This is a genomic window from Pseudomonas sp. IT-P4 (assembly GCF_949767755.1).
Lineage (GTDB): Bacteria > Pseudomonadota > Gammaproteobacteria > Pseudomonadales > Pseudomonadaceae > Aquipseudomonas > Aquipseudomonas monachiensis.
Genome location: NZ_CATKPX010000014.1, coordinates 1 through 57237, shown reverse-complemented (window position 1 = coordinate 57237; position 57237 = coordinate 1). Strand labels below are relative to the sequence as shown.

Below are 57237 nucleotides of genomic sequence, written 5' to 3'. Positions count from 1 at the left end.
CTGCTGTGATGACAGGGCCTGCAATTGCGGCTCGAGCACCGAGCACGCCGCGACGCGACGGGGGCACCGAGGCGCGAAGGCGCATCCCTGTGGTCGCTGCCCCGGTGCCGGCGCATGCCCCGCAATCGCCGGCAAATCCCGGCGTTGCGCCACATCGGGAATCGCCGCCAGCAAACCTCGGGTATAGGGATGAGCCGGCTGACGGAACAGCACTTCGCGCTGTGCAACCTCGACGATACGCCCGGCATACATCACCATCACCCGGTCCACCAGGTCCTTGATCACCGCCAGGTCATGGGACACATACACCGCAGCGATACCCAGGCTTTTGCACAACCGGCGCAGGGTGGCGAGGATGTGGGCCTGGGTGGTGACGTCCAGCGCTGTGGTCGGCTCATCAAGCACGATCAATGCCGGACGCAAGACAAAGGCCAGTGCCAACATCACCCGTTGCTGCTGTCCGCCGGACAGTTGATGGGGAAAGCGTCGCAGGAACTGCGCATCGTCGGGCAGACCGACATCACGCAAGGTCTCGACGATGCGCTGCTGTTGAGCGGCACGGTCCAGTTCAATCTGATGGGCACCCAGGGTTTCGCGCAGCAAACTGCCGATTCGCAGTGCCGGATTCAGGGCGGTCGCCGGGTCCTGGGCCACGTAACCGATCAGGCTGCCGCGGGCCCGACGCAGGTCTTCGCCCTCCAGCGTCAGCAGCGATTGACCGGACACTTCGACTTCTCCGTCGACGATCCGCGCGCCCCTTCGGGCATGGGCCAGCAAGGCAGTGGCGAGGGTGGTTTTGCCGGAACCGGACTCCCCGACCAAGCCAAGAATTTCTCCGCGTTCAAGACTGAAGGACACGCCGGACAGCACATCGATCTGCCCTGGTAACTCGACTCGCAGATCCCGAACCTGCAATACCTGCGCAGTCAGCGCAAGGGGGCGGGACGCGATCCCGGCAATGGCGTTCATGGCTGTTTTTCTCCGATCCTGGAACTGCTGCGACCGACGCCCTCGGCCAGAATGTTGGTGCCATAGGCAAAGATGCCAATCAGGATGGCCGGCGCCAACACCGCCCAAGGCTGAACCAGCAACCCTGCCTGGTTCTCGTTGATCATCAACCCCCAATCAGCGGTCGGCGGCGCCACACCGTAACCCAGAAAACTCAAGCCCGAGAGCATGCCCACGCCCCAGGTCAGCATGTTGCCGAAGTGCACCAGCAGCGGTGTGAGGATGTTCGGCAGGATTTCCTTGAACAGAATTCGCCGTCTTGAATAGCCCATCATCTGCGCGGCCTCGACGAACTCCTGCCCGGCCACCGCCACCGCGCTGCCACGGGCCAGACGAATCACTCCCGGAGTGAACGCGATGGACACGGTCAGCACGATCAGCCAGGGCGCGCGCCCCAGCATGGAGACGATCAACAGCACCAGAATCAGGTCGGGAAACGCCAGCGATACGTCCGCCAGCCACGTGATCAATTGATCCAGGCGCCGCCGGGAAAATCCCGCCAACAGGCCTAACGTGCTGCCCGCCAACAGTGCGATCGAAGCCGCCGCCACTGACATCCACAGCACCGACACGCCGCCACTGAGCAAGCGCGACAACACGTCATGCCCGAGAAAGTCATAACCCAGCAACGCCGCACCCACGGGCGCGCCATACACCGAACCGAGCATTTCCGTCGGGCTGTGAGGTGCCAGCCACGGGCCAAGCAGCGCCAGCAACACCACCGCGAGGGTGATCAGTGCGCCCTTGCGGGTTTGCGGTTGCGCCAGCCATGGCTGCCAGCGCGAAAATCGGGAGTCAGTCATGTATCACCTCTCAAGGCGCCTTGGGTTGGGAGCGTCGCCACCAGGGCTGGATGCCCCGACGGTTGCGCCGGATCATGGTCACCCGGCGGGCGGTGCGCAGTTTCGGCGTCAGCAGCACGGTCAGCAGATCGGCCAACAGGTTGATCAGCACCACGCCCAGCGTGATCGCCAGCACGATGGCCTGGACCATCGGCAGATCACGCATCTGGATCGCCGAGTTCAGTGAGGTGCCAATGCCCGGGTAACTGAAGATCACCTCGGCGAGCAGCGCCCCGCCGATCAGGGTGCGCAGGGTCAAGGCCACGCCCTGGATCGCGGGTATGAGCGCGTTGGGCAACGTGTGGCGCCAGACGATTCGCCACTCGGCAATACCGCGCAGCCTGGCGGCGACGACGTAATCGGATTCCAGCGCTTCGATCATCGATGCTCGCACCATGCGCGTCAGGTACGGCAGGGCTGACAGACTCAGGGCCAGCACCGGCAGCACCAGAAACTGCAACTGGCGCAGCAGCGACTTGTCCGGATCGAGAATCGACACCGCCGGCAGCACGTCCATGTGGGGCATGGAAAACAACAGGACCAGGCCGATGGCCAGGAGAAAACCCGGCGTGGCCTTGAGGAAAATCAACAGCGACAGGCTCCAGCGGTCAAGGCGACTGTCACGGCGCAAGGCCAGCGACACACCGAGCAGCAACGCCGCTGGCACCACCACGACAATCACCCCGGCCAACAGCGCCAGCGTATAGCCAAAACGGCCGAACAGAATGCTGCCAACCGGTGCGTTGGAGTCGAGCGACACCCCCAACTCGCCACTCAGCGCGTGCCCGAGCCAGCGCAGGTATTGCTCCAGGATCGGCCGATCCAGGCCCAACTGCCGTTGCAGGGTGAGGATGCTTTCCAGCGGTGCATCGGGCCCCAGGATCACCCTCGCCGGGTCCGAGGGCAGCGCCTGGGTCGCAATGAACACCACCAGGCTGATCACCCACGCCGTCAGCAGGCCATAGCCCAAACGCCCGATGAACCACGACAGCCAGGCCGGTGTGCGTGGGGGTTTGCAGGACGGATCAGGCATGGTTCACCCACATTTCATCGAAACGCCAGGAGGCAAACGTCGTCTGTTCAGGCGCCAGTCCACCAACCCGCACGGAGGCAGCGTCCAGCACGTCGTTGAAGCCCCAGATCAGCAGCCCGCCACGGTCGTGCTGGATGCCTTGCGCTTCATGCACCAGTACCCTGCGCTGTTCCAGATCGGGTTGCGCCAGTGCCTGTCGATACAACGCGCTGAAGCGCTCATCATGGAAATTGCTGCGGTTGTAGATGGCCTGCGGGGCGTCGTTGTGCAGCGCCGAAGCAAGGAACCCCCGAGCCGGCGTGGAGCCTGGCGACATCAGCCAGTTTTCACGTTGCGGGCCGTTGAACACCGAGCCATCGACCTGAGTGACCTTGATCTCGACCCCGGCCTTCTTCGCCTGTTGGGCAAACACCAGCGCCGCATTGACGCCAGGTCCCGGTGTGGTGGTCAGCTCCACCCGCAGATCGTTCTGCCCGGCCTGGCGCAACAGCGACCGCGCCTGTTCAAGGTCGTAGGGACGCTGGGCAATGCCGTGGTTGTACGTCGGGTCATGGGGCGAATACAGGTCATTGGCGATCCGCCCGAAACCATTGAGCCCGCGGTCGACCAGCTCACGACGGTCGGCCAGCAGACGAAATGCCTGGCGCACTCGCTGATCCTGAAACGGCGCCTTGGCCAGGTTCAGGTTGAATCCGGTAAACGAAGTGCTCGGCGATGCGTACAACTTGAGTCGTGCGTCAGCCTTGAGCAGCGCGCTGTGCTCGGCCTGCACACCGCTGGCGACATCGATTTGCCCGGCGCGCAGGGCCGCAGCGCGGGACACCTGATCCTTGAACTCGATGATTTCCAGCTCATCGGCATAGGGTTGAGCGGGTTTGTAGTAGTTTTCGAATCGCTGGTAGAGCGAGCGCTGGCCGGGGATGAAACTTTTCAGTTTGTACGGCCCGGCGCCGACCGGATTGCTGACCGGGTCGTAATCGGTCGGCACGATGCCGCCGAAACTGATCAGGGTTTCATCCAGCGGATAGAAGCTTTGGCCCTCCTTGAAGCGAATCTCGATGGTGCGCTCGTCCAGTTTGCGCAAGGCGTTGCGGTCGATCGCCCCCACCAGACCGGCAAATGGCGATGCCAGTTTCGGGTCCGTCAGGCGCAGGATCGAGAACAGCATGTCGTCGGCGCCGACGCTCTTGCCGTGATGAAACTCCAACCCTGGCTTGATGCGAATGGTCCAGGCGCTGGCATCGGCATTGGGCTCGGCAAACTCCGCCAGGGCCAGGCGCGTGCTGACGTCGGTGTTCCATTCCCAGAACTTGCTGTACAGCGCCCAGCCGCGAATGATCCCGCCGCCCACCGGTTTGTGCGCATCGAGGTTGCCCGATTGATCGCCGTCGATAATGCCGACCCGCAAGCGCCCGCCGTGCACCGGAGTGCTGGACAAGGCCGCTGCACCACTGACGGCTGCTCCACTGTCGCAACCGCTGAGCAGGCTGCCGCCCAGTATCAGGCCACCGCCGACCGCCAGGCCGTTACCGAGAAACGTACGGCGGGAAAATCCCTCGTTCATGACTGAATCCTCAGGCCCGCTCGACCACGTTGCTGTGCTGTGCCACCGGCGTGTCAGCCCGCAGGCGCGGCACGTCGAAACCGTGATCGAGGTCCAGCAACGGGAACAGCAGGTCCGCGACCCGGTGCGCTTCATCGATCAGCGGAAAGCCCGAGAGAATGAACGCCGACGTGCCTTGTGCTTCGTATTCACGAATGCGCGCGGCGACCTGCTCGGCGCTGCCCACCAGATAAGTGCCTGCGGCTGGGCCGAGGATGTTGAAGCCGAACAGGCTCGGGCCGAGCCAGACGTTGGGGTAGATCTCGAGATCCCTTGCCTTGGGCAGGCGGCCTGCACGGACGGCGTCGACGTTGCGCTGGATTTGCGGGTCATCGCTGTGGAAGCTGTCCAGGGTTTGGCCGGGTGGCAGTTGCCGTTCGATGGCCGTGCGCGCGGTTTGCAGTGAGGTGCGCTGCAAGAGTTTTTCGGCGTGGGCCCAGGCTTCCTCTTCGGTCTCGCGGACGATGATTTGCAGACGCGTGCCGAAGGTCAGCTCGCGGCCGATCTTTGCAGCCTCTGCCGCGACTTTGCGGAATTTCTCCCCGAGTTTCGGCGGGGTATTGGCGAAACTCAGGTAAACGTCGAGCAACTGCACCGAGTGGGCAACGCCGGGCCCCGAGGTGCCGGCGCCCCACAATGGAATGCCGGGTTTCTGTTTGGGCGGATGCCAACCGCCCAGTGGATGACTGGCAGCAGCCGGTGAGCGAGGCGCGAGCTTGACGTATCGACCGTCATACCCCGACGTGTCGCCGGCATAGAAGTCCTGGAACGCGCGCCAGTATTCGAGACTGAAGTCATAACGCTCATCGTGAGGGTAATGCACACCAAGGGTGGCCAGGCCGGCGTCGTTGCCATTGACCACGTTGAACAACAGGCGTCCGTTGGAGAATTGATCGAAGGTCAGCGCCCACTTGGCCAACACCGCTGGCGACAACTCGCCAGGGTGTTGCGCCACGAGAAAACGCAAACGCCGGGTGGCATCGATCAACGCGGCTGAAACGGCCAGGCTTTCGTTGGGGCTGGAGCCCAGCAACGAACCGTAATACCCCAGGCGATCACTGGCCACGGCCAGTTGTTTCAGGTGCTCGAAATCAGTTTTCCAGCGCCCTTCGGGCTCCCACGGATAGGGTCCGTCAGGGGTCGTCAGGTACCAGAGAATTTTTACAGCCATGGTGGTATTCCTTGAGTTGTGTATCGACCTTGCGACCGCCATCGCTGGCAAGCCAGCTCCTACAATTCGGACGTTGTGAACACCATCCCGTGTTGCAAACCCGATCCCTGTAGGAGCCGGCTTGCTGGCGATTGGGGCCTGCAGGCCTTGCGCCAACCTCACGAGCGCCATCGCTGGCAAGCCAGCTCCTACAGGATGTGTGGCGGCCGAGAGGTCGGTTGATCAGCTGCGCCGGTCGATGGCAGGTACCAGGCCCAATTCGGTGGCTCTGTCGTACAGGCCGCTCATTTTCCATTGCTGGGTCAAAACGCCTGGACCATAGGGACGGGAACCGCCCAGGGCATCGGCGAGCAACTGCAGTTGCGCGCCCTCTTCCAGCAACAGGATGAATTCAGCAGTGGCGCGCAAGCCTTGCTTGCCCCACACGGTAGAACCGCCATTGGCTTCCAGAATCGCCAGGTTGAAGGGGCTTTCGGCAATCTTGTCGAGAATGAAATCGACTTCCGGCTGACGTCGGTCGATGTACACCGGCAGTTCCCGCGCCAGTTGATAACGCTGCACCGGCACGTAGTGGAACGGCAGTGTGCGATGGGTCTGCGCCCAGGCGCCGAGGTACGGCGAGTGCACATGGGACACAGTGGTGATGTCGGCGTGCTGCTGGAACAGTTTGGTGTAGCGCCCCAAGCCACCCTTGCCTTTGCCGTGGATCACCCGGCCTTCAAAGTCGGTGACTGTGGCCTGCAGTGGTTTGCGGTAATTCCACGGCCCGCCGTAGTTCACCGACACCAACAACTCCTGCCCTGGTACACGTTCGATGAAACCGACGGTGCCGTTGGCAGTGATGGTGTTGGTTTCACGGAACACGGTGAAGGCTTCTTCGGCCTCGACCAGCACCTTGTCGATAAAACTCTTTAGTTCTTCGCTGATCAGTTGTTCGTGGATAAGTACGGTCATGGCAGATCTCCGGATTCAGGCGCGGCGCTTGGCCAACAGTTCATGGGCAGCTTGCAACGGGCGCGGATCGACCCAGTCGGCGATGGAAAAATCGCGTTCCAGGAAGCCGTGCAGATAGAGAAAGTCTTTCTGGATATCGAGAAACTCAAGGCGCTGCACAGACAGATCCGGCGCCAGCGTAGTGTGGAACTCACCGCGATAAGCCTCGGCGACCCCGGCGCTGCCGGCGCGGGTTTCTTCCTCGAGAATGGCGTTCAGTGCCTCCCGATTGTTGGCGGCCCAATCAGCGGCGCTGAGGGTTTGTGCGAGAAAACGCACCACCAGGTCGAAGTGGTTGTCGAGCAGACTCTGGTGGACAGTGATCGGACGCGGTGTGCCGTTGTTGATCCGATAACGGGGCTCGGCGATCAGGTCCAGGTCAATACCCACCACCAATCCGAGACGCCGCGCCGCATCGGCAGCGGAAGCCCCCTTGACGTAGACCGCATCCACCTCGCCACGCACCAGGTAATCAAGCCCTGACCACAAACGCTGCAAGCCTTCCTGCGGGCTCGCCGCGCGCTCCTGGTCCTGCAACGCGACTTCCACCAGTTCGACATCGTCGAACCCCATCCCGGCCAGGCTCAGCGCGCCTTTGTAACCGTGCAGGCTCATGGCCCGGGCGATGCTCCCCGGACGGGTTTCACCCCAGGCCGGCAGTGCCAGGCGCTTGCCCTTGAGGTCTTGCGGACTACGAATGCCGGAGTCGGGGCGAACCAGGATGGTCTGCCATTCTTCGATCCAGGTCAGGCCGATCAGGCGACTCGGCGCACCCGCAGCCCGGGCGGCCAATGCCGGGACGTTTCCGCCTTCGCGAAACAACCCGGGCAGTTCGTGATCGTAGTGGTGATGACCCAGTTGACGGGCCTCCTGCAAGGTCGAAACCGGCAGGCCGTCGGCAGCGAACTCTTCCCTGAGCCAGCCAAGTTTGTAGGCGATTCCGGAGGCCGTCGGCACCGGGCAACGGGTGAACCAGATCTGCTCGAGTTCAGCCGTGGTGTCGGGTCGGGTGTGTTTGGCAGCAAGCGTCATGGGCAGCTCCATCTGGGTTGGCAAGTGACTGTTGCCGGAGCTATTGCAGCGCCCGTGCCAAGAAACGAAAGCCACGATTTATGGGGCTTTGCGCCTGTACCCGGATGCCCGACCATCTTCAATTGCTGGCCTGCCAGCAGCATTGCGCGGCGACTGCTGCTGATCGAGCACAGGGCTGCTTCCACAGCAGCACCCGTGCCTCTCGCAGACAGATAAACCCTGCGTCAACAGGCTCCAAAGCCCTTGGCGCAGAACTTGCTCAGCCCCTCTCAACGCCCGGAAAACTCCCCCCCTGTAGGAGCCGGCTTGCTGGCGATGGCGTCGACGGGATCGGCGCAAGGCTCGAAGGCCAATCGCCAGCAAGCCGGCTCCTACAGGGGACAGGTGTGATTTTCGTGGCCATCAGCAGATCAATTATCAGAGGTAGAGCAATGAGCAAGGTCGAACATAATCCCGCCTGGCAACTGATCCAGGAGCAGGCGCCGATCCGCTTGCTTCAGAGCGAAGCTCAAGCCATCGCCGTGGCGAAGGAGATCGCCGGGGAGATCGCCGAAATCGCCGCCGATGCCAGTCAGAACGGCCAACTGCCCCGGCGGCAGGCGCAGCTGCTGTCCGAAAGCGGCCTGACGGCCATCGGGGTGCCCAAGGCATTTGGCGGGCTGGGTGCCTCGGTGGAAACCATCGTCGAAACCGTGCGCATCATTTCCGTAGCCGACGGCGGCGTCGGTCAATTGCTGCAAATCCACAACGTCATGCTGCGCGGGATTTTCACCGGCTACTCCGACGACATTCGTGACCGGTTGATCCGCGATGTGTTGGCCGGCAAACGTTTCGGCAACGCCTTGGCTGAAGTGGGTGGCAAGAACAAGTTCGCTCTCAAGACCCGGGTTGAACGGCGTGCCGACGGCAAGCTGATCCTCAACGGCAGCAAGTTCTACTCCACCGGTTCCTACCTGGCCGAGTGGATTTCCCTGACGGCCGCCAGCGATGACGGTGGTGCCGGCGTACTGCTCAACCGCAACACGCCAGGCTTGACCCTGGTGGATGACTGGGAAGCCTTCGGCCAGAAAAACTCGGTCAGCGGCACAGTGATCTTCGACAACATCGAACTCGACGAAGGCTTCGTCTCCCAGCGCAAGGGGCCGATGAAGCGCACCGGCCTGACCTTCCCGCAGATTCTTCATGCCGCCATCGACACCGGCATTGCCGAAGGCGCGCTGTCCGCTGCGGTGGATTACCTCAATCACAACGCCCGCCCCTGGGTGGAAAGCGGTGTCGACCAGGCCAATCAGGAGCCGCACATCATCAAGCAGATCGGCGAATACGCCGTGGCCTTGCGTGGGGCGCAATCACTGCTGCGAGACGCTGCACAGGTGTTCGACCAGCACGAACTGGACCCGGACAACAAAGCGCTGCAAGACGAACTGATTCTCTCGGTGGCCACCGCCCGCGCCCACTCCGACGCGGCCTCGCTGAAAATCTCCAGTGACATCTTCTCCCTGCTCGGTGCCAGTTCATCACTGACCAAGTGGAACCTCGACCGCTTCTGGCGCAATGCCCGGGTCCATACCACCCACGACCCGATCCGCTGGCGCCTGCATCACGTCGGTAACTACTACCTCAATGGTGTCGATCCGGGCGAATACACCGCGATCCTCAATGCCAAGGAGAAACAGGGGGCTACCAGCCCGGCATAGATCTGGCGGCCTCATCGCCGGCAAGCCGGCTCCTACAAGGGCGTATTCACAACACTGAACTGTAGGAGCTGGCTTGCCAGCGATGGCGTCATCAATACCGCTACAAATCCACAGGCCCCATCGCCGGCAATCCGGCGCCTACAGAGCTCTTACATGATCGAAAAACATCCCCTGTTACGCTGCCTGGCGATTTATCGGGAAATGCCCTGGCGCTTCGCCCTGGTGGCGATGCTGTTCATTGCAGCGAACCTCGGGCTGGTCTGGCAACAATGGCTGATCGGACACGCGGTGAACGATGTCAGCGCCGGCCGCGCGGTGATCCGGCAAGACGATGGCAGCCTGGACGCCAGCCTTGGCTGGTACTGGTTATGGCTGATGCTCGCCGTGGCCCTGGGCCGTGGCGTGTTGCAATACGCCGCGAGCGTGTTGTCGCTGGTGCTCAGCCAGGAACTGCTGACGCGCCTGCGTGAACGCATCCTGCAACAGGTACAGACACTGCACCTGGGCTACCACTGGCAACACGGCATGGGGGAAATGATCACCCGCACCACCCGTGATGCCGACAAGGTTCGCGATGCCCTGATCAGCTTCTGGCGGCAGGTGGTGGAAACGCCGCTGGTGGTACTGGCAACCGTTGGCCTGCTGAGTTGGTACAACCCGTTGCTGGGGCTGGTTCCACTCTTGCTGACGGTGTTCGGCCTGTGGATCTTTGTGCGCCAGACCGAACGTCTGGTCAGCCTCGACCGGGCCGTCGGCCAAGCCTACGACCGGGTCAACCAGGACCTCAGCGAAGGTATTGGCGGCGTGCGGGTGATCAAGTCGTTTGGCCTGGAACACCACCGCATCCAGCGTTTCGCCACGCAAGTGGCGGTGTTCGCCGACCACGCCCGGCACGCCCTCGCCTATTCCAGTTCGCGGATACCGCTGCCCCAAGCTGTCGTCGCATTGGCGCATGTGTGGATTCTGGTTTACGGCGCCCACCTGGTGGCAAGCGAACGGCTGGGCATCGGCGAGCTGGTCACCTCGCTGCTGATTGCCACCACCCTGGTGTTTCGCATCGAGGGCATCGGCCGCGTCATGCAGACGTTCGCTGACGCGCGCTCCAGTGCCGAGCGGATCTGGCAACTGCTGGACGAGCCGGCCGCCATCCGCAGCGGCAATGCCAGCCTGCCCGACACGCCGCTGGGCTTGAAACTCGAGCATGTCTGCGTCAGTGCTCCCGGCGGCGGCCTGGATATCCTGCAGGACTGTTCGCTGACGCTGCAGCCGGGCGAAATCGTCGCACTGGTCGGCGCGACCGGCACCGGCAAAAGCCTGTTGGCCAGCCTGCTGCCGCGCCTCAGCGACATCAGCTCCGGGCGCCTGTCGTTGGGCTCGGACAGCACCGGCTGGCAGGACATTCGTCAGTTGAAGCTGGACGAACTCAGGCGGCGGGTTCACGTGGTCCCCCAGGAAAGCTTTCTGTTTTCCGACACCCTCGCGGCCAACCTGCGCCTGACGGCACCGCACGCCAGCGATCAGCAATTGCTTCACGGTCTGCGCCTGGCCGCTGCGGAAGATGTGCTCGAACGCCTGCCCCAAGGACTGGCCACGCCGCTGGGCGATCGCGGCGTGACGCTCTCTGGCGGCCAGCGCCAGCGCCTGAGCCTGGCCCGTGCGCTGCTCGGCGAGCCGGACATCCTGTGCCTGGACGATGCCACCAGTGCGCTGGATGCGATCAGCGAACGCCAGGTGCTGAACAACATTCGCCAACTGCGTCGTGAACAGGGGCGTGCCACCACCTTGCTGGTGATCTCCAGCAAGCTCTCGACCATCCTCCTGGCGGACCGCGTGCTGATGCTCCAGGACGGCCGGATCGCCGCCAGCGGCACCCATGCCGAACTGTTGAATACCTCTCCTGATTATCGCGACCTGCTAGGGATCGACCATGGCTAATCCAATCGCCGGCAAAGCCTTGAGCGATATCGAAATTGAAGAAATGCTGGCCAAAAAGGCCCTCGACCGCAGCATGTTCAGTCGGCTGTTGCCGCTGTTGAAGCCGATTCGCCGGCACATTTTCGGGGTCATCGGCATTGAACTGTTGCTGGTATTCACCGTGTTCCTGCGCCCTTGGTTCGTCCGTGAACTGCTCGACCGCGGGCTGATTCAACAGAGCGGTCACTGGTTGCTCGATGAGCGCCTGGTCCTCTGGCTCGGCCTGGGGTTGGCGGCCAGTTGGCTGGGGCGTTTCCTGCTCGCCGGGGTCTCGCAGTTCGTCGCCGGCAGTGCGGCGATCCGGGTGTTGAATGACCTGCGGGTGCGGGTGTTTGCCCATGTCCAGAGCTTGAGCGTGAGTTATTTCGACCGGACCAAGGCCGGACGGATCATTTCCCGAGTCGACCGTGATGTCGATGCCCTTGAACCGCTGTTGATTCAGGGGCCACCGGAGTTGCTGGGCGCGCTGCTGCGCTGCGGGCTGGCCTCGGTGATGCTGTGGCGAATCGATCCGCGATTTTTTCTCAGCCTCGCTGCGACGGTGCCGTTGCTGGTGCTGGCGACCTGGAGTTTCAAACGCATCTCCCAGCGCAACTGGGCCAGGGTCGCCGAGAACCGCAGCCGCTTCACCGCGCATCTGGTGGAGAGCGTCAGCGGCGCGCGCATGTTGCAGCAGTGTGCGCAACAGGCACCGAACCTGCGCCGCTATCGCGGCCTGCTGGATGACTTCAATCAGGCGCTGATCCGTGGCAGCCTGCGGTCTGGCTGGTTCGCGCCCTTTACCGCGCTGCTCAGCTCGGCCGGCATGGCCGTGCTGTTGCTGGTGGGCGCGTACGGTCTGGCGCAGGCGGATGTGACCGTGGGCCAGATCGCCGAGAGTCTGTTCTATGTATTCCTGTTCCTCGGGCCATTGCAGGAGCTGTCGGACCTGTTCGAGCGCTACGCCACCGGTTCGGCTTCGGCGCAACGCATCTTCCTGTTGCTCGACACCCGCGCGCAAATCAACGACAGCGCCACACCGCAACGCGTGGGCAGGGCCCGCGGCGAGGTGAGCTTTGAACAGGCGCGCTTCAGCTACGATGCCAACAGTTCGACGCCGGTGATCAACGACCTTGACCTGCACATTCCTGCCGGTGAAGTGCTGGCGATTGTCGGCCCCTCGGGCCATGGCAAGAGCACGCTGGTGCAGTTGCTGACGCGTTTCTACGAGGTGCAATCGGGCGCTGTCAGGCTGGACGGCATCGATGTTCGCAACCTGACCCAGCATGAGCTGCGGCGTAATGTCGGCGTGGTCCTGCAGGACAATGTGTTGTTCAGCGGCAGCATTCTCGACAACCTGCGCCTGGCCGCTCCCCACGCCGACGACGCGAGCCTGATTGCGGCGGCCCGTGAGTTGGGTGCGGACGAGGTGCTGGAGCGCCTGCCGCACCAATACCAGACCGAAGTCGGACCACTGGGCGGGCACCTGAGCCATGGCCAGCGGCAATTGGTCTGCCTGGTGCGCGCCTACCTCGCGGACCCTGCGGTACTGGTGCTGGACGAGGCGACCTCGGCCGTCGACATCCATACCGAGCGCCGCATCCAGCGTGCGTTTCGCCGGCTTTGCGAAGGTCGCACGGCGATCATCATCGCCCATCGCCTGGCAACCATCCGCGATGCCGATCGCATTGCGGTCATCCGCCACGGTCGCCTGGTCGAACAAGGCCATCACCGCCAACTGATCGATCAGGGTGGCGCTTATGCGGCGCTGTACCAGACCTACCTGCGCAGCGCCGAAGCGGGCGCCTCGATCGACGACATCGTCGCCACAGCACCGGCATAATCAAGACCGCCATCGCCCGTAGGAGCCGGCTTGCTGGCGATGGCAATCTCCAGAACACCACCCTGCACCCTGGACAACCATTGGCTACATCGACGTATTCAAAACCGCCATCGCCAGCAAGCCGGCTCCTACGCAATCGCGGATAACACACATCACCTGTGGGAGCTGGCTTGCCAGCGATGGCAATCTCCAGAACACAACCAAACCCGCCTGCCACACCCCGGACAACCATTGACTACATCGGCGTATTCAAAATCGCCATCGCCAGCAAGCCGGCTCCTACAGAATCGCGGGCAACACACATCCCGTGTAGGAGCCGGCTTGCTGGCGATGGCAATTTCCGGAACACCACCAAACCCGCCTTCAGCACCCCGGACAACCATTGACTACATCGGCGTAATCAACATCGCCATCGCCGGCAAGCCGGCTCCTACGCAATTGCGGACCACACACATCCCCTGTAGGAGCTGGCTTGCCAGCGATGGCAATCTCCAGAACACAACTAAACCCGCCTGCTACATCGGCGTATTCAAAATCGCCATCGCCGGCAAGCCGGCTCCTACAGAATCGCGGATAACACACATCACCTGTGGGAGCTGGCTTGCCAGCGATGGCAATCTCCAGAACACCACCAAAACCCGCCTGCTGCACCCCGAACAACCATTGCTGACGGACTGCTGCTACAGCAGCACCCCCGCCTTCACCCCCTCTCCCCTTGCCCGTCAACCCCCCGGCCCCGCTGGCCCAAACCCGGCGTGCCGTGCATGGCATGTCCGTTGCAATCCACCTGACAGGACAGCCTCGCACCTGCGCGACCTAACGCGTACATGAATCAGGAGCAACCCATGAGCACTGAGTTTTTCTGGCGTCTGCCACTGGGCACCGACGGCCCGCAACTGACCACCGACAAACACAACCGCGGTAATCCGCACTATCGCCCGGGCAACATCGCACCGGGACGACTGCCCAATGGCGAACCGGACGACTTCACCTACATCGACTACATTGCCCAGGTCGCGAAAGCCGCAGAACTGGCAGGCTTCGAAGGCGCCTTGTTGCCCACAGGCCCCGAGCCATGGATTGCCGCAGCCGCCCTGGCCCGGGAAACCCGCCGCATCAAATTCCTGATCGCGTTCCAGGCGACCTGGACCCTGCCGGCCTACGCCGCGCAACAAGCGGCGATCCTGCAGAACCTCAGCCGCGGTCGCCTGGAGTGGAACATCATCACCGGTGGCAACCCGGCCAGCCAGCGGGCCAACGGCGACTTCCTCGAACACGATCTGCGCTACAAACGCACGGGTGAATTCCTCGACATCATCCAGGGACTTTGGCAAAACGAACGGTTCTCCTACGAAGGCGATATCTACCAACTGGAGAACGGCGCCCTGCCCCACGGTCTGCAGAACGAGCGCAAGCCCGGGGTGTACTTCTCCGGATTCTCCGACGCCGCCCTTGATGTAGCCGCCAAACACGCCGACGTCTACCTGAACTGGGCCGAGCCCATCGACAAGCTCAAGCCGCATATCGATCGGGTACGCGAACTGGCGGACAAACAGGGTCGCAGCGTGCGCTTTGGTCTGCGTGTCGACCTGTTCGCCCGGGAAACCGAAGAGCTGGCGTGGAAAGACTTGCGTCGCCAGTTCGACAAACTCGAAGGCAAGAGCAGCGTGGTCGCCAAGGGCTTCACCAGCGGCTCCGACTCGGTAGGTGGCGCACGGCAAACCGCCTACCACCAGAACATCGACCGCTTCGACGACCTGATCATCGGCCCGAACCTATGGGCCGGCTTCGCCAAAGCCAAGCCGGGGCCAACCGTGGGCCTGGTGGGCAGTCACCAGAACATCGCCGAACGCCTGGTGGAGTACCGCGATGCCGGTTTCTCGACCTTCATCCTGGCGGGCAATCCTCACCTGGAAGAAGCCCTGCGTATCGGCCAGGAGGTCCTGCCTCTGGTGCACCAACGTCCTGCCGTACAACCGGCAACTCATTTGAAGGCCAGCGCCTGAGCGCTGCGGGAGAATCATTGATGACTCAAGCTCTGGACACCCTCTGGTACACCCGCTGCCCGGTCCCCACCGGGCTGGGCATCGCCGTGCAAAAAGGCTGGCTGCAAGACACGGTTGGCGCGTTGGGCACGCAGGTGCAGTCGCTGCGCGAATCCACCGACAAGGCCGTGCGTGAATCGCACTTTGATCACACCCTGCGCAACTCGGTGCGCCACGGCGGCAACATCCCGGCCATCTGGGCCAGGGCCCAGGGCCGGGAAACCCGGGTCATCGGCCTGTCCTGGGCCGATGAAGTGCAACTGATCCTGACGCTTCCCGACAGCGGCATCAAAACCGTCAAGGACCTCAAGGGACGCCGTTTCGGCTTGCCCGACTGGGCCGGCGCGCAAATCGACTTCACCCGTGCCCAGGCCCTGCGCGGGCTGGAAAACGCACTGAGCCTGGAAGGCCTGCAGGTCGGCGATGTGCAGCTGGTGAACTTTCGCTATGAAGGCACGTTCAGCGATCCGCAGGTCAGCACCGTGAACGGTACGCCGGTCAGTGCGCAACGGGTCGAGGGGCGCAACCTGGAACTGGTGGGCCTGCTGCGTGGCGAGGTCGATGCAATCTTCCTCAAAGGCGCCAGCGCCGCCCGGCAGGCCCATGAGTTCGGCCTGCACACCGTCATCGACACCGGCTCGCACCCCGAGCCCCTGATTCGCAGCAACAATGGCACCCCGCGCACGCTGGCCGTGGACCTGAATCTGCTGGACAACCACTTCGATGTCGCCACCGGCATTCTCGACTCCGTACGACGCGCCGAACATTGGGCCCACACCCATCCGGAAGACACCCGCCGCTACCTGGCCCGGGAAACCAACAGCAGCGAGTACTGGGTCAGCGCCGCCTATGGCAACGATGCTCATCTGCGCTTGCGCACCGAACTGGATGAGCAGGCCATCGACGCCCTGCAGGACTTCACACACTTCCTGCACCGCTGGCGCTTCATTCCGAACAGCTTCGACGTGCGCGACTGGATCGATCCTCGACCGCTGGACGCGTTGCTGCAAACACCAACCGCACTGGCAGGCTAACCCGCCAGGTTTCATGGATCGGCACTGAAGGACTTTATGAGCAAACCACTCGATACGCTTTGGTACACCCATAGCCCTGTTCCCACGGGGCTTGGCATCGCCGTGCAGTCCGGTCGACTGGCGCAAGCCTTTGCGCCGTTCGGCACGAATATCCAGTCACTGCGCGAGTCCAGTGAGCGGGAGGTTCGCGAAGCCCATTACGACCATCACCTGAAAAACTCGGTACGTCACGGCGGCAACATCCCGGCCATCTGGGCCTATGCCAGCGGCGTACAGACCCGGGTGCTGGGGCTGTCCTGGAGCGACGAGGTGCAGCTGATCCTGACCACCGCGGAATCCGGTGTGAAGAGCATTCGCGACCTGAAGAACCGCCGCTTCGGATTGCCGAAATGGGCCAACGTGCAGATCGACTTCACTCGCGCCCAGGCCCTGCGCGGCCTGGAAAACGCCCTCAAGCTCGAAGGCCTGGACGTGTCTGATGTCGAGTTGGTGGACTACCCCTATGGCGGCACCTACAGCGACGATCAAAAACAGCATGTCTACGGCTCGGAAGTCAGCCTCGATGTCACGCGCGTCAGCCGCCGCAACAACGAGCTGATCGGATTGTTGCGCGGCGACATCGATGCGATCTTTCTCAAGGGCGCGCACGCCGTGCACCTGGCCAACGAATTCGGCTTGCAGGTGGTCGTCGATACCGGCTCTCACCCCGACCCGCTGATTCGCTCGAACAACGGCACGCCACGGACCCTGACCGTGGACACTCACCTGCTGCATGAGCATTTCGACGCCAGCGTGAATATCGTGGATACCGTGCTGCGCACCGAGCAATGGGCCTGGGCCAATCCCGACGAAACCCGGCGTTTTCTGGCCCGGGAACTCAACACCAGCGAGTACTGGGTCGCCGCCGCCTACGGTGAAGACGCCCATCGGCGCTTGCGCACGACACTGGATGCACGATCCATTGAAGCGTTGCAGGACTTCACCGATTTCCTGCATCGCTGGGACTTCATTCCACGGCGTTTCGATGTGCGTGACTGGATCGATTTCAGTGTGCTGGAGAAGGTCATCGGCTCTACGTCACGATTGGCGGTTTGAGATTTTTCAGCGCCGGTGAGGACGCCATCGCCGGCAAGCCGGCTCCTACAATTTCAACACAAAACCTGTAGGAGCCGGCTTGCTGGCGATTCTTCCTCAACAACAATGAATTGCTGACCTGGCAACACTTTCCTCCGTTCCGCCTGCTGCTCCAGCAACACCCGCCAAGCAACTTCTGCTGAATGCCTGACAGGCACTTCCCGGCAGACTTGATCCAACTAACAAAGTCTTAAAAAATCGGCTGAACGCACAACTTACTCGCAAAATAATTCCTTTAATTTCAACGCATTAACAAAACTAACCGCACAAAAAAAGCACTTGGCACGATCTCTGCTCAACCCCCACTAGTGAAACTTTCCTGGGGGAGACTTAAATGCACAAACTTAATCCAATCACCAAAAGTATCTGGCTAACCTTGTTACTCGCCGGGGGTGGCGTGAGCGAGGGTTTGCTGGCAGCAGAAACCACAGAAACCGACAGCAGCAAATCGGCTGCGGAGCCTTCGCTGAAAACCGTGACCGTCACCGCGCAACACCGGGAGGAAACCCTGCAAGAGATTCCGGTGGCGGTATCGGCGATACAGGGCACCAGCCTGGTGGCCGATGGCGTGCGCAACATGGGCGACATCACCACATTCGTTCCCAACACTTCAGCGAAAAACCCGGACGGCGATGGCCGCCCACGCTGGTACATCCGTGGTCTCGGTACCGGTGATACCGGCGCAGCCACCGTTTTCCCGGTGGGCATCTATGCCGATGACGTCTACCTCAATGCACCGGTTGCCGGTGGCGGGCCGCTGTTCGACCTCGAGCGCATCGAAATCCTGCGCGGGCCGCAAGGTACGCTGTACGGCAAGAACACCACCGCAGGCGCCGTGAACGTCATCTCGAAAAAACCGACCTTCGACACCGACGGCTTCGGCACGATCGGGTTTGGCACCAAGAACGAACGCATCCTCAGCGGCGCTCTGGGGGGAGCGCTGGTGGATGAAAAGCTCGCGGCACGGGTCTCGCTGTACTCCGAGGAGCGTGACGGTTTCCAGGAAAACCTGGTCGATGACAACACCTATGGCGATGTGAACAAGAAAGCCGTCCGCCTGCAGTTTCTTGCTCAGGTCAATGACGATCTCGAGGCATTGCTCAAGGTTCACAGCCGTGAATTCAAAGGCGACGGCAGCAACGGCTCGCTCGCGGTCGGGCGTTATTACAACGTCGGTTACGAAAGACCTCGCGGGCGCGATATCGCCATCAATGTCAATGAAGACTCCAAGCTCAATCACGACGGCACGTCGCTGACCCTGAACTGGCACCTGGGTGACTACACCCTGACCTCCATCAGCGCCTATGACTACATACGCAACCAGGCGACCAGCGACGCCGACTACACGCCTTATGAAGTCAACGGTGCAGCGATTTCCGACAACAAATACGCGCAATACTCCCAGGAGCTGCGCCTGGCATCGCCGCAGCAGGAAACCCTGCGCTGGCTGCTGGGCGCGCATTACTTCCACGAAGACCTCGACAGCTCTGCCCAACGCATTGTCACACCCGGCCCGACGCCTAACGGTTCCGGCTCCAACCAGATTGGCGGCGTCACCGACTTTCGTGATCTGAGCTATGACCACAAGACCGACAGCTACGCGCTGTTCGGCAACCTGACCTACGACTTCACCGAAGATTTCAGCGTGACCGGCGGCCTGCGCTGGACCCAGGAAAAGAAAGACATCGACCTCGACCTGACGCAACTGACCCGCATCACGGCCAACGGCCCGCTGGTGCCGCTGCGTGGCGTCGGCACCAACGGCAATCGCCAGGAAGACAAGACCTGGGACGCCTGGACCTATGACCTGACGCCGGAATACCGGATCAACGATAACGTGCGGGTGTTCTTCCGTTACGCCCATGGTTTCCGTTCCGGCGGTTTCAACACCGGTCTGTCCACCAGCCTGTCGCAGCTGACCACGGTCGATCCGGAACAACTCGACGCCTACGAGATCGGCCTCAAATCCGAGTGGTTCGATCATCGCCTGACCGCCAACGCCAACATCTTCTACTACGACTATTCGGATATTCAGGTGAACCTGCTGACGGTCAACAACGGCGTGCTGACCACCGCATTGACCAACGGCGCCAAGGGTACGGTCAAGGGCGCCGAGCTGGAACTCGAAGCCCAGCCGACCGACTTCCTGCACCTGCGTGCCGCGGTATCGTTCCTCGACACCGAATACACCGACTTCAAGAACACCAACCCCAACACCGGGGTGGTCACGGGTGACTACAGCGGCAACAGCTTCGTGCGCTCACCGCGCAACGTAGTGGCGCTCGGTGGCGATTACACCTTTCCACTGGAAGTCGGTGGCAAGTTGGTGGCCGGTGGCGATGTGAGTTTCCGCGACAAGGAATACTTCCTCGCCGACCGCCAGAGCAGCGCCGACAAGACCCTCAGCCAGGCGCACTACACCCTGGCCAATACGCGCCTGACCTGGTTCAGCCCGGATGAAAAACTCAGCGTGACCGGGTTCGTCAACAACGTCACCGACCGCCGCTACCAGGTACACGGTCGTCCGAACGGCACCCTGGGCCAATACGTGATCACCTACGGAGACCCGCGCACCGTCGGCCTGAGCGTGACCAGTCGCTTCTGACCTGGAACCTCCCCCTGTAGGAGCCGGCTTGCCGGCGATGAGGCCCGCAAGCCTTGTATCGCACTTGAGGCCGTCATCGCCAGCAAGCCGGCTCCTACAGAGGACATCGATATCCGGGCCACCGATATCCATGCAGAACCCACCGATATCCGGGCCACCGGCATCCACCCATAAAAACATCGATTTCCGGACCTCCGGCATCCACACATCCACTGTAGGAGCCGGCTTGCCGGCGATGGGGCCCGCAAGCCTTGCATCGCACTTGAGGCCGCCATCGCCGGCAAGCCGGCTCCTACAGGGGTCTTCATTTGTCTGGAAGGAATTTATCCATGTTCCATCACACCCCGTTGGCCGGCGCTGTCGCGCTGGTCATTGGCAGCCTTGCCATGCCTGTCGTGGCTGCCGAAACCCAACCCGCAGCCAGCAGCGATCACCTCGACACCGTGGTGGTACTCGGTACGCGGCGCAGCGATGTGACCGCGCTGGAAAGCGCCGCGCCGATTGACGTTCTGTCTGCCGAACAGTTGCAACAGACAGGTGCCAGCGACCTGTCCGGCGCCCTCACCGCCCTGTCACCGTCGTTCACCTATCCGCAGTCGCCCCAGGGCGCCTTTGCCGGCTCCATCGCCCAGGGCGCGTCGTTGCGCGGCCTGGCATCCGACCAAGTGCTGGTGCTGGTCAACGGCAAGCGCCGCCATACCAGCGCCAACGTCACCCGCCAAAGCCTGGTCAACGGCCGTGGCGCGGCAGCGGTCGATTTGAGCCTGATTCCCCTGAGTTCGATCCAGCGCGTGGAAATCCTGCGCGATGGCGCAGCAGCCCAATACGGCTCGGACGCCATCGCCGGGGTGATCAACATCGTGCTCAAGGAGAAAGACGACGGCGGCGACCTCGGTTATCGCTTTGGCGGCTACGACAAGGGCGATGGCATCCAGCGCAAATTCAGCGGCTGGAAAGGCATCGCCCTGCCCAACGACGGCTTCCTGACCCTGAGCTTCGATGCCGGCAGCCAGGACCCGGCCAGCGACACCAACCCCGACAACCGGATTTTTTACCCCGGTTCCACCAGCATCAACACGCCCCGCGAGCAGAACAACCGCTACCGCACCTGGCGCTGGGGTTCGGGCAATGTGTCGGACCAGTACAACTTCGCCCTGAACAGTGAAGTCGGCATCGGCGAAGGCCTGACCGCCTACGGCTTTGCCACCTATTCCCACAAGAATACCGACGCCGAAGGCTTCTTCGATCCGCCCACGACCTTGCGCAACAACTACAGCAGCACCGCGCTGCAACGCTTCCCGGATGGACGCCTGCCCATCACCCGCTACTCGCTGGAAGACTATGCGCTGACCGCTGGCCTGCGTTACGAAGACGAGCAACTGGGCAAGTTCGACCTTGCCGCGAACCATGGCGACAACACCCTGAAGTCCACCGACCGCAATGCGATCAACCCCAGCTGGGGCGCCGACAGCCCGGAAAAGATCTACACCGGCGAACGTGAGGCCGATCAGACCAACCTGACCCTGGACTGGGTGCGAGACTTCCCGACCGACCTGTTGTTCAAACCGTTGACACTTTCCGCCGGCCTGGCCTGGCGCCAGGAGAACTACGAACTGAGCGCCGGCGAAGCGGCGGGATGGCAGAACGGCCCGCTGTTCAATACGGTCGACCCGCTGACCCGCCGGCGCATTCCCGGGTACTACTCGGGCATCACCCAGGTCGACGCCGCCTCCCTGGAACGAAACGTACTGGGTGCCTATGTCGACGTCGAAGGCCAGATCAGCGAAAAATTCCAGGCGGGCGTCGCGGTGCGCACCGAGCACTACTCGGACTTCGGTGACACCACCAACGGCAAACTGTCCCTGCGTTATGACTTCACCCCGCAGATCGCCGCACGCGCCACCGCCAGCACCGGCTATCGCGCGCCATCCCTGGTGCAGAGCGGCTTGTCTTCGTTCAGCGTGCAGGTGGTGGAGCAGCCACCGGGCAGTGGCAACTTTGTCGAAGTGCAGCAGCGCACATTGCGCGCCGACAGTCCGGAAGCAGCACTGTTGGGCGGGACATCGCTCAAGCCGGAAGAGTCCACCAGCTACTCCCTGGGCCTGGTCTGGCGTCCGTTGGCCAATGCGTCGGTGACGCTGGACGCCTACCGCATCGATATCGACAACCGCATCACCCTCTCCGACCAGTTGCCCGCGTCGGTCGTTTCGCCGATCTTTGCCGGAACGCCTTATGCCAATATCCAGAGTGCGGCCTTCTACACCAACGTGGCCGACACCCGCACCGACGGTGTCGAGCTGGCCGGCAACTATCAGCTGGACTTGCAGCAATGGGGACGCCTGAACCTGAATGCCGGCGTGAGCCAGAACAACACCAAAATCACCGCCCTGCGCGACGTCGGCAACATCAAGGGTTCGCAGATTGTCGGCCGCACCACCCAAGGCCTGATCGAGGACGGCACTCCCGACTCCAAGCTGATCCTCAGTGCCAACTGGCTGTATGACGGTTGGGGCGTCACCGTGGCCCAGCGCCGCTATGGCGAATGGAAAAGCCTTAACTCCACCAATCCGACCCTGGACCAGACCTACAGCCCGCAATGGGTGACCGACCTGGATCTGTCATACACCTTCGACAAGGCGCTGAAGGTGTCGGTGGGGGCAATCAATTTGTTCGACACGCATCCGGACAAGGCTGACGGAGCGCAGTTGTACGGCGTGCCGAAGTACTCGATCACCAGCCCCGAAGGCGCCCAGGGCGCGTTCTACTACACCAGCGTCAGTTACGACTTCTGAGTGGACTGCTGCCGGGGTGTTGCCCTGGCAGCAGCGGGTGCTGGTCAAGCACCAATTCCCCGGACATCGAGCCCTGTAGGAGCTGGCTTGCCAGCGATGCGGTCAGCACGATCTACGTCGCCTGCACCGTCGCCATCGCCGGCAAGCCGGCTCCTACGGATTTAACCCGCCCGATCCCGCCGCACTGGCACAGCTCTTGCGATACCCCTTCGGTACTTCGCCGAATTAAGAACTGCCATGCGTACTCAACGTCTGTTGTCCTCCCTGACCTGGCTCATCTCCCCTGTCGCGTTGTTGTTGCTGTGGGCGGTGGTCGCCGAGGCCGGGATTTTTCCGCGCAACCTGCTGGTCCCTCCCGCTCAGGTGTGGCAGACCTTCGAACTATTGTCCGCCAGCGGTGAACTCCTCGAACACCTGCTCAACAGTCTTTCGCGCCTGGGGCTGGGGTTCGGCATCGGTTCACTGTGCGGCCTGGCGTTCGGCGTGCTCATGGCTTTGTCGAAAAATGTCGAGATCTACTGCTCGCCGCTGTTCCACACCCTGCGCCAGATTCCCAGCATCGCGTTGATCCCGATGTTCGTGCTGCTGTTCGGTATCGATGAAACCTTCAAGATCATCATCGTTGCCAAGACCGCGTTCTTCCCGGTCGCGCTGGCCGCCAGCGAAGGCGTCAAGGCCATTCCGCGCAGCTACTTCGAGGTGGCTGACGTTTACCGCCTGCGCTGGCCGACACTGGTCCGCGAGATCGCCCTGCCCGCCGCCGCGCCGCCCATCATCACCGGTTTTCGTATCAGCCTGACCCGCGCCTGGGTGGTGCTGGTGGCCACTGAGTTGCTCGCCGCCGACAGTGGCCTGGGGCAGATGATCGAGATGAGCCGGCAAATGCTGCGCATCGATGTGGTGATGGTGGGGATTGTGGTGACCGGATTGATCGGTTTCACCCTGGATTTCAGCTTTCGCCAACTGGAACAGCGGCTGTTCCGCTGGCAGACCCGCTAGGAGCCTTCGATGTCTGGACTCATTGCCAAATCCCGTGGCCTGTTGCTGCCGCTGCTGTTGATCGGCGGCTGGGAATACCTGTCACGCCAGGACGCGGCGGGGGCTTACGCCTTTGTCCCGCTGTCGACCATCGGCGCCGCCTTGCTCGAGCTGCTGGCCAATGGCGAACTGCTGGTGAACCTGTTGGCCAGCCTGGCGCGTACCAGCACCGGGCTGGCGCTGGGTATTTTCTTCGGTGTTCTGTTGGGCGTGTTGATGGCGCTGTCGGGACTTGCCAACCGCCTGATCGGGCCGCTGTTTCATTCGATCCGCCAGGTACCCATGCTCGGCTGGATTCCGCTGATCGCCATGTGGTTCGGCAACGGCGAGTTCTCCAAGGTGCTGATCGTGAGCCTCGCGGCTTTCTACCCCATGGTGCTCAACACCTACCAAGGCTTCAGCCATGTCGAGCAGCGCTATCGCGAGGTCGGCCAGGTGCTGGTACTGACCCGCTGGCAACGGTTTCGTCATGTGCTGTTGCCCGCGGCGCTGCCGAGCATCGCCACCGGTGTGCTGCATGCGCTTGCATTTGCCTGGGTCACGGCGGTGGGCAGCGAGTTGTTCCTGTCTTCGGGAGCCGGTCTGGGCAACCTGATGATGAACGCCGAAGCCGGCTCACGCATGGAAGTCATCGTCCTCAGTGTGCTGTGCATCGGTCTGAGCGGTTACCTGATGACCCTGCTATTCACCCTTCTAAGCCGCCATTTGCTGCGCTGGCGCAACATTCGTTGAAAGGCCACTCCATGAACGCAATCGCCCAACATGTCCTGCCCCATAGCACCCCGTTACAGTCCGGCGCCCTGCAAATTCGCGGCCTGAGCAAGGCCTATCGGATCGAAGGCCAGCCTTTGCCGGTGCTGCGCAGCATCAACCTCGACGTTCGCCCCGGCGAGTTCGTCAGCATCGTGGGTGCCAGCGGCTGCGGCAAATCCACGCTGCTGCGGCTGATCGTCGGGCTGGAGGCCGACTACGAAGGTGACATTCTGCTCGATGGCAAACGGATCGTGGCCACCAGCCTGGAACGCGGGATCGTGTTTCAGGATCACCGTTTGTTTCCGTGGATGACCCTGAGCCAGAACATTGCCCTGGCCTTGAAAAACCACCCACTGTCCCGGACCGAAAAAGACCGCTTGGTCGCCGAACACATTGCCCTGGTCAACCTCGACGGCTTCGAGAATGCCTACCCGCACCAGTTGTCTGGCGGCATGGCGCAACGAGCCGCCATTGCCCGGGCGCTGATCAACAAACCGAAAGTGCTGTTGCTCGATGAACCCCTCGGCGCACTCGACGCCTTGACCCGGGTACGGCTGCAACACGAGTTGCAGCGTATCTGGGTGCAACAACGCTGCACCGTGATCATGGTCACCCACGACATCGAGGAAGCCCTTTACCTGGGTGACCGGGTGATCGTCATGGACGCCCATCCGGGACGGATCAAGCACGAAATCAAGGTCGACCTGCCCCATCCCCGGGACCGGGCGTCAAGCGTATTGCAAGGCTACAAGGAACAACTGCTGGAGGAACTGGTGGGGCATTGAAGCCCGGACCGGTCCGTCCAAGCGTGGAAAAAACACAGGATTCACAGGAGTAAACAAATGGGCAATGTCCAAAGCCCCGCCAGTCTGCCGCAGGTGTTCCAGAGCCCGGGCCTGGGTGAGCTGCTCAACCTTGGCCGGGTGTTTCGCGAGCCCTTGGCACTGTCTCGCCTGCAACGTACACCGCAACGGCTGTTGAATCGTCGCGAGGTGGTCTTGCTCGCCGTGTTGGCGCTGGTCCTGCATGGCGCAGTGATCGTCTGGGTCAACCAGATACCAGCGCCGGAACTGCCAGTGGTGCCCCCGGAAATTCCGCCGATGACCATTGAGTTCTCGCAACCGGCGCCACCCGTTGTCGAACCACCTCCGCCCGAGCCGATTGCCCAACCCGTGGTGGAGCCGCCGCCACCGGTGGAAGATGAATTGGCCGTCAAGCCGCCTCCGCCCAAGCCGATACCCAAGCCCAAGCCTGTGGTCAAGCCAGTGCCTAAACCGGTGGCCAAACCCGTGACAGCGCAACCTGCCCCGCCCGTAACATCACAACCGGTGGCCGCGGCGCCAGCACCTGCGGCACCGCCTGCCCCTCAGCCGGTGACTCCGGCGTCGGCGACTGCCGGTTACCTGCACAACCCGGCGCCGGAGTACCCGTCCCAGGCCATGCGCCGGGGCTGGCAAGGCACGGTGCTGTTGCGCGTGCATGTGTTGGCCAGCGGCAAGCCCGGCGAAATCCAGATTCAAAAAAGCAGTGGCCGCGAATCGCTGGACGACGCCGCACTGGCCGCCGTCAAACGCTGGAGCTTCGTTCCGGCCAAGCAAGGCGACACCGCGCTGGACGGCTGGGTCAGCGTGCCCATCGACTTCAAGATCAAGTAACTCAAACCTATCGAAACCCCGCGGGCTACCTGACAAAAGGCGCATCGCTACAACCGATCCAATGCCTTGCTGGAGCACCCGACCATGAATCTACTCACCTCCCCCTTCGAATCCATCGAACACGCCGTCATCTGGCTGTTGATCGTCTTCTCCGTCGCGACCTGGGGCCTGGCCTTGCTCAAGGGACTGCAGTTCACCCGGCTGAAGGCGCAGGACCGCAAATTCCACCGGCAGTTCTGGGCCGCTTCGAGCCTTGAATCGGCCGCCGATTTTTCCAACAACCTGCCTGGCGCTGCGGCCCGCGTTGCGCTTGCCGGTTACAACGCGATCCAGATCAGTGACAGCCAGAACGCCGACCTCAGCCAGTCGATCAATCATCAGGACCGCCTTGAGCGCGCCCTGCGCCAGCAGATCGTGCGTGAACGGCGCTCCCTGGAAACCGGCTTGGCAATCCTCGCCAGTATCGGCAGCACCTCGCCCTTCATCGGCCTGTTCGGCACCGTCTGGGGGATCATGTCTGCGTTGAAAGGGATCAGTGCGGCGGGTTCGGCGAGCCTGGAAACCGTGGCGGGCCCCATCGGCGCCGCACTGGTCGCCACGGGCGTCGGCATTGCCGTCGCCGTGCCGGCGGTGCTGGTCTACAACTATTTCCTGCGTCGCCTGAAGCTGACGGCGGCAGACCTGGATGACTTTGCGCACGACTTCTACAACCTGGCGCAGAAGCATGCGTTCCGCGTACTGCTGACCCCTGTTGCGGGCAAATCCGGCGCCAGCACCTCCGGGCAGAAAATCAAGGAGGCGTCCTGACATGGCCTTTTCGACTCAAGACAGCGATGAAGTACTCAGTGAGATCAACGTCACGCCCCTGGTGGACGTGATGCTAGTGCTGTTGGTGGTGTTCATCGTCACCGCGCCGCTGCTGACCAATGCCATCCCGATCAACTTGCCGAAGACCGAAGCCGTGGCGCCCGTGGAGCAGAAAGACCCATTGGTGGTGAGCATCGACGGCGCCGGCAAACTGTTTATCAACAAGGATGAAATCCAACCGGATCTGCTGGAGTTCAACCTTAAGGCGGCGAAGGCCAAGGATCCGGAAGTGCGCGTGCAATTGCAGGCCGATGACGGCGTGAATTACGGCGAGGTGGCTCGCGCCATGGCCTCGATCGAGCGGGCGGGGATCAGCAAACTGTCGGTGATCACTGCGAAATAACCCGCACGCGGTCACTGTAGGAGCCCGGCTTGCCGGCGATAGCGGTCTTCAGGGCCACATCGCTGGAAAGCCAGCGCCTACAGGTATGGGTGGCGTTCAGCAATGCGCCCCGGCATGCTCGAGGCGATGAAACAGGCGGTTGAAATACACCAGGCTGTCACGCGGTTCGCGCACGCCGACCTTCGTCAGCTCGACGAACATCACCGAGTGCGATCCCACTTCCTTGCACTCGCTGATCCGTCCTTCCAGCTGCACCAGGGCATCGCGCAGCACCGGCACGTCGGCGGCGCCGTCGTCCCACAGGTCCCAGGCGAAGCGTTCGGCCATCGGCACCTGGGTCATGCCGGCGAAGTGCCGGGCCAGCTCTTCCTGCTCGCCGCACAGCACGTTGACGCACAGGTGGCCGTTGGTGCGGAACACATCGTGGGTGGCGCTGTTGCGGTTGACGCACACCAGCACCGTGGGCGGCGAGTCGGTGACCGAGCACACGGCGCTGGCGGTGATGCCGCAACGGCCGCCAGGGCCGTTGGTGGTGATGATGTTCACCGCAGCAGGCAGCTGCGCCATGGCGTTGCGAAAGTCGATTTGCTGCTGGCTCAGGTCGGCCATGTCGATGCCCCTTCCTTCAGGAGGGCCGCTGTCTTGCGGCCCGTAGGTGATGGAACAAGACTAAGGCTGCGGGCGCGGCGCAACCATTCTGACGATCCCCATGGCAGGGTTGGGTTTCCGCTAGTCGACTAGGTGGTTTCTTTATCGCAAGGGCCGGCCACAGTGGGTATTCTGCATACTGGTTCCAGAAAGATGAGCCAATGCGTGCCGCACGCTCCCGTGCGAAAACAATAATTAGAAAACTTTCGTGGCAGCCCCGATGGAAATCCGTAAACCGATTGTTTATATCGTTGACGACGACAAGGACCTGCGAACCTCACTGGCCTGGTTGCTGGAGTCGGTGAGTGTGCAGGCGCAGTGCTTTGCCGGCGCCGAAGAGTTCCTCAGCCAATACGACCCCAAGCAGCCCGCCTGCCTGGTGCTCGACGTGCGCATGCCGGAAACCAGCGGTTTCCAGCTGCAGGAAATCCTCAACCAGCGCGGCAGCACCCTGCCGACCATTTTCGTCTCGGCCCATGGCGACATTCCGATGTCGGTCACGGCGATGAAGAACGGCGCGCTGGATTTCGTCGAAAAGCCCTACAACCCGCAGCAGATGATCGACCGCATCCAGGCCGCGCTGAAGACCGCCGTGCACGCCCAGGCCGATCAGCAGCAGCGTCAGAACCTGCAAGGCAAGTTGGCACTGTTGACCAGCCGTGAGCGGGAAGTGTTGATGCTGGTGATCGATGGCAAGGCGAGCAAGGTGATCGCCCGGGAGCTGAACATCAGCGTGAAGACCGTTGATGTGCACCGTACCAAGATCAAGGAAAAGATGGGCGTGAGCAGCATCGCCATGCTGGTGCGCGAGGTGCTGCATTTGCCGGTGGATGAGCCGGCGCGGCACTGAGGGACCTGCGGCGGTCATGAGGCCGCCATCGCGAGCAGGCTCGCTCCTACAGTGGTTTTGTGTTCGCTGAAGATCCCTGTAGGAGCTGCCGAAGGCTGCGATCTTTTGATTTTGCTTTAACAACAAGATCAAAAGATCGCAGCCTTCGGCAGCTCCTACGGGGGATGTGCGGATTCAGATCTGGCTATACCGCTTGCGATAAGCCCCTGGTGACACGCCAAAGCGCGATTTGAAGGCCGACGAGAAGTAGCTCGAATCCGAAAACCCCCACGCATAACACAACGCCGAAAGCTTCTGCTCGACATCGGCGCGGCGCAGGTTTTCGGCGCAGAAGTCCAGGCGGCGGTGCTTGATGTATTGCGCCACCACCAGGCCGCGCTTGGAGAACATCCGGTACAGGCCGCGCACGGAAATCCCGACTTCACGGGCAATCAGCTCGGGGCACAGTTCTTCGTCGCTCAGGTGCGCGTCGATGAAGGCGATGATCTTGCGAAATTGCCGCTCATGGGAGTCCGCACCGCAGTCGCGGGCGCTGATGCCCGGCAGCAACAGGCTGGCCAGGGCATCGAGCACGGCTTCGCTTTCCTGCATCTCCAGCCCGTCCTGCTGGCGGGTGTCCAGCACCAGCTTGCTGGCCATCGCCGCCAGGGGGCTGCCGGCCGCGATGCGCGTGGCGCAGTTGACGGCATTGAAGTGCGAACCGCGCTCGACCACCTGGCGCGGCAAAATCAGCGACAGCTGTCGGCAATCGTCGTTGTAGATCATGTCGCTCGGACGGCTGGCGTCGATCAGGGCGATGTCGCCACAGCCCAGTTGCGCGCGGTTGTCGCCCTGCTCCAGTTGCGAGCTGCCACGCAGCTGGAACACCGCGTAGTAGTGGCCGTCGCGGCTGGTGCTGACGTCCTTGCTGGTGCGGTACAAATGCACGTGCGCCATGTCGACCACACTCAGGTTGATCGCGCCGCTGCGAAATTCCGTCAGTTCGCCATAGAAATCGGAGTCCAGCGCCCGGGCATCGAAACGCCCACAGGCCTGGTTCACCTGGCTCAACCAACTTTCGAACGCCTCGTTGCGCACCGTCGATGCTGTAATCATGTCCGCAAAGCCTCACGTTTTTGTTGTTATTTTTCGACCGCTTCATCGAGCGGTTCGTCAAAACGGTTGTTTCTGTAGCCATCTCCTCCTTCGACGGCCGCCGGGCGCCCATTCAACAGACTCCGGCCCAAGCTTTCCAGTGAACTTTCGGTTTAAAGGTCCAGTACCAGACGAGCGGAAAGTGCCCGTGATACACAGGCACAAATCTGCTTGTTGGAGGCCTTTTCCTTGTTCGACAGGCAGTTGTCGCGGTGCTCCGGCAAGCCGTCCAGCACCTCGACGATGCAGGTGCCGCAGATGCCTTCGCGGCACTCGGTGTCGATGTCGCAACCATGGGCCTGCAACACGTCGACCAGGCTGGCATTGGCCGGCACTTGCAGCACCACGCCGGAACTGGCCAGTTCCACTTCGAAGGTGCCCGCCGGGGCGCTGTTGGCGGCCGGGTCTGCGGCGAAGTGTTCCAGGTGAATGGCATCGTCCGAGCGACTGCGGGACGCCACTTCCACCACTTTGTTCATGAAAGGCGCCGGGCCGCAGGTGTAGACGTGGGCCGCAGCATTGGCGCGGTTCAGGCATTCGCTCAATGCGCCGTCCAGATCCGCAGGTTCAACGCCGTAGTGGAACTCCACGTTATCAGCAAAATTGGTCGCCAACAGCTCGGTAAACGCCGCGTACTGCGCCGAGCGGGCAAAATAATGCAGGCGATACGGCTGGCCGCTTTCCGCCAGTTTGTAGGCCATGCTCAGCAGCGGCGTGACGCCGATACCGGCGGCGAACAGCACGTGTTCGCTGGCCGTTTCATCGAGGCGAAACAGGTTGCGCGGCGCACCCATTTCCAGCTCCATGCCCTCTTCCACTTGCTCGTGCAGCGCCAGTGAACCGCCGCGCGACTGCGCTTCTTTCTTCACCGCCACCAGATACGCACGGCGATCCTGTGGCGGGCTGCACAGCGAATACTGGCGGGTCACCCCGGTCGGCCCGGTCAGGTCGACGTGGGCACCCGGTTCATAGGTGTCGAGCGGCTGGCCGTCACTGCGCACGAGGCGAAAGGAACGGATATCCAGCGCTTCGTCGACGATCCTTTCGATCTTCACCTTCATCATTGCATCACCTGAATACTGTTGTTTGTGTTAAACACGCTTGCTACCCCTGTAGGAGCTGCCGAAGGCTGCGATCTTTTAGAAGCAAGATCAAAAGATCGCAGCCTTCGGCAGCTCCTACGGGTTCATTTGTCCGGCCAAGAAATCCATGGCCAGCGCTCAGCGCATGAACAAGCCGCCGTTGACGTCCAGGCACGCGCCAGTCACGGAGGTCGCGTTATCGGCGATCAGCAGTAACACGCTGTCGGCGATGAACTCGGGATTACCGAGGGTGCCGGCCGGGATCATTTTCAGGATCTGTTCCAGTCGCTCCGGGGCCACGGTCTCGCGCACCACGGGCAAGTCCAGCGGGCCTGGCGAGATGCTGTTGACCGTCACGCCCTGGGGCGCCAGCTCGCGGGCGAAGACCTTGGTCAGGGTCGCCACGCCGCCCTTGGCCGCCGCGTAATGCGCGCCGGTGGCGGTGCCGCCGTTCTGTCCGGCCAGGGACGCGATGTTGACGATGCGCCCGAAGCCGCGCTCGGCGAAGTGCGCGCCGAACACCTGGCAGGCAACAAAGGTGCCGCGCAGGTTGATCGCCATCGACTCGTCGAACTCTTCCGGCGTGATGTCCATCAGCGCCGCGACTTTCGACACGCCGGCGTTGTTCACCAGAATGTCGGTGCCGCCCCACTGCTCAGTGAGCAGGTCGCGAGCACGCTGGAAGTCGGCTTTGCTGCGCACATCCAGCTCGATTGCCACGGCAGTAACGCCGCTGCCATCCAGCTCGGCAGCCAGTTGCTGCACGCCATCAAGACGCACATCGGCCAGGCCGACGCGATAACCCGCCGCGTGCAGACGGCGGGCGATGCACTCGCCCAGTCCGCGCGAGGCACCCGTTACAAGGGCTACTCGACTCATGATATTGCCCTCACAAAAGGAAGCCGAGCGCGCTCAGGCTGTCGGTGGAGTTGATCAGGCGCACCACTTTGCGCTCCAGGGTCGGCACGCCGTCGGTGAAGCGGATACGGTGGTTCAGGTCGGCCACGAACGGCGTGTGCACGCCGCGCTTGTAGGCGTACAGCAACTGCGCCGAATTGACTTCGACGATGTCGCCGGCCGCTTCCACCAGGCGGAAACGCGAGATGGTGCGGATGGTTTTCGCCGCGTCCACCGCCGACGGCGAGTAGCCGGCGGTCAGGCGTTCGATGCGCAGGTCACGCATGCGCGCATCGTCGTAGGCGTAGTTCAGGGTCGCTTCGAAGTCTTCGGTGTCCGGGTCGATCGGCACGATGTACTTACCGCTTTCGCTCCACAAGGTCGCCCACTCGGCGTAGTTCTTGTGGTCGAGCAGTTCGGCTTCGCGCCAGATGAATTCGATGGCCTGGGCCAACGGGCCGGAAAAACCGTTCAGGGTGTCTTGATTGCTCATTGGCTCATCATCCTTTTCCACATGTCGTAGGCACCGCGCATGCCGCCTTCGTCGGTGGCGTGGCTGACCTTGTCGCCGTTTTCAGCGGTGATTTCGCGGTTCAGGCCGCGGTTGACCAGGATTGGCGCATCGACGCCGGCATACGAGCCGCGCTGCACGCGGTCCCAGGCTTCGGCATCGTCAGGGCTGCCGAAACCGAACGGGCCCTGGAAGTGTTCGTGGATGCGCATGCGTTCGCGGTTGGCGATTTCCGGGCCGCCGTCCATGCCAAGGGCCACGTGACGGATCTCGGTTTCGCTGACCGACACCGGGCGCAGTACGCGGAAGAACGACATCGACATCGCCACGTTGGGGAACAGGTTCAGGTTGAAACCGGCGCCGTGCAGCGAGCGCACGATGCGACGCACCTGATCGGCCGGCAGGGTTTTCGACAGTTCTTCTGTGACGTGAGCGAAGCGTTCCTGCAACTGTTCGGTGCCGTCGTCATGATCGAGATCGACGTGCTCCGGCACCATGACCATCACGCTGTGGCCGTTGCCCAGCGAATGGGTCACGGCTTGTTCGTCGGTCATGAACGAGAGCATTTCCGAGGTTTCTTCATCGACCGACGACATGAACGACTTGTGCACGATCGGGAAATGGTAACCGTCGGTGGTGTTTTCCAGCTGGATCTTCCAGTTGCCCTTGAAGCTGAACTTGTGTTCGCCCTGAGTCTTTATCGGGTAACCGGCGCCCTGTTTCATGAACAGGTCCATCCAGTGTTTCGCGCCGCCAAGGAAGTCTTCCAGCGGTTCGATCTCGTCGTTGTAGCTGGCGAAGACCATGCCGGCGTAGCTTTCGACGCGCAGGCTGGTCAGCGGCAATTCGGATTTCTCCAGGATGCCTTCGTAGCCATCCGGATACGGCAGCGCACGCAACTTGCCGTCCAGGCCGTAGGACCAGCTGTGGTACGGGCAGGTGAAACCGGTGGCGTTGCCCTTGTGCTTCTCGCACACGGTGGCGCCACGGTGGCGGCAACGGTTTTCCAGCACGTTGATGTTGTTCTTCTTGTCGCGCACGACAATCACCGGGCGACGGCCGATGGTGGCGGTCTTGAAGTCGCCGCTGTTGCGCACTTCGCTTTCGTGGGCAACCCACACCCAGGTGCGGTAGAAAATCTTGTCCAGCTCGGCTTCGAACAGCGCCGGGTCGTTGTACAGCGAGACGTCGACGCGGTCGTGCCGGACCAGGTCTTCCGGGCTTTTCGACGATGCGATCAGCTGATATTCATGAGTGCTCATGCGGTTCTCCTCATGGCTTCTTTTTATGATTTTGATTTAGAGCCAGGCCGCTCACCGGCCATGCTCTGTTGCAGTTGCGCACCAAAGGCGCAGACCAGTTCGTCCTGACCCTTGCGACCGACGATTTGCAGGCCGACCTTCAGCCCGCCGCAGTCGAGCTCCACCGGCACCGTCAGGGCCGGGTGGCCGCTGAGGTTGAAAGGCCGAACCAGCGGGGTCATGCCGGCCACGGCTTTGCTGCTGGCGCGGGCTTCGCTGAGGGTCGGCGGCAGGCTCGGCATTGTCGGCAGCAGCAATACGGCAAAGTCTTCCAGCGCCGCGTCCACTTGTTGGGTGAACGCTGTGCGCACGGCTTCGGCCTCAGCCAGTTCCTGGCGCGTGGTGCGGCTGGCCGCCAGCAAACGTGTTTCCACATCGGCGCCGATCAGGCCCTTGCCGGTCAGGTGACCGAACGCCGCCCAGTTTTCGAAATTGATCACGGTCAGGCCGGCGGCGAACGCCGCTTCGAATTCACTCAGGTGCAGGTTGCTGCGACGCCATCCGGCGCGGTCGGCGGCGGCTCCGAGACTTGCTTGCAGATGCGCATCGCAGGCCACCTCGAGAAAGCCGACCCTGGCGCCGTCACCTGGCAACCCTTGAGCGGTAAAGCCCGGGCAGATCACCTGCATCGCAGCGATTAGGTCCTCCATGCTTTTGGCGAACGGCCCGACGCAATCGAGGCTCGATTCCAGCGGATGGGCGCCGACACGGCTGACACGGCCATAAGTCGGCTTGAGCCCGGCAATCCCGCAGCAGGCTGCCGGCACACGCACCGAACCACCGGTATCAGTGCCGATGGCGATGTCCGCCAGGCCTGCCGCGACCGCCGAAGCCGAACCGCTGGACGAGCCGCCAGGAACGCGATCCGGCGCTTGCGGATTGATCGGTGTGCCAGTCCAGTCGTTGATGCCGGTCACGCCGAACGCCAGTTCATGCAAGTTGGTCTTGCCGACGATCTGCCAGCCAGCGTCGAGGATCGCATCGACCACTTCGGCGTTTTTCGTCGCCGCCGGTGCATCGGCGAAGGCGCGGCTGCCCGAGCGGGTCGGATGGCCGGCGATGTCGATGGAATCCTTGATGGCGACGCGCTTGCCGTTGCCACCGAGGAGGAATTCGCTGATGAAAGTACTCATGCATTCAGCTCCGTGTTGAACAGCCGTTGCGTACGGAAATGCGCGATCAGCCAGACGCCGTCGACACAACGAAAATCGATGTTCAGGCGCGTGCCGAACAACTCGTTGCGGCCATCGGCGTACGTCGAGATCTGCTGCATGATCCACTGCCCCAGCGCCGCCTTGCCGTCGACCACGATCGACTCGCTGGTGAGGTAATGCAGGTTCAGCTTGAAGTGGTCGGACGGCGGCAGATAACCGCCGACAAACGCCGCCACCGCTTCACGCCCCTGGTGCTGACCGAAGGTCTGTGCGGTCTGGGTGCCGAGGCCTTCCCAGATCGCATCCTCGGTGAACAGTTGCGCCAACTGACTCAGATGAATCGCCGCCCGCGGCACGTCGCACAGGTCCATGTAGCGCGCCATCAGGCGACGCACTGCGCTTTCCCCTTCGAGCGTCGCCAGACGCTGCAGCAAGGCCTCGTTCATGGCTTACACCTTGGCCGCATCAGGAATGGTCAGCGGGCGACCGATGCGCGCTTCGATCCTGGCGTAGCGCCACAGGCTGTACTGGCCGACCGGCGTGGTGCGGAACAGGTTGCAGGCGTCGATTACCGACTGGTGGCAGTCGACGTCGGCCATGATGTACACGGTCCAGGGCGAGGTGGTGGATGGGCCGACCATCAGGCGGTCGTCATCCATCGCGCCGAGCACGGTGATGCCGGGCATGGCGCCGAGGTCACCCATCATCTGGCTGAAGCCTTTCCACACGCTCAGGCCTTCGCCGGTGGGCAGGTCGAAAAAATTCTGGGTGATGCCGATGCAGAAGACGACGCGCAATGGTTCTTGGGTGGTTTGCGACATGGGTGCGATTCCTTGAAAAAGTAATGGGGATTCAGATGTAGCCCGGGAACGGCGGCACGCCGAGGAACACCGAGCCGGCGCCGTCGTACAGGCCTTCGCTGAGGAAGGCGTGCTGGGTCACCACCATCGAGTCGCGCAGGTAGCGTTGCAGCGGATGGCGCAGGTAAATGGCGGTGGTGCCGGCCAGGCTGTAGGCGCTCTGCACCACCTCGGCACCGGCCTGGGACACGTGAATCGCCGACAGGCGCAACAGGCTGGTCTGCTCCGGGGTGACCGGGTTGCCGGCCAGGATCGAGTTCCACACCTGTTCGGTGGCGTTGTAGAAGAAACCGCGGGCGGCGCTGAGCTTGGCTTCAGCCTTGGCGATCTCGATGCGCACGTAGGCGCGGTCGGACAATTTCGGCGCGCCGGTGATGCCGCTGCCGCCAGCCATACGGCTGATTTCGTCCAGCGCTGCACGGGCCAGGCCGAGGTTGACCACCGCCAGCACTTGCGCGGCATAGGCGATCGACGGGTAGCGGAACAGCGGTTCGTCGATGGTCGCGGCTCCGCCACGGATGAACGTCCAGCGCTCATCAACGCGTTTATCGCTCACTCGCAGGTCATGGCTGCCGGTGCCCTTGAGGCCGACCACTTCCCAGTTCTCGACGATGTCGACCTGCTCCGGACGGAACACAGCGGTGCGCGGCTTGCCGCCGGCAGCGCCGATGCCAACGCCCAACAGGTCTGCGCCTTTACAGCCGCTGGCGAATTTCCAGGTGCCGTTGACCTGATACCCGCCTTCCACGGTCTCGGCCGGTTGCAAGGGGAACAGGCCGCCGGCGAATACCAGGTCAGGGCTTTCGGCGTAGAGCTCAGCCAGGGTTTCCCGTGGCAAGGCTGCCAGGTAGACACCGGCGCTGCCGAAGCTGGCCACCCAGCCCGCCGAGCCGTCGGCTTCGGAGATGCGCTCGATCATTTCCAGGAACAGCACCGGTGCCAGGGCGTCACCACCGAAGCATTTCGGCGTGGCGGCGCGAAAAATGCCCACCTGCTTGAAGCGCTCGATCATGTCCCGAGGCACGTGGGAGCCGGCGTCGAATTCTTCGCGACGCTGGCGAACCTCATCCAGCACTTGCTGGAATAGCTGACTCTCGACCATTGGCACGACCGGGGCGGACACAGGGTCTTGTTGCGCGACAGCTGAACGCAGCATGGGCTAGTTCTCCGTTTTGATTATTGTTAGTAGGCTCCGCTGCTCCCCTGCCTGTAGGAGCTGCCGCAGGCTGCGATCTTTTGATCCCGACAAATCAACATCAAAAGATCGCAGCCTTCGGCAGCTCCTACAGAGAAGATGTGTGGATGCCTTTGCATTGAGGTCCAGTGTAAAAACCGCGTCCCGGCACAACTATTGGTGCGTGCAACCCCCCCGCTAAAGAAATCCCCTAGCCCACCACCGATTACCTCTGAGCGCATCCCGCTGTGCGAGCAGGTATAAAACGCCATACTGCAAATCTCTGCCGCCAGGGGCCGTGCGATGTACCAGCCAAAACCGAACGACTTTTATGCGCTGATCGAAGCCATGCCGCTGTGCATCATTCTTCATGACGCGCACACCAAGGAAATTCTCTGGGCCAACGGCGCTGCCCTGGCGGCGTTGGGCTTTACCCTGGAAGAACTGACGCCGCTCAAGGCCCCGGACATGACCCGCGACGCCCCGAAGTACCGACGCTCGGTGGGCTTGCGCTGGCTGGAAGGCGCCGCGCGCACCGGGCAACGGGCCATCGAATGGTGCTATCGCTCCAAGCAAGGGGTGGAGATTCTTTCCGAGGCGGTGGCGACCCTGGTGCACCTGGACGGTCGCGATGTGCTGATGGTGCAGTTCCGCGACATTTCCAAGGAAGACAAGGTCAAGCGCGACCTCAAGCGTTTCGAGAGCCGGCTCAAGGCCTTCATGCAGGACCTGGCCGAAGGCGTGGCGGTGCTCGGCCCCGAGGGTGATATCGGTTTTATCAGCGACTCCGGCGCGCACCTGCTCAACAGCGAAGTGCACCAGCTGATGGGCAAGAACTTCCTGGCCTGGTGCGACGACGCATCCGGCCAGCGCCTGCTGCACCAGCTTGCCCAGGAGAGACCGAAGCACGCGCCGTTCAACGTGCATTACAAAGTGCAGCGCCGCGATGGCGAGTGGCGCTGGCATGACGCAACGTGCCGCTACATCGAGATCGAGGACGATCTGGTCGGCCACCTGCTGCTGTTCCGCGACGTGACCGAACAGGTGCAGGCCGAAGAGGCGCGGCGGGTCAGCGAGCAGAAACTCGAATACCTGGCGCGCTACAACGCCATGGGTGAAATGGCCGTGGCGATTGCCCACGAGTTGAGCCAGCCATTGGCGGCGACCCGCAACTTTATTGAAGGCGCGGTGATTCGCCTGGGCAACGCCGGCGAAACCGATCAAGGCGTCGCCTGGGGCTTGCAGAGCGCCGTGCGGCAGATCGAACACGCCTCGGTGATCATCAAGAGCGTGCGCGATTACGTGGTCAAGCTGGAGCAGAGCGAAGAGCTGCTCGACCTTAATGAGCTACTGCGCGAAACCCGCTACTTCATCAGCCTGCGGGCCGATCCGAGCCTGGTGCGCGTGGAAATAGTCACCGCCTCAGAACCGCTGCGGGTGAGTTGCGAGAAGGTGCTGATCGGCCAGGTGATCCTCAACCTGGCCTTCAACGCCATCGAAGAAATGGCCGACCTGCCTACCGAACGACGCCTGTTGCGTATCCATGCCAGCCGCGAGAACGATGTGGCCCTGGTGCGCATTGAAGACAGCGGGCGCGGCATCCAGGCCCAGGCGCAAGAGAAACTGTTCGACGGCTTCTTCTCGTCCAAGGTCAGCGGCAACGGCATCGGCCTGGCGCTGTGCAAGAACATCATCGGCCGCCACCGTGGCGATATCTGGGCGCAAAACCTCGAGCCGTGCGGCGCTGTTTTCAGCTTCTCCCTTCCCCTCGCTTCCCTCGTCTAAAGCAAAAGATCGCAGCCTGCGGCAGCTCCTACGGGGACCTCATTGCCCTGTAGGAGCTGCCGCAGGCTGCGATCTTTTCGCTCTTCCATACGACTGGCACAGACACACAAACACTTGGCAGGCAGGGCAATTCTCGCGATCGCGGGGCACGGCAGAATCAAAGGGTAAAAATCTGCCAAAGCACCCGCGATCCGCGTTACCAACAATTCAGGAAGTTCCCCTTATGCGAACAAACAGGATCTCCGTACAGTCAGCGCTAGGCCTGAGCCTGCTTGTACTCGGTTTGAACAGTGCCCGCGCGGACTTGCCCGCCGGTACGATTGGCCAGACCGTTCTGGCGTTTCCACCCGAAGCTCACCGCGCGTTTGTCATCGACGTCGAGTTCGACAGCTTCGTGGCGGGCCGCGTGACCGTGGTCGATCCGGACCAGAAGCGCATCCTCGGCATGGTGCCGACCGGTTTCGCGGCGCCGTCGACCCTCAGTCACGACAAGAAAACCCTCTACAGTGCGGACATCTGGTATTCCCGTGGCACCCGCGGCACCCGCACCGACGTGCTCACCGCGTGGGACAGCTCGACCCTGTCGCCGGCCTGGGAAGTGCTGATTCCGAACAAGCGCGCCGAGTCGCTGACCCAGCGTTACTCGCTCAAGCCAAGCGGCGACGACAAGTTCGTCTACGTCTACAACTTCACCCCGTCGACGTCGGTGACCGTGGTCGATACCCAGGCCAAGGCCGTTGCCACGGAAATCGCCATCCCCGGTTGCGTGCTCAACTACCCGGTCGGCAACCGCCGCTTCGCCTCGCTGTGCGGCGACGGCAGCCTGCAGGTGGTGACCCTCAACGATCAGGGCCAGGAAACCGCGCGCAGCCGCACGCCGTTCTTTGATCCGAACGCGGAAAAACTGGTAGAGCGCGCGGTCAACGTCGGCGATACCTACTACTTCAGCACCACGACCGGCACCGTACGCCCGGTGGATTTCGCTGGAGATGCGCCGAAAGTCCTGCCGTCCTGGTCGCTGGTTTCCGACGAGGAAAAGAAAGCCGGTTGGGCGCCGGGGGGCTGGCAGTTGATGGCCGTGGCACCAAAGCTGGACCGCCTGTACGTGCTGATGCACGACGCCCACGAACCGTTGAAGTGGGAAGACCCGAGCCCGTTGATCTGGGCGTTTGACCTCAAGACCCACAAGAAGGTGGCGACCCTGGAAGCCCCGGTTCCGGTGTGGAGTATGCAGGCCACTGGCGACGACAAGCCGTTGTTGCTTGGCACCGACGTGGAAGGCGGTTTGCAGATTTTCGATCTGAAGACCAACAAGCTCACCGGCAGCATGCCGAAAGTCGCCAAAACCGCGACTCAGGTCCTGAGCTACTAAGAGGTTCGGCCATGCACACAGATCCGATCTTCATCATTGCCAGCGCCATCGCCATCGCGGTGTTGCTGGCCAGCGCCGCGACCCACAAGTTGCGCGCGCCGGCCCGCTTCGCCCGGCAACTGGCGGACTATCAACTGCTGCCCGAGGCGCTGGTGCGCCCGACGGCACGGCTGGTGCCGCTGCTGGAACTGGTCATCGCCTTTGCCCTGCTGGTGCCGGTCAGCCGTGATTATGCCGCGTTGAGCGCCGCCAGCCTGTTGGCGCTGTACGCCGCTGCCATCGGCATCAACCTGTGGCGCGGTCGCGCCGACATCGATTGCGGGTGCGCCGGCCCCGACCAGGCACAGCCGCTGCGCCCGGTGTTGCTGGCACGTAACAGTGCGCTGGTGCTACTGGCGCTGGTGGCCAGCGTGGCGCCGGTTGCCCGCGACCTCAACCTGTTCGATGGCTTCGTGACCCTGGCTGCGGCCGCCGTTGCGCTGCTCATCTACGCCGCGGCCGATGGCCTGCTGGCGAACTCCCCTCTTCTGCTCAAATTGATTGGTAGGTAATCGAAATGGAAGGCTTGATTGTTTCCAACGTTCTGCTCTGGGTGCTGCTGGTGGCCGTGGCGTTTGTCGTCATGGGCCTGGTGCGGCAGATTGGCGTGCTGCACGGTCGCCTGGCGCCGGCCGGCGCGTTGATGGTCGACAAAGGCGTGGCGGTCAATGAACCCGCGCCGCAAGTCACTGCCAGCGACCGTCACGGTCGTCCGGTGAACTTCGGTTATGCCAGCGAGAAATCGCAACTGCTGTTCTTCCTCTCGCCGACCTGCCCGATCTGCAAGTCGCTGCTGCCGGCGATTAAGTCCATCGCCAAGGAACAGGCCGGCACGCTCGACGTGGTGTTCGTCAGCGACGGCGACATGGATGCCCAGCAAGCGCTGATCCGCGAACATAAACTCGAAGACACCACCTATGTGGTCGGCCCGGAAGTGGGTATGACCTACCAGATCGGCAAGCTGCCGTACGCCGCGTTGATCGACAAGGCCGGCACCCTGCGCGCCAAAGGCCTGGTCAACTCCCGCGAGCACCTGGACAGCCTGTTTGAAGTCGAGCACTTGAAGCACGCCACGCTGCAGCAGTACCTCAATGCCCAACCGCACACCCACGATCACGACCACAGCCACGGCCATAGCCACTGATAAGGCAGGGAGACCTTTATGAAACTGCTGGATCTGTTGTTTGAGCGTTCGTCCCGCCGTGTCGCCGACACCACGTCGCGTCGTAAATTGCTGGCGCGCATGGGTTCGCTGATGGTGGCCGGTGCCGCCCTGCCCCTGCTGCTGCCGCTGGACCGCACCAGCAAGGCCCTGGCCGCGGAACCCGCGCAGGCCGGCGACCCGGGTGATCCAAACAGTTGCGACTACTGGCGCTACTGTTCCATCGACGGCTTCCTGTGCAGTTGCTGCGGCGGGTCGGTGACGTCCTGCCCACCAGGCACCGAAGCCTCGCAAGTGACCTGGATCGGCACCTGCCGCAACCCGGCCGACGGCAAGGACTACATCATTTCGTACAACGACTGCTGCGGTAAGCAAAGCTGCGCCCAATGCGCCTGCACCCGCAACGACAGTGAAGAACCGGCCTACCGCCCGTTCAACAACAACGATGTGAACTGGTGCCTGGCCGCCAAATCCCACATCTATCACTGCACCGTTTCAGTCATCCGCGGCGTCGCCGTTTAAAACAAACGCGCTTTGCGCCGGTTGCTCGCGCAATCGGCGGCTTTTTTATTTTGTCCGGCTGTTTTTTTAACTTTCGCCCGCAACAAGCAAAAGGTGCTCAGTCATGCGCAAGTTGCTACTCCTCGGTCTCGTCTGCGCCCTTGGCGCCCCGCTCGCCTATGCCCGGGCCATTCCCGACCCGAACCAGCATCACGCGCCGGGCAATGAATCACTGCAAACCCCGATTGCCCAGGCCGGTTACAGCGTCGGCGTGAACTACCAACTGCAATGCGCCGGTTGCCACCTGGGCGACGGCACGGGTTCGGCCGCCAACGACACGCCACGGATGAAAGGCTTTGTCGGCAACTTCCTGAAAGTCCCCGGTGGCCGAGAATTCCTCGTGCGGGTGCCGGGCATGTCGCAGTCGGCGCTGAACAACGCGCAACTGGCGGACTTGCTCAACTGGCTGATGCGCAAAGACGGCATGGCGGGCGACAGTCTGCCGGCCGACTATCAGCCCTACACCACCGAAGAAGTCACAGAGTTACGGGCCAAGACCATGCTCAACCTGCCCGGCACCCGTAGCGAGTTGATCAAGGCCATGCGCGCCAAGGGCATCGCGATCGATGACGGGATGAACTACTGAGGACAGTCGGTCGTTGGTGCCGGGTAAAACCGGCTGAAAACAAACCAGCACAATGGACGATCGAAACCCTTGCCCTATCCTTTCATCCAACCCATCACGCCGGACATCGACCATGTCAGCCCCCGAAACCACCCTCCTCGACAGTTGGCACCACAACGCCCGGGCCTGGATCGACGCCATACGCTCGGGCACCATCGAAAGCCGCCAAAAGGTCACCGACCAGGCCATCGTGCTGGCGGTGCTGGGTCGTCAGCCCGAGCGTGTGCTCGACCTGGGTTGCGGCGAAGGCTGGTTGTTGCGTGCGCTGACAGCCCGGGGTATCGAGGCGGTCGGCGTGGATGGCGATGGGACGCTGGTGGCGGCGGCGCGGGCGGCGGGCGCTGCGCCGGTGCATTTGGCGAGTTATGAACAGTTGTTGGAAGCGAAAGTCGACATCGGCCGCGACTACAACCTGATCTGCGCCAACTTCGCCCTGCTGCACCAGGACATCATCCCCCTGCTCGCCGCCATGAACACCCTGCTCGCCCCTGGCGGCGCGCTGGTGATCCAGACGCTGCACCCGTGGGCGGCTGCGGCGGGCGATTATCAGGATGGCTGGCGGGAAGAGACATTCTCCACGTTCAAGGGGCAGTGGCAGCCCATGCCGTGGTATTTCCGTACCTTGTCCAGTTGGCACAATGCACTGGACATGGCGGGATTTACTCTTGCCAGCCTGCAGGAGCCACAGCACCCGCAAAGCCCCGTGCCGCAGTCATTACTGTTGGTGGCCGAGCCACGGCGCTGAGTGGTTTTAACAACGCACACAGTTATTGTGCCCGCCGAAAATCCCTGTGGGAGCGGCGGTGCGGCGATCCGACTTGCCCGCGAAGAGACCGGCACATTCGACATCGATGTCGCCTGACACACCGCCTTCGCGAGCAGGGCTCAGTGGTACACCCAATACAGCGTCAGGCCCATTCTTTACGCAGGTGGCGCGCAGCGTTGACCATGTGCACCAGCGCCGCTTCGGTTTCCGGCCAGCCGCGGGTCTTCAGGCCGCAGTCCGGGTTGACCCACAGGCGGTCGGCGGGAATGCGCTTGGCGGCCTTGCGCAGCAGGTTGGCCATTTCCGTGGAGTCCGGCACCCTTGGCGAGTGGATGTCGTACACGCCCGGGCCGATTTCGTTGGGGTAGGCAAAGGCTTCGAACGCGTCCAGCAGTTCCATGTCCGAACGCGAGGTTTCGATGGTGATCACGTCGGCATCCATGGCGGCAATGGACTCGATCACATCGTTGAATTCGCTGTAGCACATGTGGGTGTGGATCTGGGTTTCGTCACGCACGCCGCAGGCGCACAGGCGGAACACTTCGGTCGCCCAGTCCAGGTAGTGCTGCCACTGCGCCTGGCGCAACGGCAGGCCTTCGCGGAACGCGGCCTCGTCGATCTGCACGATCTTGATCCCGGCGGTTTCCAGGTCCACCACTTCGTCGCGAATGGCCAAAGCCAGTTGACGAGCCTGCACTTCGCGGCTCACGTCTTCACGGGGGAACGACCACATCAGCATGGTCACGGGACCGGTCAGCATGCCCTTCATCACCTTGTCGGTGAGGCCCTGGGCATAGCGGATCCACTCCACGGTCATGGCTTTCGGGCGGCTCAGGTCACCGTAGATCACCGCCGGTTTCACGCAACGCGAACCGTAGCTCTGGACCCAACCGAAACGGGTGAACACGTAGCCGTCGATTTGCTCGGCGAAGTATTCGACCATGTCGTTGCGCTCGGCTTCACCGTGCACCAGCACGTCCAGGCCTAGCTGCTCCTGCACTTGCACGGCGTGACGAATCTCGCTGTGCATCGCCTCGGTATATTCGGCTTCGGTCAGCTTGCCTTGCTTGAACGACTGGCGAGCCAGACGGATCGACGCGGTTTGCGGGAACGAACCGATGGTGGTGGTCGGGAACAGGGGCAGGTTAAGGCCAGCGCGCTGTTTCTCGATACGCAGGGCAAACGGCGAATGACGCTGGCTGTCCTGGGCGGTGATGGCAGCAACCCGCGCCTGCACGGCCGGTTTATGAATGCGTGGCGATGCCGCACGGCTGGCCTGCACGGCGCGGCTGTGAGTCAGCGCTTGCAGCACCTTCGGCGCTTCCGGTTCGCTGACAGCCTGAGCCAGCACCGCGACTTCTTCACACTTCTGCACGGCAAACGCCAGCCAGCTTTTCAGTTCGGCATCGAGCTTGTCCTCACGCTCCAGATCAACCGGGCTGTGCAGCAGCGAACAGGATGGCGCGACCCACAGGCGATCCCCCAGACGCTCGTGAGCATGTTGCAAGGTAGCCAACGTGTTTTCCAGATCGCAGCGCCAGACGTTACGGCCGTTGACCACGCCCAGCGACAGAACTTTGTAGGCCGGCAGGCGATCGAGGATGGTCGGGTACTGCTCAGGCGCACGCACCAGATCGATGTGCAGGCCATCCACCGGCAGGTTGGCGGCCAGGCCCAGGTTCTCTTCCAGCCCACCGAAGTAAGTGGCAACCAGCTTCTTCAATGGGTCACGCTGAATCAGGTTGTAGGCCCGCTCAAAGGCGTTCTTCCAGGCCTGTGGCAGGTCGAGCGCCAGGATCGGCTCGTCGATTTGCACCCATTCGACACCCTGTGCCGCCAGGCGCTGGAAGATCTGGCCGTACAGCGGCAGCAGGCGATCCAGCAGTTCCAGCTTGTCGAATTCGGCGCCCTTGGCCTTGCCCAGCCACAGGTAAGTCAGCGGGCCGATGATCACCGGCTTGACGTTATGCCCCAGTGCACGGGCTTCTTCGACTTCTTCGAACAACTGGTCCCAACCGAGCTGGAACTGCTGATCGGCGCTGAATTCAGGGACGAGGTAGTGATAGTTGGTGTCGAACCACTTGGTCATTTCCTGGGCGTGCGCGCCGCCGCAGCAGCTGTCGCTCACACCACGGGCCATGCCGAACAGGGTTTGCAGGCTGGCCTTGCCATCGTGCGGGCGGAAACGCTCCGGGATCACACCGAACATCAACGAATGGGTCAGGACCTGGTCGTACCAGGCGAAGTCGCCAACCGGCAGCAGCTCGATACCGGCGTTTTTCTGCAAGTCCCAGTGGGTCTTGCGCAGGTCGCGGCCCACGGTGCGCAGACCGGCTTCGTCGAGTTCGCCCTTCCAGAACGCCTCTTGCGCCTTTTTCAGTTCACGGTCGCGACCAATGCGCGGAAATCCAAGGGAATGGGCCACAGCCATGTCAAATAACTCCAATGCGTTCAATGGGGCCATTGTCGACAGTGCCAGCGAGTGAGACAAACTCATTTTAATCTTGATGATCACAAGTTCTCCTCATGATCGAAAACGCCATACATAAACACCTGATCTGGCGTGACCGAACCGTGGCGTGTGCGTAAGCCGGGCGTCGATGGCATCATCACCCGCTACGAACCCCTCTGATCGGCCAAGGAATAGTCCCGATGCGTATCAAGACACTGCCGGCCCGTGCCACGGCGTTCTACCCGGACGCCAAAGCGCGGACCGCCGGGATAAGCCCATGACGGCCATTTTTCGGCCGCGTCCGACGTTGATCTTTTTGCTGTTGTTGCTGGTTCTGGTGTTCTGGCTGTCCCTGGCCCTCGGGCCGGTCAGCCTGCCGCCGGGAGATACCTTGCTGGCCGGGATGCGTCTGCTGGGGTTGCCGCTCGAAGGTGGCGACACGCAGCAGGCGGAGTTGATCCTCGGGCAGATTCGTCTGCCGCGCAGCTTGCTCGGCATCGTCGTGGGTTCGGTACTGGCGCTGTCCGGCGTGGCGATGCAGGGGTTGTTCCGCAACCCCTTGGCCGATCCGGGTCTGGTCGGCGTCTCCGGTGGTGCGGCGTTGGGTGCCGCCATCGCCATCGTCGGCGGCAGCCTGCTCGGTGGCTTGCCGCCGGCCGTCGAACCTTATCTGCTGTCGGTGAGCGCCTTCGCCGGCGGCTTGATCGTCACGGCAGTGGTGTATCGCTTCGGTCGCCGCAACGGGCAGACCGACGTCGCCACCCTGCTCTTGGCGGGTGTGGCGATGACGGCCATGGCCGGTGCCGGGGTCGGGCTGTTCACCTACCTGGCCGACGACGCCACTTTGCGTACCCTGACGTTCTGGAACCTGGGCAGCCTCAACGGTGCCAGTTACCCACGCTTGTGGCCCCTGTTGATTGTCACCGTAGGCGTGGCGTTGTGGTTGCCCCGTCGCGCGGCGGCGCTCAATGCCATGCTGCTGGGTGAATCGGAAGCGCGTCACCTGGGTTTTGACATCGAGCGGATCAAGCTTGAGCTGGTGTTGTGCACGGCGCTCGGCGTCGGCGCGGCCGTCGCGGCGGCCGGGCTGATCGGTTTTATCGGTCTGGTGGTGCCGCATCTGATGCGCCTGCTGGTGGGTCCGGATCACCGGGTGTTGCTGCCCGCCTCGTTGCTGGCCGGTGCCAGCCTGTTGTTGCTGGCCGATCTGGCGGCGCGCCTGTTGTTGGCGCCGGCCGAACTGCCCATCGGCATCGTGACTGCACTGATCGGCGCTCCGTTCTTTCTATATCTGCTGGTGCGAGGGCGTTCCTGATGCTGCGGGCAAACAACTTGCTGGTACGTCGTGGCAACCGCACGGTACTGGCAAACATCGATATCGAGTTGCGCCCCGGTGAAGTGCTAGGCGTGCTGGGGCCGAACGGTGCCGGCAAAAGCACCCTGCTCGGGGCTTTGTGTGGTGAACTGGCGACCAGTGAAGGCAGGGTCAGCCTCGAGGAGCGTCCACTCGCCGACTGGCCGGGTCAGGAACGGGCCAAACGCCTGGCCGTGCTGCCGCAGAGTTCGAGCCTGAACTTTGCGTTTTCGGTCAATGAAGTCGTCGGCATGGGGCGCTTGCCCCACGCCAGCGGCCGCGTGCGTGATGCCGAAATCGTCGCCGAGGCGCTCAAGACCGCCGATGCCCTTCATCTGGCCGGACGCAGCTACCTGGCCCTGTCGGGCGGTGAACGCCAGCGCGTGCATCTGGCGCGGGTGCTCGCTCAGCTCTGGCCAGGTGCCGAAGGGCAAACCCTGCTGCTCGATGAGCCGACATCGATGCTCGATCCACTGCACCAGCACACTATTTTGCAAGCCGTGCGCGACTTCGCCGAGCGTGGTGCCGCGGTGCTGGTGATCCTGCACGACCTCAACCTGGCCGCACGTTACTGCGATCAACTACTGTTGTTGCAACAGGGCCTGCCCCACGCCTACGGTCCACCGGCAGAGGTGCTGACCACCGAGGCGCTGGCGGCGGTGTATGGTCTGGAAGTGCTGATTCAGCAACACCCGGAACGTGGCCACCCGTTGATCATCGCGCGCTGAGACCAATAAGGAAAACCGATGCGCTTTGTGTTGCTCTGTGCATTCAGCCTGCTGGCTGCCTGCCAAACCCATCAGGTCACCCCACTGCCGGCGCCGATCGCCCCGCAAGGCCGTGATCACACCGACCTCGGGGTCATTCGCGAACTCGCCACGGGCCGTACGTTGACGCCGCAACAACTGGTCGAACGACTGGCCGCTGCGCCGCGTGTTCTGGTCGGCGAACAGCACGACAACCCGGACCACCACGCCCTGCAATTGTGGCTGCTGCGCGAACTGGCGGCGCAACGCCCACAAGGCAGTTTGTTGATGGAAATGCTCAATCCAGATCAACAGGCCAGGGTCGATGCCGCGCAAGCTGCGACCCGCGCGGGCCAGCCACCGATCGATGCGTTCAAGGCGCTGGCCTGGCAGGCCAATTGGGACTGGAGTGTTTATGGCGCACTCGTCACCTACGCGCTGCGGCAACCGTATCCGCTGCTGGCGGCGAACCTGGACCGCGCGCAGATCATGCAGATCTACAAACAGCGCCCGCTACTCACGGGGCAAGCATCCACCACTCAACAGGTGCAGGCGACCTTGCTGGACGACATCCGCGAATCCCATTGCGGCCTGCTGCCCGAAGCGCAGATGCCGGCCATGCTCGCCGTGCAGCAGCAACGTGACCGGCGCATGGCCGAGCGCCTGATGGCCGCGCCGAAGCCTGCGTTGCTGCTGGCCGGTGCCTTCCACGTGCGCAAGGACCTGGGGGTGCCGCTGCACCTGAAGGACCTCGGTGCCGATGAAGGGAATGCAGTGCTGATCCTGGCCGAAGCGGGCAAGACCGTGACCGCCGAGAGTGCGGATTACGTGTGGTACACAGCCGCACAGCCGGAACAGGATCATTGCGCGAAGCTGCGTCGTTAAAACGACCCGACAGATTGCCCTGAACCTTTGTGGCGAGGGAGCTTGCTCCCGCTGGGTCGCGTAGCGGCCCCAGCTCTTCACCAGAAAAGCAGGGCCTGCTTCGCAGTCCAGCGGGAGCAAGCTCCCGCGCCACAAGAGCACTTTTTCCCCTGACGGCGCGACACTATGTCACGCCTGTGCGCCGGTCCAATGGTCGTATCCGCACCTCCGGCACCGGCACAGTTTGTTAACATCCCCGCGATTTTTTCGTCTGTACAGCCATCACGCTGTCATTTCAGCCTGTTCAACAGGATGCTTTTTTTCATGAGTACTTTGTATACCCGCCGGACTGTCCTGCAAGGCATGGGCCTGTTGAGCCTGGGCCTGCTCGCCGGTTGCGACGACAGCAGCAAGCTGTCGTTCAACTATGGCAAGGACCTCAGCGACAAGATCATGGGGCGTAACTTCAAGCTCAAGAACCCAGAGGGCGAAACCCGGATGCTGGGCAGCTATCGCGGCCTGATGCCGATGGTGTTCTTCGGTTTCACCCAGTGCCCGGCCGTGTGCCCGACCACCCTGGCCCGCGCCGCACAGGCCAAGAAACTGATGGGCCGCGATGGCGAAAGGCTGCAGGTGGTCTTCATCACCCTCGACCCTGAACGCGACACGCCAGAGTTGCTCGACAAGTACGTCAAGGCTTTCGACCCGAGTTTCGAAGCCCTGTACGGCACGCTGGAAGAAACCGCCGCCACCGCCAAGGAATTCGGCGTGTTCTTTGAGAAAGTCCCAAGCGGCGATACCTATACCCTCTCCCATACCGCGACCAGCTATGTCTTCGACTCCCGGGGCAATCTGCGCCTGGGACTGTCCGCGTCCCTGACGGCCAAAGAGTGCGCAGAAGACCTGCTCACCGTGATGGAGGTTTGCTGAAATGAATGCCCCGCAGGCTAAAAACCGCTTCGTGCAACGCTGCAAGCAACTGGCACTGGGCCTGGCCCTGGTCGGCCTGGCCCTTCAGGTCTCGGCACAAACCCGGGTCGACGACGCCTGGGTCCGCGCCACCGTGGCCGGCCAGCCGTCGAGCGGCGCCTTCATGACCGTCACCGCCAGCAGCGACAGCAAGTTGCTGAGCGTGCAAACGCCGGTCGCCAAGCTGGTGCAGATTCATGAAATGAGCATGAAAGACGACGTGATGAAGATGCAGCAGGTGGACTCCGTGGCTCTGCCGGCCGGCAAGCCGGTGAGCTTCGATCCCAACGGCTATCACATCATGCTGATGAACCTCACAGGCCAGATCAAGGACGGCGACAAGGTGCCACTGACCCTGACCGTCGAAAACGCCAAGGGCGAGAAAGAGTCGATTCAGGTAGAAGCCGTTGCCAAAGCGATTAACACCATGGATCACGGCACGATGATGCATGATCACAGCAAGATGAATTGAATTTCTCGTAGTATCGCAACACAAAAAAGATCGCAGCCTGCGGCAGCTCCTACACCGATTCCGTAGGAGCTGCCGCAGGCAGCGATCTTTTTTGATCAGGACCTTTTCACGTCAACTTAAACAAGCTTGAGCACCACATTGATGTTGTTGCGCGTGGCTTTCGAGTACGGGCAGTACTGGTGCCCGGTGTCGACGATTTTCTGTGCGGTTTCACGGTCCAGCCCCGGCAGGCTGACATTGAGCCGCGCCTGCAGCAGGTAGCCGCCTTCATTGGTGCCCAAGTCAACCTCGGCATCGACCGCCATATCCTTGGGCAGCGCCACTTTCATTTCCCTGGCTGCAACCTGCATGGCGCCGATGAAACAGGCTGACCACCCGGCAGCGAACAGTTGCTCGGGGTTGGTTCCGCCGCCGCCCGCTCCCGGCGACGACAGCTTCACGTCGAGGATTCCGTCGGAGCTGCGGGACGCGCCGTCACGCCCGCCCGTGGTGTGGGTTTGGGCGGTGTACAACACTTTATCGATCTGGCTCATGATGACCTCCTGATTGAGTTGTAAAAAACCGGTTTCACCCCATCGGGTCGCTGGGATGGTCAATCAATATAGTCGTCACAGCCCCGCACGGCGGTCGATCCGACCGACGCCCGCTTCTTCTTTATTTACGCGCCAACTTGTACCTGACGCAGTCCTCATAAAAGCTCTGGCGTACAGCAGCCGGTTTGAATCGCGACGGACTGTCATAAGTTTGCTCTGTAATGCCAAGAGCCATCATGCGCATCCAGCTTTTAGCGAACTTGTAGACCTGGATTTTCTGCCGGGCGGCATACAAGGAAACCCCTGAGAGCTTGAGTTCCTGTGCCCTTGCAGCGGTGCCCGCCCCCCAACTGCACATGTACTGATCTTTGGCGGCCAGTTCTTTTGCTTGAACCGAAGTGGCTATGCCCGCAACTACTAGCGGGACTAATGCGATCCATATCTTGCGCATTTCGACCTATCTAACCAATTGAAAACCAAGTAATTTTGCAGACAACTTTGAAACTTGGGGGCCAGCATCCTGCCTTTTCTGCAAATAAATGAAAAAGCGGGATGGGGGTCGTCAATTTCTTGCGGGATTTCAAACCTTTGCTATAGCTAAGGTTCTCAATCGCCAACTAAGTGAGGCAACGGAATGTCAGTCGCAAAGAAAATGAGTGTGGGGCAACTGACAATGTTGACCGCCGTCAACATGTTGGGCTCAGGAATTATCCTGCTACCGACTAAACTCGCCGAAGTCGGTGCGATTTCTATCCTCTCCTGGCTGATAACGGCCACCGGCTCCCTCGCTCTGGCCTACGCCTTTGCGCGATGCGGGATGCTCAGCCGCAAGACCGGCGGCATGGGCGGTTATGCCGAATACACCTTCGGTAAAGCAGGTAACTACATCACCAACTACACCTACGGTCTCTCGCTGTTGATTGCCAACGTGGCGATCAGTATTACCGCCGTCGGCTACATCCAGGTGTTGTTCGGGATAAAGCTTGATTCGCTGCAAGTAGGCCTGGCCACTATTGCCCTGTTGTGGATCACCACTTTCGCCAACTTTGGCGGTGCCCGCATTACCGGCCGGATCGGCGCGGTCACGGTCTGGGGTGTGATTGCACCGGTGGTACTGGTATCCACGGTGGGCTGGTTCTGGTTCGACAGCAGCGTTTACGCCGCTGGATGGAACCCCCACGACAAGGGCTGGTTCGAAGCGGCAGGCGCCTCGGTGGCCATTACACTGTGGGCCTTCCTTGGCCTGGAATCGGCTTGCGCCAACACCGACGCGGTGGAAAACCCTGAGCGCAACGTACCGATTGCCGTGCTGGGTGGCACCCTGGGGGCGGCGGTGATCTACATCGTCTCCACCAACGTCATCTTCGGCATCGTCGGCAACGAAGAACTGGTCACGTCCACCGCGCCGTTCGGCCTGGTGTTCGCCAAGATGTTCACCCCAATGGTCGGCGATATCGTGATGGCGGCCATGGTGCTCGCCTGCATCGGTTCGCTGCTGGGTTGGCAGTTCACCATCGCCCAGGTGTACAAAAGCTCGGCCGACACCGGCTACTTCCTGCCGATCTTTGCCAAGGGCAACAAAGCGGGAACGCCGATTGTCGGCATGCTGGTGCTGCTGGCGGCACAGACCGCGCTGGCCCTGCTCACCATCAGCCCCGACCTGAGCAAGCAGTTCGACACCCTGGTCAACCTCGCGGTGGTCACCAACCTGGTGCCGTACATCCTGTCCATGGCCGCACTGATGACCATGCAGAAAGTCTCCAACGTGCCGGAAGGCAAGGCACTGGCCACCAACGTCATCGCCCTGATCGCGGCGGCCTACAGTTACCTGGCACTGTACAGTTCCGGTGAACAGGCACTGATGCTGGGCGGCGTGGCCACGATCGTTGGCTACACCCTGTTCGGCTTCGTCAACAACCGCCTGATCCGCCTCGAAGCACTCAACAACAGCGTACCGACGCAAACCGTCAGCGCGCAGCACCTCACTGCCGAGCCAGTGCCGGTGAACAATCTGAATACAGCCACTATGGAGGTTCAAGCATGACGGAATATAAACACTCGCTGGGCATGCTGGCGCTACTGGTCAGCAGCCCGCCGGACAAGCGAACGGTGTTTGGCCGCGCCCTGGACCAACTGGTCCAGGACGTAGAGGGACGTGGTGTCAGCGTACTGGCCTCGGAAAGCCTCACCGATGCCGCCTCGATCCTGCGCTCGGACCCTGCCATTCAATGCGTGCTGATCCGTTGGGAAATGGACACCAGCGAAGGCCACGCCGACTGCACCAAATTGCTGGTCAAGCTGCGCGAGCGCAACACCCGCGTGCCGGTGTTCCTGATCAGCGACCGTACCACCGCGTCGAGCATTCCGTTATTGGTCATGCAGCACGCCGACGACTTCATCTGGCTGCCCGAGGACACCTCCCGCTTCCTCAGCGGGCGCATCCTGGCGGCCATCGAGCGCTATCGCCAGGCCGCCCTGCCGCCGATGTTCGGCGCGCTGGTGAAGTTTGCCCGCAGCTATGAATACTCCTGGCACACCCCAGGCCATGCCGGCGGCACCGCGTTCCTGAAAAGCACAGCGGGTCGGGCCTTCTACGAGTTCTTCGGGGAAAACCTGCTGCGCTCCGACCTGTCGATCTCGGTGGGCGAACTCGGTTCGCTGCTCGATCACAGCGGCCCTATCGGCCAGGGCGAACGTTATGCCGCCAAGGTCTTTGGCGCCCACCGCACGTACTACGTGACCAACGGCTCGTCGATGTCCAACCGCGTCATCCTCATGGCCAGCGTCACGCGCAACCAGATCGCCCTGTGCGACCGCAATTGCCACAAGTCCGCCGAGCATGCGATGACCCTGTCCGGGGCGATTCCGACCTACCTGGTACCGACCCGCAACCGCTACGGCATCATCGGCCCGATCCTGCCGCAGACCCTGAGCGCCGAAGGCGTGAAAGCCGCCATCGCCGACAACCCGCTGGTCAAGCAAGGCATCGACCCGACGCCGGTGCACGCCATTGTCACCAACTCCACCTACGACGGCCTGACCTACAACGTCACCCGCGTCGAAGAACTGCTGGGTGAAAGCGTGGACCGCCTGCACTTCGACGAAGCCTGGTACGGTTATGCGCGTTTCAACCCGCTGTACAGCGGACGCCATGCCATGCACGGCGACCCGGCCGATCATGACAAGTCCGGGCCGACCGTGTTCGCCACCCAGTCGACTCACAAGCTGCTGGCCGCCCTGTCCCAGGCCTCGATGATCCACGTGCGTGACGGGCGTAACCCGATCGAACATGCGCGCTTCAACGAGTCGTACATGATGCACGCCTCGACCTCGCCGAACTACGCGATCATGGCGTCCTGCGACGTCAGCTCGGCGATGATGGAGGCACCGAGCGGGCAGATCCTCACCAACGAGTCGATTGAAGAAGCCATCAGCTTCCGCCAGGTGCTCTCGCGCATGCATAACGAGATGCTGAGCAAGGACGACTGGTTCTTCACCTGCTGGCAGCCGCCGACCGTACAGGTTGGCGCAGCGACCGTGCCGTTCCATGAGGTCGACCCGGCCACGCTGAAAACCGACCCGAACTGCTGGGTCCTGCACCCGAACGCGGTCTGGCACGGCTTCGGCGACATTGAAGACGGCTACTGCATGCTCGACCCGATCAAGGTCTCGGTGCTCAGCCCGGGCATGGGTGACGACGGCAACCTGCTCGCCTCCGGCATCCCTGCTTGCGTGGTCACGGCGTACCTGGGCCGTCAGGGTATCGTGGTCGAGAAAACCACCGACTTCACCATCCTGTTCCTGTTCTCCATCGGCATCACCAAAGGCAAGTGGGGCACGCTGCTCAACGCCCTGCTCGACTTCAAGCGTGACTACGACGACAACGCCGAGCTCGAGCTGTGCCTGCCCGACCTGTACAACGCCAACCAGCATCGTTATGCCGGCATGGGCCTGAAGGATCTGGCCAACGAAATCTTCGCCGCCATGAAGAAGCACAAGACCACCGCCAACATGTCCCAGGCCTTCGGCACCTTGCCAAAAGCCGAGTTCAGCCCGGTGGAGGCCTACGAAAAACTGGTGCGCAATGACATCGAGCTGGTGACGCTCAACGAAGCCGCCGGGCGTCTTGCCGCGACCGGTATCGTGCCGTATCCACCCGGCATCCCGCTGCTGATGCCGGGTGAGAACGCAGGGCCGGCGGACGGTCCGCTGCTGGCGTATCTCAAGGCACTGGAAGCCTTCGACAAATCCTTCCCCGGCTTCACCCATGACACCCACGGGATCGAAGTCGAAGATGGCGTTTATCGGATGCTGGTCTTGAAGTGAGGTAAGCGAGACTTTCATTAAACGCAGTACCCATGTGGGAGCAAGCTTGCTCCCACATTTTTAGATCGCCTTCACGTCAAATCCCTATGGGCAAACTCGATCACAGCGCTCTATGATTGATCCCCATGACCACCACTGCTGCGATCCGCTCACCCTGCCCGCCCGGCGCCTGCGACTGCGGGCGCGACCCGCTGCTGGAAACACCAGGAGCGGACCTGCGCATTCTGTTTCTGACCCGCAACGAAGAAAAACGCCTGATCGAGCGCCTGGAGAACCTGCAGAGCCTGAGCGATCTGGAGCACCTGCAACGGCGCATGCTCGAACAGTTGGGTATTCGCGTGCACATAGCCCCCGGTTTCAACGAAGTGCGCACCATGCGCGGCATCGGCATCCAGGTTGGCGAACTGCCGGGGCTGTGCCGCAAGACCCGCGCCAACATCCCCGCCGCCATTCGCCGGGCCATGGAAAAGCGCCCGGAGATCGCCTACGACCTGCTCAATGCCAACGACCTGTTGCGTGACGCCTGATGACACCTCTTCTCGAACTCCCCCTCACCGACGAGATTCTCACTTCGTTCGCCCTGGCCATCGGGGCCGACCTTCAGGGCTACCGCAACCACATTTACCGGGTGCTGAATTTCCATGGTGCCCTGCGTGGTGCCGAAGGCCTGCCCCCGGACGCGGTACAAATCGCGGCGGCGTTTCATGACCTGGGTATCTGGACCGATGACACCCTCGACTACCTGCCCCCGTCCATCGCCCTGGCCACCGAGTACCTCGACAACCGGCAACGACCGGAACTGAAGGCTGAAGTCAGCGCGCTGATACTTGAGCATCACAAGCTGCGCCGGTATCGCGGTGCCTACGCCGACAGTGTCGAACCCTTCCGCCAGGCCGACCTGGTGGACGTATCCCTGGGCCTGGTGCGTTTCGGCTTGCCCCGCAGCTTCATCAAAACCGTGCAGGCGACCTTTCCCGATCACGGTTTCCACTCGATGCTGATCAAGCTTTCCGCCCGGCAGCTCATCCGCTCGCCGCTGCGGCCGCTGCCGATGTTTCGCTGGTAACACAAACGTCTGCCTTCCCCTCTGACGGCGCCATTGCCGGAAAGCCATTTCGCGGGAATGTGCCTGAAACACTAACTTTCTGACTATTCACTACTGGATATTTCGAAATTCAAACCTACGCTCTTCGCGAGGGGTAACGCATTTCAACAATTGGGTGACACCACCTGCAAAGTTCATCTGGACGGCTATGATCAAACTCTAATGATCACCGAAAAAGGTCCGTCGAACCGGTATGAAATCCTCTATTTGGGGAGAGCGCCCTGGGTGCATTAAAGCCAAAATCGCCGCGGCTCGGGCAGAGATGGCCAAATAACAGCCGAATCCACGGGTGGCTGGTGCAGTCCACCCGTATTCGAAATGGACAATTGCTGAGGGATTTCAATGCCAATAAAAACAGCTGCCCTGCCCACTTCTGCGCTTCTTGCCCTGTGCTGCCAACAAGCCTGGGCCGGTGGCATCATGCTCTATGAAATCGGCACCGATAACGCCGGCCTGGCCAACGCCGGTGCCGCCGCCCGTGCCCAAGGCCCCTCGACCATCGCCAGCAACCCGGCGGGCATGAGTTTTCTGCCGGGCACGCAAATCACCGGTGGATTGCAGGTGCTGTACGGCGACCTGAGCTTCGACCGCGACTCCGGCACCAACACCCCGGGCACAGGCAGTGGCAATGCCCTCGATCCGATGCCCGGCGCCAGCTTCTTCATCAGCCATGAACTCGACGAGCACTGGAGCGTCGGTTTCGGTTCCTATGGTGACTTCGGCCTGGCGCTCAATTACGACAACGACTGGTCCGGCCGCTACTTCGCACAAAACTCCAGCCTGCTCGGCTTGTCACTGGTACCGAGCGTGGCGTATCGCTTCAACGAGCAGTGGTCGGTCGGCCTCGGCGTCAAGGCCATGTACGGCATGTTGCAGGCCGACACCGCCATCGACCGCTCCCCTTTCGGCTTCACTGACCGCGCTGACGGCCAATACAAGTATCAGGACAACACCTGGGGCTATGGCGCCAACGTCGGTGTGATCTACGCCCCGCAACCCGGCACGCGCATCGGCCTGACCTACACCAGCCAGGTCGACCTGGACTTCGAGGACA

General features: G+C 62.2%; 52 protein-coding genes (1 of these 52 only partly in view). 32 read left to right on the top strand and 20 right to left on the bottom strand.

What is annotated here, in order from left to right; translation table 11 throughout:
* The 7 genes from ACM6IT_RS01160 to ACM6IT_RS01130 all read right to left on the bottom strand — a co-directional run.
* On the bottom strand, positions 1–969 hold the 5' portion of the coding sequence (locus ACM6IT_RS01160; protein ID WP_414917306.1) for a dipeptide ABC transporter ATP-binding protein. Its footprint begins 846 nt before the window's first position; the window shows 969 of its 1815 coding nt (coding positions 1–969); its start codon is at positions 967–969; the stop codon falls past the left edge of the window.
* Complete coding sequence (locus ACM6IT_RS01155; RefSeq protein ID WP_414917305.1) at positions 966–1811, bottom strand: ABC transporter permease; 846 nt, start codon at positions 1809–1811, stop codon at positions 966–968. Before ACM6IT_RS01155 ends, ACM6IT_RS01160 begins: the two co-directional genes overlap by 4 nt.
* Positions 1812–1821: 10 nt before the next feature.
* Positions 1822–2883 carry an ABC transporter permease gene (locus ACM6IT_RS01150; protein WP_414917304.1) on the bottom strand — a complete coding sequence of 354 codons (1062 nt, stop codon included), beginning with the start codon at positions 2881–2883 and terminating at the stop codon, positions 1822–1824.
* A complete protein-coding gene (locus tag ACM6IT_RS01145) occupies positions 2876–4447 on the bottom strand; it encodes an ABC transporter substrate-binding protein (RefSeq protein WP_414917303.1) in 1572 nt (523 codons plus the stop codon). Before ACM6IT_RS01145 ends, ACM6IT_RS01150 begins: the two co-directional genes overlap by 8 nt.
* A gap of 10 nt (positions 4448–4457) precedes the next feature.
* Positions 4458–5657, bottom strand: coding sequence for an LLM class flavin-dependent oxidoreductase (locus tag ACM6IT_RS01140; protein WP_414917302.1), 1200 nt, complete (start codon positions 5655–5657; stop codon positions 4458–4460).
* A gap of 222 nt (positions 5658–5879) precedes the next feature.
* Positions 5880–6611 carry a class II aldolase/adducin family protein gene (locus ACM6IT_RS01135; protein ID WP_414917301.1) on the bottom strand — a complete coding sequence of 244 codons (732 nt, stop codon included), beginning with the start codon at positions 6609–6611 and terminating at the stop codon, positions 5880–5882.
* 15 nt (positions 6612–6626) lie between these two features.
* On the bottom strand, positions 6627–7682 hold the full coding sequence (locus ACM6IT_RS01130) for an ABC transporter substrate-binding protein (protein WP_414917300.1): 1056 nt from the start codon (positions 7680–7682) through the stop codon (positions 6627–6629).
* Between the two features lie 431 nt (positions 7683–8113).
* On the opposite strand from ACM6IT_RS01130, the gene ACM6IT_RS01125 reads away from it, so the two are divergent.
* From ACM6IT_RS01125 to ACM6IT_RS01060, 14 genes are all read left to right on the top strand, one after another.
* Positions 8114–9379 carry an acyl-CoA dehydrogenase family protein gene (locus ACM6IT_RS01125; protein ID WP_414917299.1) on the top strand — a complete coding sequence of 422 codons (1266 nt, stop codon included), beginning with the start codon at positions 8114–8116 and terminating at the stop codon, positions 9377–9379.
* A gap of 153 nt (positions 9380–9532) precedes the next feature.
* On the top strand, positions 9533–11314 hold the full coding sequence (locus ACM6IT_RS01120; protein ID WP_414917298.1) for an ABC transporter ATP-binding protein: 1782 nt from the start codon (positions 9533–9535) through the stop codon (positions 11312–11314).
* Complete coding sequence (locus tag ACM6IT_RS01115) at positions 11307–13175, top strand: ABC transporter ATP-binding protein (RefSeq protein ID WP_414917297.1); 1869 nt, start codon at positions 11307–11309, stop codon at positions 13173–13175. The genes ACM6IT_RS01120 and ACM6IT_RS01115 overlap by 8 nt, the downstream gene beginning before the upstream one ends.
* 845 nt (positions 13176–14020) lie before the next feature.
* On the top strand, positions 14021–15181 hold the full coding sequence (locus tag ACM6IT_RS01110; RefSeq protein ID WP_110661682.1) for an LLM class flavin-dependent oxidoreductase: 1161 nt from the start codon (positions 14021–14023) through the stop codon (positions 15179–15181).
* 20 nt (positions 15182–15201) lie between these two features.
* Positions 15202–16254 carry an ABC transporter substrate-binding protein gene (locus ACM6IT_RS01105; protein WP_414917296.1) on the top strand — a complete coding sequence of 351 codons (1053 nt, stop codon included), beginning with the start codon at positions 15202–15204 and terminating at the stop codon, positions 16252–16254.
* Positions 16255–16290: 36 nt separating this feature from the next.
* The gene (locus ACM6IT_RS01100; RefSeq protein ID WP_110661677.1) at positions 16291–17349 is read left to right on the top strand and encodes an ABC transporter substrate-binding protein; all 1059 of its coding nucleotides are present in this window, start codon (positions 16291–16293) and stop codon (positions 17347–17349) included.
* 373 nt (positions 17350–17722) lie between these two features.
* Entirely contained in the window at positions 17723–19993 is a 2271-nt protein-coding gene (locus tag ACM6IT_RS01095; protein WP_414917295.1) for a TonB-dependent receptor, read from the top strand.
* Positions 19994–20322: 329 nt separating this feature from the next.
* Positions 20323–22785 carry a TonB-dependent receptor plug domain-containing protein gene (locus tag ACM6IT_RS01090; RefSeq protein WP_414917294.1) on the top strand — a complete coding sequence of 821 codons (2463 nt, stop codon included), beginning with the start codon at positions 20323–20325 and terminating at the stop codon, positions 22783–22785.
* Between the two features lie 237 nt (positions 22786–23022).
* Positions 23023–23784, top strand: coding sequence for an ABC transporter permease (locus ACM6IT_RS01085; protein ID WP_414917293.1), 762 nt, complete (start codon positions 23023–23025; stop codon positions 23782–23784).
* Positions 23785–23793: 9 nt separating this feature from the next.
* The gene (locus ACM6IT_RS01080; protein WP_414917292.1) at positions 23794–24555 is read left to right on the top strand and encodes an ABC transporter permease; all 762 of its coding nucleotides are present in this window, start codon (positions 23794–23796) and stop codon (positions 24553–24555) included.
* Between the two features lie 11 nt (positions 24556–24566).
* Positions 24567–25361, top strand: a complete 795-nt coding sequence (locus ACM6IT_RS01075; RefSeq protein ID WP_414917291.1) for an ABC transporter ATP-binding protein — start codon at positions 24567–24569, stop codon at positions 25359–25361.
* A gap of 57 nt (positions 25362–25418) precedes the next feature.
* Positions 25419–26231, top strand: coding sequence for an energy transducer TonB (locus tag ACM6IT_RS01070; protein ID WP_414917290.1), 813 nt, complete (start codon positions 25419–25421; stop codon positions 26229–26231).
* An 84-nt stretch (positions 26232–26315) separates the two neighbouring features.
* Positions 26316–27038 (top strand): MotA/TolQ/ExbB proton channel family protein, encoded by a 723-nt coding sequence (locus ACM6IT_RS01065; RefSeq protein ID WP_414917289.1) that lies wholly within the window; start codon positions 26316–26318, stop codon positions 27036–27038.
* Position 27039: 1 nt separating this feature from the next.
* Complete coding sequence (locus ACM6IT_RS01060) at positions 27040–27441, top strand: ExbD/TolR family protein (RefSeq protein ID WP_414917288.1); 402 nt, start codon at positions 27040–27042, stop codon at positions 27439–27441.
* A 96-nt stretch (positions 27442–27537) separates the two neighbouring features.
* Here the strand turns inward: ACM6IT_RS01060 and hpaC are convergent, their stop codons facing one another.
* Entirely contained in the window at positions 27538–28050 is a 513-nt protein-coding gene (gene hpaC, locus ACM6IT_RS01055; protein ID WP_008002569.1) for a 4-hydroxyphenylacetate 3-monooxygenase, reductase component, read from the bottom strand.
* A 259-nt stretch (positions 28051–28309) separates the two neighbouring features.
* Here hpaC and ACM6IT_RS01050 point away from each other — a divergent pair, with 259 nt between their 5' ends.
* Entirely contained in the window at positions 28310–28939 is a 630-nt protein-coding gene (locus tag ACM6IT_RS01050; protein ID WP_008046301.1) for a response regulator transcription factor, read from the top strand.
* Positions 28940–29113: 174 nt separating this feature from the next.
* Here the strand turns inward: ACM6IT_RS01050 and feaR are convergent, their stop codons facing one another.
* The 9 genes from feaR to ACM6IT_RS01005 form a co-directional block, all read right to left on the bottom strand.
* Complete coding sequence (feaR, locus tag ACM6IT_RS01045; RefSeq protein WP_414917287.1) at positions 29114–30034, bottom strand: transcriptional regulator FeaR; 921 nt, start codon at positions 30032–30034, stop codon at positions 29114–29116.
* Positions 30035–30186: 152 nt separating this feature from the next.
* A complete protein-coding gene (locus ACM6IT_RS01040; protein WP_056723078.1) occupies positions 30187–31137 on the bottom strand; it encodes a PDR/VanB family oxidoreductase in 951 nt (316 codons plus the stop codon).
* Between the two features lie 156 nt (positions 31138–31293).
* The gene (locus ACM6IT_RS01035; protein WP_056723080.1) at positions 31294–32034 is read right to left on the bottom strand and encodes an SDR family NAD(P)-dependent oxidoreductase; all 741 of its coding nucleotides are present in this window, start codon (positions 32032–32034) and stop codon (positions 31294–31296) included.
* Between the two features lie 10 nt (positions 32035–32044).
* Positions 32045–32545 (bottom strand): aromatic-ring-hydroxylating dioxygenase subunit beta, encoded by a 501-nt coding sequence (locus ACM6IT_RS01030; RefSeq protein WP_056723082.1) that lies wholly within the window; start codon positions 32543–32545, stop codon positions 32045–32047.
* The gene (locus ACM6IT_RS01025) at positions 32542–33825 is read right to left on the bottom strand and encodes an aromatic ring-hydroxylating oxygenase subunit alpha (protein WP_056723085.1); all 1284 of its coding nucleotides are present in this window, start codon (positions 33823–33825) and stop codon (positions 32542–32544) included. The genes ACM6IT_RS01030 and ACM6IT_RS01025 overlap by 4 nt, the downstream gene beginning before the upstream one ends.
* 23 nt (positions 33826–33848) lie before the next feature.
* Positions 33849–34997, bottom strand: coding sequence for an amidase (locus tag ACM6IT_RS01020; RefSeq protein WP_414917286.1), 1149 nt, complete (start codon positions 34995–34997; stop codon positions 33849–33851).
* Complete coding sequence (locus ACM6IT_RS01015; protein WP_414917285.1) at positions 34994–35464, bottom strand: nuclear transport factor 2 family protein; 471 nt, start codon at positions 35462–35464, stop codon at positions 34994–34996. The genes ACM6IT_RS01020 and ACM6IT_RS01015 overlap by 4 nt, the downstream gene beginning before the upstream one ends.
* Positions 35465–35467: 3 nt before the next feature.
* On the bottom strand, positions 35468–35839 hold the full coding sequence (locus tag ACM6IT_RS01010; RefSeq protein ID WP_056723091.1) for a hypothetical protein: 372 nt from the start codon (positions 35837–35839) through the stop codon (positions 35468–35470).
* A 31-nt stretch (positions 35840–35870) separates the two neighbouring features.
* Complete coding sequence (locus ACM6IT_RS01005) at positions 35871–37034, bottom strand: acyl-CoA dehydrogenase family protein (RefSeq protein ID WP_056723093.1); 1164 nt, start codon at positions 37032–37034, stop codon at positions 35871–35873.
* A gap of 321 nt (positions 37035–37355) precedes the next feature.
* On the opposite strand from ACM6IT_RS01005, the gene ACM6IT_RS01000 reads away from it, so the two are divergent.
* The 7 genes from ACM6IT_RS01000 (at position 37356) to ACM6IT_RS00970 (ending at position 43341) form a co-directional block, all read left to right on the top strand.
* Positions 37356–38837, top strand: coding sequence for an ATP-binding protein (locus ACM6IT_RS01000; RefSeq protein WP_414917284.1), 1482 nt, complete (start codon positions 37356–37358; stop codon positions 38835–38837).
* Between the two features lie 223 nt (positions 38838–39060).
* Entirely contained in the window at positions 39061–40209 is a 1149-nt protein-coding gene (locus ACM6IT_RS00995; RefSeq protein ID WP_414917283.1) for an amine dehydrogenase large subunit, read from the top strand.
* Positions 40210–40220: 11 nt separating this feature from the next.
* Positions 40221–40760: a MauE/DoxX family redox-associated membrane protein gene (locus ACM6IT_RS00990; RefSeq protein ID WP_414917282.1), complete on the top strand. Its 540-nt coding sequence runs from the start codon at positions 40221–40223 to the stop codon at positions 40758–40760.
* 5 nt (positions 40761–40765) lie between these two features.
* Positions 40766–41392 carry a methylamine dehydrogenase accessory protein MauD gene (mauD, locus tag ACM6IT_RS00985; RefSeq protein ID WP_414917281.1) on the top strand — a complete coding sequence of 209 codons (627 nt, stop codon included), beginning with the start codon at positions 40766–40768 and terminating at the stop codon, positions 41390–41392.
* An 18-nt stretch (positions 41393–41410) separates the two neighbouring features.
* Entirely contained in the window at positions 41411–41932 is a 522-nt protein-coding gene (locus ACM6IT_RS00980) for a methylamine dehydrogenase light chain (protein ID WP_008050506.1), read from the top strand.
* 103 nt (positions 41933–42035) lie between these two features.
* On the top strand, positions 42036–42557 hold the full coding sequence (locus ACM6IT_RS00975; protein ID WP_414913007.1) for a cytochrome C: 522 nt from the start codon (positions 42036–42038) through the stop codon (positions 42555–42557).
* A 112-nt stretch (positions 42558–42669) separates the two neighbouring features.
* Positions 42670–43341: a class I SAM-dependent methyltransferase gene (locus ACM6IT_RS00970; protein ID WP_414913006.1), complete on the top strand. Its 672-nt coding sequence runs from the start codon at positions 42670–42672 to the stop codon at positions 43339–43341.
* Positions 43342–43504: 163 nt separating this feature from the next.
* On the opposite strand, the gene metE is transcribed toward ACM6IT_RS00970, so the two are convergent.
* A complete protein-coding gene (gene metE, locus ACM6IT_RS00965) occupies positions 43505–45793 on the bottom strand; it encodes a 5-methyltetrahydropteroyltriglutamate--homocysteine S-methyltransferase (protein ID WP_414917280.1) in 2289 nt (762 codons plus the stop codon).
* Positions 45794–46091: 298 nt separating this feature from the next.
* Here metE and ACM6IT_RS00960 point away from each other — a divergent pair, with 298 nt between their 5' ends.
* From ACM6IT_RS00960 to ACM6IT_RS00940, 5 genes are all read left to right on the top strand, one after another.
* Entirely contained in the window at positions 46092–47129 is a 1038-nt protein-coding gene (locus tag ACM6IT_RS00960) for a FecCD family ABC transporter permease (RefSeq protein ID WP_414917279.1), read from the top strand.
* Positions 47129–47896, top strand: coding sequence for a heme ABC transporter ATP-binding protein (locus ACM6IT_RS00955; RefSeq protein ID WP_414917278.1), 768 nt, complete (start codon positions 47129–47131; stop codon positions 47894–47896). The genes ACM6IT_RS00960 and ACM6IT_RS00955 overlap by 1 nt, the downstream gene beginning before the upstream one ends.
* Before the next feature lie 18 nt (positions 47897–47914).
* Entirely contained in the window at positions 47915–48799 is an 885-nt protein-coding gene (locus ACM6IT_RS00950) for a ChaN family lipoprotein (RefSeq protein WP_414917277.1), read from the top strand.
* Positions 48800–49102: 303 nt separating this feature from the next.
* Positions 49103–49708, top strand: coding sequence for an SCO family protein (locus ACM6IT_RS00945; protein WP_056723114.1), 606 nt, complete (start codon positions 49103–49105; stop codon positions 49706–49708).
* A gap of 1 nt (position 49709) precedes the next feature.
* The gene (locus ACM6IT_RS00940; protein WP_414917276.1) at positions 49710–50219 is read left to right on the top strand and encodes a copper chaperone PCu(A)C; all 510 of its coding nucleotides are present in this window, start codon (positions 49710–49712) and stop codon (positions 50217–50219) included.
* Positions 50220–50335: 116 nt separating this feature from the next.
* Here the strand turns inward: ACM6IT_RS00940 and ACM6IT_RS00935 are convergent, their stop codons facing one another.
* Together ACM6IT_RS00935 and ACM6IT_RS00930 are read right to left on the bottom strand one after the other, a co-directional pair.
* Positions 50336–50752, bottom strand: a complete 417-nt coding sequence (locus ACM6IT_RS00935) for an organic hydroperoxide resistance protein (RefSeq protein ID WP_414917275.1) — start codon at positions 50750–50752, stop codon at positions 50336–50338.
* A gap of 121 nt (positions 50753–50873) precedes the next feature.
* Positions 50874–51203 (bottom strand): hypothetical protein, encoded by a 330-nt coding sequence (locus tag ACM6IT_RS00930; RefSeq protein WP_056723118.1) that lies wholly within the window; start codon positions 51201–51203, stop codon positions 50874–50876.
* 183 nt (positions 51204–51386) lie between these two features.
* Between ACM6IT_RS00930 and potE the strand changes: the two genes are divergently transcribed.
* The 5 genes from potE to ACM6IT_RS00905 all read left to right on the top strand — a co-directional run.
* A complete protein-coding gene (potE, locus tag ACM6IT_RS00925) occupies positions 51387–52796 on the top strand; it encodes a putrescine-ornithine antiporter (RefSeq protein WP_056723119.1) in 1410 nt (469 codons plus the stop codon).
* The gene (locus tag ACM6IT_RS00920) at positions 52793–55078 is read left to right on the top strand and encodes an Orn/Lys/Arg decarboxylase N-terminal domain-containing protein (protein WP_056723121.1); all 2286 of its coding nucleotides are present in this window, start codon (positions 52793–52795) and stop codon (positions 55076–55078) included. Before potE ends, ACM6IT_RS00920 begins: the two co-directional genes overlap by 4 nt.
* 125 nt (positions 55079–55203) lie before the next feature.
* The gene (locus ACM6IT_RS00915) at positions 55204–55605 is read left to right on the top strand and encodes a hypothetical protein (RefSeq protein WP_056723123.1); all 402 of its coding nucleotides are present in this window, start codon (positions 55204–55206) and stop codon (positions 55603–55605) included.
* The gene (locus tag ACM6IT_RS00910; RefSeq protein ID WP_414917274.1) at positions 55605–56144 is read left to right on the top strand and encodes an HD domain-containing protein; all 540 of its coding nucleotides are present in this window, start codon (positions 55605–55607) and stop codon (positions 56142–56144) included. The genes ACM6IT_RS00915 and ACM6IT_RS00910 overlap by 1 nt, the downstream gene beginning before the upstream one ends.
* Positions 56145–56525: 381 nt before the next feature.
* Positions 56526–57237 (top strand): OmpP1/FadL family transporter (locus tag ACM6IT_RS00905; protein ID WP_414917273.1); only part of this gene is annotated, 712 nt, incomplete at its 3' end.

What these genes read in the sequence shown, in the direction of transcription:
- ACM6IT_RS01155 (WP_414917305.1), bottom strand. Translation starts at nt 1,811, where the DNA reads ATGACTGACTCCCGATTTTCGCGCTGGCAGCCATGGCTGGCGCAACCG.
- ACM6IT_RS01150 (WP_414917304.1), bottom strand. Translation starts at nt 2,883, where the DNA reads ATGCCTGATCCGTCCTGCAAACCCCCACGCACACCGGCCTGGCTGTCG.
- ACM6IT_RS01145 (WP_414917303.1), bottom strand. Translation starts at nt 4,447, where the DNA reads ATGAACGAGGGATTTTCCCGCCGTACGTTTCTCGGTAACGGCCTGGCG.
- ACM6IT_RS01140 (WP_414917302.1), bottom strand. Translation starts at nt 5,657, where the DNA reads ATGGCTGTAAAAATTCTCTGGTACCTGACGACCCCTGACGGACCCTAT.
- ACM6IT_RS01135 (WP_414917301.1), bottom strand. Translation starts at nt 6,611, where the DNA reads ATGACCGTACTTATCCACGAACAACTGATCAGCGAAGAACTAAAGAGT.
- ACM6IT_RS01130 (WP_414917300.1), bottom strand. Translation starts at nt 7,682, where the DNA reads ATGACGCTTGCTGCCAAACACACCCGACCCGACACCACGGCTGAACTC.
- ACM6IT_RS01125 (WP_414917299.1), top strand. Translation starts at nt 8,114, where the DNA reads ATGAGCAAGGTCGAACATAATCCCGCCTGGCAACTGATCCAGGAGCAG.
- ACM6IT_RS01120 (WP_414917298.1), top strand. Translation starts at nt 9,533, where the DNA reads ATGATCGAAAAACATCCCCTGTTACGCTGCCTGGCGATTTATCGGGAA.
- ACM6IT_RS01115 (WP_414917297.1), top strand. Translation starts at nt 11,307, where the DNA reads ATGGCTAATCCAATCGCCGGCAAAGCCTTGAGCGATATCGAAATTGAA.
- ACM6IT_RS01110 (WP_110661682.1), top strand. Translation starts at nt 14,021, where the DNA reads ATGAGCACTGAGTTTTTCTGGCGTCTGCCACTGGGCACCGACGGCCCG.
- ACM6IT_RS01105 (WP_414917296.1), top strand. Translation starts at nt 15,202, where the DNA reads ATGACTCAAGCTCTGGACACCCTCTGGTACACCCGCTGCCCGGTCCCC.
- ACM6IT_RS01100 (WP_110661677.1), top strand. Translation starts at nt 16,291, where the DNA reads ATGAGCAAACCACTCGATACGCTTTGGTACACCCATAGCCCTGTTCCC.
- ACM6IT_RS01095 (WP_414917295.1), top strand. Translation starts at nt 17,723, where the DNA reads ATGCACAAACTTAATCCAATCACCAAAAGTATCTGGCTAACCTTGTTA.
- ACM6IT_RS01090 (WP_414917294.1), top strand. Translation starts at nt 20,323, where the DNA reads ATGTTCCATCACACCCCGTTGGCCGGCGCTGTCGCGCTGGTCATTGGC.
- ACM6IT_RS01085 (WP_414917293.1), top strand. Translation starts at nt 23,023, where the DNA reads ATGCGTACTCAACGTCTGTTGTCCTCCCTGACCTGGCTCATCTCCCCT.
- ACM6IT_RS01080 (WP_414917292.1), top strand. Translation starts at nt 23,794, where the DNA reads ATGTCTGGACTCATTGCCAAATCCCGTGGCCTGTTGCTGCCGCTGCTG.
- ACM6IT_RS01075 (WP_414917291.1), top strand. Translation starts at nt 24,567, where the DNA reads ATGAACGCAATCGCCCAACATGTCCTGCCCCATAGCACCCCGTTACAG.
- ACM6IT_RS01070 (WP_414917290.1), top strand. Translation starts at nt 25,419, where the DNA reads ATGGGCAATGTCCAAAGCCCCGCCAGTCTGCCGCAGGTGTTCCAGAGC.
- ACM6IT_RS01065 (WP_414917289.1), top strand. Translation starts at nt 26,316, where the DNA reads ATGAATCTACTCACCTCCCCCTTCGAATCCATCGAACACGCCGTCATC.
- ACM6IT_RS01060 (WP_414917288.1), top strand. Translation starts at nt 27,040, where the DNA reads ATGGCCTTTTCGACTCAAGACAGCGATGAAGTACTCAGTGAGATCAAC.
- hpaC (WP_008002569.1), bottom strand. Translation starts at nt 28,050, where the DNA reads ATGGCCGACCTGAGCCAGCAGCAAATCGACTTTCGCAACGCCATGGCG.
- ACM6IT_RS01050 (WP_008046301.1), top strand. Translation starts at nt 28,310, where the DNA reads ATGGAAATCCGTAAACCGATTGTTTATATCGTTGACGACGACAAGGAC.
- feaR (WP_414917287.1), bottom strand. Translation starts at nt 30,034, where the DNA reads ATGATTACAGCATCGACGGTGCGCAACGAGGCGTTCGAAAGTTGGTTG.
- ACM6IT_RS01040 (WP_056723078.1), bottom strand. Translation starts at nt 31,137, where the DNA reads ATGATGAAGGTGAAGATCGAAAGGATCGTCGACGAAGCGCTGGATATC.
- ACM6IT_RS01035 (WP_056723080.1), bottom strand. Translation starts at nt 32,034, where the DNA reads ATGAGTCGAGTAGCCCTTGTAACGGGTGCCTCGCGCGGACTGGGCGAG.
- ACM6IT_RS01030 (WP_056723082.1), bottom strand. Translation starts at nt 32,545, where the DNA reads ATGAGCAATCAAGACACCCTGAACGGTTTTTCCGGCCCGTTGGCCCAG.
- ACM6IT_RS01025 (WP_056723085.1), bottom strand. Translation starts at nt 33,825, where the DNA reads ATGAGCACTCATGAATATCAGCTGATCGCATCGTCGAAAAGCCCGGAA.
- ACM6IT_RS01020 (WP_414917286.1), bottom strand. Translation starts at nt 34,997, where the DNA reads ATGAGTACTTTCATCAGCGAATTCCTCCTCGGTGGCAACGGCAAGCGC.
- ACM6IT_RS01015 (WP_414917285.1), bottom strand. Translation starts at nt 35,464, where the DNA reads ATGAACGAGGCCTTGCTGCAGCGTCTGGCGACGCTCGAAGGGGAAAGC.
- ACM6IT_RS01010 (WP_056723091.1), bottom strand. Translation starts at nt 35,839, where the DNA reads ATGTCGCAAACCACCCAAGAACCATTGCGCGTCGTCTTCTGCATCGGC.
- ACM6IT_RS01005 (WP_056723093.1), bottom strand. Translation starts at nt 37,034, where the DNA reads ATGCTGCGTTCAGCTGTCGCGCAACAAGACCCTGTGTCCGCCCCGGTC.
- ACM6IT_RS01000 (WP_414917284.1), top strand. Translation starts at nt 37,356, where the DNA reads ATGTACCAGCCAAAACCGAACGACTTTTATGCGCTGATCGAAGCCATG.
- ACM6IT_RS00995 (WP_414917283.1), top strand. Translation starts at nt 39,061, where the DNA reads ATGCGAACAAACAGGATCTCCGTACAGTCAGCGCTAGGCCTGAGCCTG.
- ACM6IT_RS00990 (WP_414917282.1), top strand. Translation starts at nt 40,221, where the DNA reads ATGCACACAGATCCGATCTTCATCATTGCCAGCGCCATCGCCATCGCG.
- mauD (WP_414917281.1), top strand. Translation starts at nt 40,766, where the DNA reads ATGGAAGGCTTGATTGTTTCCAACGTTCTGCTCTGGGTGCTGCTGGTG.
- ACM6IT_RS00980 (WP_008050506.1), top strand. Translation starts at nt 41,411, where the DNA reads ATGAAACTGCTGGATCTGTTGTTTGAGCGTTCGTCCCGCCGTGTCGCC.
- ACM6IT_RS00975 (WP_414913007.1), top strand. Translation starts at nt 42,036, where the DNA reads ATGCGCAAGTTGCTACTCCTCGGTCTCGTCTGCGCCCTTGGCGCCCCG.
- ACM6IT_RS00970 (WP_414913006.1), top strand. Translation starts at nt 42,670, where the DNA reads ATGTCAGCCCCCGAAACCACCCTCCTCGACAGTTGGCACCACAACGCC.
- metE (WP_414917280.1), bottom strand. Translation starts at nt 45,793, where the DNA reads ATGGCTGTGGCCCATTCCCTTGGATTTCCGCGCATTGGTCGCGACCGT.
- ACM6IT_RS00960 (WP_414917279.1), top strand. Translation starts at nt 46,092, where the DNA reads ATGACGGCCATTTTTCGGCCGCGTCCGACGTTGATCTTTTTGCTGTTG.
- ACM6IT_RS00955 (WP_414917278.1), top strand. Translation starts at nt 47,129, where the DNA reads ATGCTGCGGGCAAACAACTTGCTGGTACGTCGTGGCAACCGCACGGTA.
- ACM6IT_RS00950 (WP_414917277.1), top strand. Translation starts at nt 47,915, where the DNA reads ATGCGCTTTGTGTTGCTCTGTGCATTCAGCCTGCTGGCTGCCTGCCAA.
- ACM6IT_RS00945 (WP_056723114.1), top strand. Translation starts at nt 49,103, where the DNA reads ATGAGTACTTTGTATACCCGCCGGACTGTCCTGCAAGGCATGGGCCTG.
- ACM6IT_RS00940 (WP_414917276.1), top strand. Translation starts at nt 49,710, where the DNA reads ATGAATGCCCCGCAGGCTAAAAACCGCTTCGTGCAACGCTGCAAGCAA.
- ACM6IT_RS00935 (WP_414917275.1), bottom strand. Translation starts at nt 50,752, where the DNA reads ATGAGCCAGATCGATAAAGTGTTGTACACCGCCCAAACCCACACCACG.
- ACM6IT_RS00930 (WP_056723118.1), bottom strand. Translation starts at nt 51,203, where the DNA reads ATGCGCAAGATATGGATCGCATTAGTCCCGCTAGTAGTTGCGGGCATA.
- potE (WP_056723119.1), top strand. Translation starts at nt 51,387, where the DNA reads ATGTCAGTCGCAAAGAAAATGAGTGTGGGGCAACTGACAATGTTGACC.
- ACM6IT_RS00920 (WP_056723121.1), top strand. Translation starts at nt 52,793, where the DNA reads ATGACGGAATATAAACACTCGCTGGGCATGCTGGCGCTACTGGTCAGC.
- ACM6IT_RS00915 (WP_056723123.1), top strand. Translation starts at nt 55,204, where the DNA reads ATGACCACCACTGCTGCGATCCGCTCACCCTGCCCGCCCGGCGCCTGC.
- ACM6IT_RS00910 (WP_414917274.1), top strand. Translation starts at nt 55,605, where the DNA reads ATGACACCTCTTCTCGAACTCCCCCTCACCGACGAGATTCTCACTTCG.